At 56.8% G+C, this 57,671-nt stretch carries 48 protein-coding genes (1 of these 48 cut by a window edge); 19 read left to right on the forward strand and 29 right to left on the reverse strand.

Features of this window, described 5'->3' with window-relative positions; genetic code table 11:
- Together D7M11_RS12350 and D7M11_RS12355 are read left to right on the forward strand one after the other, a co-directional pair.
- Positions 1–54: the final stretch of a helix-turn-helix domain-containing protein gene (locus D7M11_RS12350; protein ID WP_120747515.1), read on the forward strand. Its footprint begins 840 nt before the window's first position; the window shows 54 of its 894 coding nt (coding positions 841–894); its start codon lies off the left edge, out of view; its stop codon occupies positions 52–54.
- Positions 55–364: 310 nt separating this feature from the next.
- A complete protein-coding gene (locus D7M11_RS12355; protein WP_120747516.1) occupies positions 365–1,693 on the forward strand; it encodes an ABC transporter substrate-binding protein in 1,329 nt (442 codons plus the stop codon).
- 127 nt (positions 1,694–1,820) lie between these two features.
- On the opposite strand, the gene leuB is transcribed toward D7M11_RS12355, so the two are convergent.
- Complete coding sequence (gene leuB / locus D7M11_RS12360) at positions 1,821–2,921, reverse strand: 3-isopropylmalate dehydrogenase (RefSeq protein WP_205127048.1); 1,101 nt, start codon at positions 2,919–2,921, stop codon at positions 1,821–1,823.
- Between the two features lie 326 nt (positions 2,922–3,247).
- Between leuB and D7M11_RS12365 the strand changes: the two genes are divergently transcribed.
- From D7M11_RS12365 to D7M11_RS12400, 8 genes are all read left to right on the forward strand, one after another.
- Positions 3,248–5,002 (forward strand): ABC transporter ATP-binding protein, encoded by a 1,755-nt coding sequence (locus tag D7M11_RS12365; protein WP_120747517.1) that lies wholly within the window; start codon positions 3,248–3,250, stop codon positions 5,000–5,002.
- Positions 5,002–6,732: an ATP-binding cassette domain-containing protein gene (locus D7M11_RS12370; protein WP_120747518.1), complete on the forward strand. Its 1,731-nt coding sequence runs from the start codon at positions 5,002–5,004 to the stop codon at positions 6,730–6,732. The genes D7M11_RS12365 and D7M11_RS12370 overlap by 1 nt, the downstream gene beginning before the upstream one ends.
- 138 nt (positions 6,733–6,870) lie before the next feature.
- Entirely contained in the window at positions 6,871–7,560 is a 690-nt protein-coding gene (locus D7M11_RS12375) for a C40 family peptidase (protein WP_158606568.1), read from the forward strand.
- Positions 7,561–7,687: 127 nt separating this feature from the next.
- Positions 7,688–8,065 (forward strand): hypothetical protein, encoded by a 378-nt coding sequence (locus D7M11_RS12380; protein ID WP_240041073.1) that lies wholly within the window; start codon positions 7,688–7,690, stop codon positions 8,063–8,065.
- Positions 8,066–8,308: 243 nt separating this feature from the next.
- Positions 8,309–9,046, forward strand: coding sequence for a FadR/GntR family transcriptional regulator (locus tag D7M11_RS12385; protein ID WP_120747520.1), 738 nt, complete (start codon positions 8,309–8,311; stop codon positions 9,044–9,046).
- A 263-nt stretch (positions 9,047–9,309) separates the two neighbouring features.
- Positions 9,310–10,041, forward strand: coding sequence for a (Fe-S)-binding protein (locus D7M11_RS12390; protein WP_120747521.1), 732 nt, complete (start codon positions 9,310–9,312; stop codon positions 10,039–10,041).
- Positions 10,038–11,579 carry a LutB/LldF family L-lactate oxidation iron-sulfur protein gene (locus D7M11_RS12395; protein ID WP_120747522.1) on the forward strand — a complete coding sequence of 514 codons (1,542 nt, stop codon included), beginning with the start codon at positions 10,038–10,040 and terminating at the stop codon, positions 11,577–11,579. The genes D7M11_RS12390 and D7M11_RS12395 overlap by 4 nt, the downstream gene beginning before the upstream one ends.
- Entirely contained in the window at positions 11,576–12,355 is a 780-nt protein-coding gene (locus D7M11_RS12400; protein ID WP_120747523.1) for a LutC/YkgG family protein, read from the forward strand. The genes D7M11_RS12395 and D7M11_RS12400 overlap by 4 nt, the downstream gene beginning before the upstream one ends.
- 99 nt (positions 12,356–12,454) lie before the next feature.
- Here D7M11_RS12400 and D7M11_RS12405 read toward each other — a convergent pair whose 3' ends face one another.
- From D7M11_RS12405 to D7M11_RS12460, 12 genes are all read right to left on the reverse strand, one after another.
- Positions 12,455–13,573, reverse strand: coding sequence for a GerAB/ArcD/ProY family transporter (locus tag D7M11_RS12405; protein ID WP_120747524.1), 1,119 nt, complete (start codon positions 13,571–13,573; stop codon positions 12,455–12,457).
- A gap of 12 nt (positions 13,574–13,585) precedes the next feature.
- Positions 13,586–13,816 carry a hypothetical protein gene (locus tag D7M11_RS12410; protein WP_120747525.1) on the reverse strand — a complete coding sequence of 77 codons (231 nt, stop codon included), beginning with the start codon at positions 13,814–13,816 and terminating at the stop codon, positions 13,586–13,588.
- A gap of 5 nt (positions 13,817–13,821) precedes the next feature.
- Positions 13,822–15,021 (reverse strand): Ger(x)C family spore germination protein, encoded by a 1,200-nt coding sequence (locus tag D7M11_RS12415; RefSeq protein ID WP_120747526.1) that lies wholly within the window; start codon positions 15,019–15,021, stop codon positions 13,822–13,824.
- Positions 15,022–15,046: 25 nt separating this feature from the next.
- Positions 15,047–16,567 (reverse strand): spore germination protein, encoded by a 1,521-nt coding sequence (locus tag D7M11_RS12420; protein ID WP_240041075.1) that lies wholly within the window; start codon positions 16,565–16,567, stop codon positions 15,047–15,049.
- 185 nt (positions 16,568–16,752) lie between these two features.
- A complete protein-coding gene (locus D7M11_RS12425) occupies positions 16,753–17,394 on the reverse strand; it encodes an SGNH/GDSL hydrolase family protein (protein ID WP_120747580.1) in 642 nt (213 codons plus the stop codon).
- A 127-nt stretch (positions 17,395–17,521) separates the two neighbouring features.
- Entirely contained in the window at positions 17,522–18,295 is a 774-nt protein-coding gene (locus D7M11_RS12430) for an SDR family NAD(P)-dependent oxidoreductase (RefSeq protein ID WP_120747527.1), read from the reverse strand.
- A gap of 57 nt (positions 18,296–18,352) precedes the next feature.
- On the reverse strand, positions 18,353–18,739 hold the full coding sequence (gene rbsD, locus D7M11_RS12435; protein WP_120747528.1) for a D-ribose pyranase: 387 nt from the start codon (positions 18,737–18,739) through the stop codon (positions 18,353–18,355).
- A complete protein-coding gene (locus D7M11_RS12440) occupies positions 18,736–18,942 on the reverse strand; it encodes a hypothetical protein (RefSeq protein WP_120747529.1) in 207 nt (68 codons plus the stop codon). Before D7M11_RS12440 ends, rbsD begins: the two co-directional genes overlap by 4 nt.
- A gap of 3 nt (positions 18,943–18,945) precedes the next feature.
- On the reverse strand, positions 18,946–19,608 hold the full coding sequence (locus D7M11_RS12445; protein ID WP_120747530.1) for a cyclase family protein: 663 nt from the start codon (positions 19,606–19,608) through the stop codon (positions 18,946–18,948).
- Positions 19,609–19,623: 15 nt separating this feature from the next.
- Positions 19,624–20,418, reverse strand: a complete 795-nt coding sequence (locus tag D7M11_RS12450) for an SDR family NAD(P)-dependent oxidoreductase (protein WP_120747531.1) — start codon at positions 20,416–20,418, stop codon at positions 19,624–19,626.
- A gap of 75 nt (positions 20,419–20,493) precedes the next feature.
- On the reverse strand, positions 20,494–21,657 hold the full coding sequence (locus D7M11_RS12455; RefSeq protein ID WP_120747532.1) for a UxaA family hydrolase: 1,164 nt from the start codon (positions 21,655–21,657) through the stop codon (positions 20,494–20,496).
- Complete coding sequence (locus D7M11_RS12460; protein ID WP_120747533.1) at positions 21,654–21,980, reverse strand: UxaA family hydrolase; 327 nt, start codon at positions 21,978–21,980, stop codon at positions 21,654–21,656. The genes D7M11_RS12455 and D7M11_RS12460 overlap by 4 nt, the downstream gene beginning before the upstream one ends.
- A gap of 388 nt (positions 21,981–22,368) precedes the next feature.
- Here D7M11_RS12460 and D7M11_RS12465 point away from each other — a divergent pair, with 388 nt between their 5' ends.
- The gene (locus D7M11_RS12465) at positions 22,369–23,379 is read left to right on the forward strand and encodes a LacI family DNA-binding transcriptional regulator (RefSeq protein ID WP_120747534.1); all 1,011 of its coding nucleotides are present in this window, start codon (positions 22,369–22,371) and stop codon (positions 23,377–23,379) included.
- A 47-nt stretch (positions 23,380–23,426) separates the two neighbouring features.
- Here the strand turns inward: D7M11_RS12465 and D7M11_RS12470 are convergent, their stop codons facing one another.
- From D7M11_RS12470 to D7M11_RS12485, 4 genes are all read right to left on the reverse strand, one after another.
- Entirely contained in the window at positions 23,427–24,005 is a 579-nt protein-coding gene (locus tag D7M11_RS12470) for a histidine phosphatase family protein (protein WP_240041076.1), read from the reverse strand.
- A 28-nt stretch (positions 24,006–24,033) separates the two neighbouring features.
- Entirely contained in the window at positions 24,034–24,894 is an 861-nt protein-coding gene (locus D7M11_RS12475) for a DUF695 domain-containing protein (RefSeq protein WP_120747535.1), read from the reverse strand.
- A 244-nt stretch (positions 24,895–25,138) separates the two neighbouring features.
- Positions 25,139–26,212, reverse strand: coding sequence for a Gfo/Idh/MocA family protein (locus tag D7M11_RS12480; RefSeq protein WP_120747536.1), 1,074 nt, complete (start codon positions 26,210–26,212; stop codon positions 25,139–25,141).
- 152 nt (positions 26,213–26,364) lie between these two features.
- Positions 26,365–31,818: a heparinase II/III domain-containing protein gene (locus D7M11_RS12485; protein ID WP_120747537.1), complete on the reverse strand. Its 5,454-nt coding sequence runs from the start codon at positions 31,816–31,818 to the stop codon at positions 26,365–26,367.
- A 509-nt stretch (positions 31,819–32,327) separates the two neighbouring features.
- On the opposite strand from D7M11_RS12485, the gene D7M11_RS12490 reads away from it, so the two are divergent.
- On the forward strand, positions 32,328–33,302 hold the full coding sequence (locus tag D7M11_RS12490) for a YpdA family putative bacillithiol disulfide reductase (RefSeq protein ID WP_120747538.1): 975 nt from the start codon (positions 32,328–32,330) through the stop codon (positions 33,300–33,302).
- Between the two features lie 89 nt (positions 33,303–33,391).
- The gene (locus D7M11_RS12495) at positions 33,392–33,820 is read left to right on the forward strand and encodes an NUDIX hydrolase (RefSeq protein ID WP_120747539.1); all 429 of its coding nucleotides are present in this window, start codon (positions 33,392–33,394) and stop codon (positions 33,818–33,820) included.
- 76 nt (positions 33,821–33,896) lie between these two features.
- Here D7M11_RS12495 and D7M11_RS12500 read toward each other — a convergent pair whose 3' ends face one another.
- The gene (locus D7M11_RS12500) at positions 33,897–34,976 is read right to left on the reverse strand and encodes a DUF4037 domain-containing protein (protein ID WP_120747540.1); all 1,080 of its coding nucleotides are present in this window, start codon (positions 34,974–34,976) and stop codon (positions 33,897–33,899) included.
- Between the two features lie 343 nt (positions 34,977–35,319).
- Here D7M11_RS12500 and D7M11_RS12505 point away from each other — a divergent pair, with 343 nt between their 5' ends.
- Genes D7M11_RS12505 through D7M11_RS12520 form a run of 4 tightly spaced genes read left to right on the forward strand, consistent with a single transcriptional unit; the run spans position 35,320 to position 39,027 of the window.
- A complete protein-coding gene (locus D7M11_RS12505) occupies positions 35,320–35,946 on the forward strand; it encodes a YhbD family protein (protein WP_120747541.1) in 627 nt (208 codons plus the stop codon).
- Positions 35,947–35,960: 14 nt separating this feature from the next.
- Positions 35,961–36,701, forward strand: coding sequence for a bactofilin family protein (locus D7M11_RS12510; protein WP_120747542.1), 741 nt, complete (start codon positions 35,961–35,963; stop codon positions 36,699–36,701).
- Positions 36,702–36,715: 14 nt separating this feature from the next.
- Complete coding sequence (locus D7M11_RS12515; protein ID WP_120747543.1) at positions 36,716–37,447, forward strand: polymer-forming cytoskeletal protein; 732 nt, start codon at positions 36,716–36,718, stop codon at positions 37,445–37,447.
- 20 nt (positions 37,448–37,467) lie between these two features.
- Positions 37,468–39,027, forward strand: a complete 1,560-nt coding sequence (locus D7M11_RS12520; protein ID WP_120747544.1) for an MDR family MFS transporter — start codon at positions 37,468–37,470, stop codon at positions 39,025–39,027.
- Between the two features lie 46 nt (positions 39,028–39,073).
- Here D7M11_RS12520 and D7M11_RS12525 read toward each other — a convergent pair whose 3' ends face one another.
- The 11 genes from D7M11_RS12525 to D7M11_RS12575 all read right to left on the reverse strand — a co-directional run bounded on the left by D7M11_RS12525 (position 39,074) and on the right by D7M11_RS12575 (position 55,126).
- The gene (locus tag D7M11_RS12525) at positions 39,074–39,328 is read right to left on the reverse strand and encodes a DUF7667 family protein (RefSeq protein ID WP_338042488.1); all 255 of its coding nucleotides are present in this window, start codon (positions 39,326–39,328) and stop codon (positions 39,074–39,076) included.
- Between the two features lie 110 nt (positions 39,329–39,438).
- On the reverse strand, positions 39,439–39,960 hold the full coding sequence (locus D7M11_RS12530; protein ID WP_120747545.1) for a YbjN domain-containing protein: 522 nt from the start codon (positions 39,958–39,960) through the stop codon (positions 39,439–39,441).
- Between the two features lie 27 nt (positions 39,961–39,987).
- Complete coding sequence (locus tag D7M11_RS12535; protein ID WP_120747546.1) at positions 39,988–41,955, reverse strand: hypothetical protein; 1,968 nt, start codon at positions 41,953–41,955, stop codon at positions 39,988–39,990.
- Between the two features lie 34 nt (positions 41,956–41,989).
- Positions 41,990–42,955: an eCIS core domain-containing protein gene (locus tag D7M11_RS12540; RefSeq protein WP_120747547.1), complete on the reverse strand. Its 966-nt coding sequence runs from the start codon at positions 42,953–42,955 to the stop codon at positions 41,990–41,992.
- 125 nt (positions 42,956–43,080) lie between these two features.
- Positions 43,081–44,535, reverse strand: coding sequence for a PP2C family protein-serine/threonine phosphatase (locus tag D7M11_RS12545; RefSeq protein ID WP_120747548.1), 1,455 nt, complete (start codon positions 44,533–44,535; stop codon positions 43,081–43,083).
- A 37-nt stretch (positions 44,536–44,572) separates the two neighbouring features.
- Positions 44,573–44,908: an STAS domain-containing protein gene (locus tag D7M11_RS12550; RefSeq protein WP_120747549.1), complete on the reverse strand. Its 336-nt coding sequence runs from the start codon at positions 44,906–44,908 to the stop codon at positions 44,573–44,575.
- A complete protein-coding gene (locus D7M11_RS12555; RefSeq protein WP_120747550.1) occupies positions 44,905–45,348 on the reverse strand; it encodes an ATP-binding protein in 444 nt (147 codons plus the stop codon). Before D7M11_RS12555 ends, D7M11_RS12550 begins: the two co-directional genes overlap by 4 nt.
- 35 nt (positions 45,349–45,383) lie before the next feature.
- Positions 45,384–48,413: a HEAT repeat domain-containing protein gene (locus tag D7M11_RS12560; RefSeq protein WP_158606569.1), complete on the reverse strand. Its 3,030-nt coding sequence runs from the start codon at positions 48,411–48,413 to the stop codon at positions 45,384–45,386.
- A gap of 54 nt (positions 48,414–48,467) precedes the next feature.
- Entirely contained in the window at positions 48,468–49,022 is a 555-nt protein-coding gene (locus tag D7M11_RS12565; RefSeq protein WP_158606570.1) for a GNAT family N-acetyltransferase, read from the reverse strand.
- 48 nt (positions 49,023–49,070) lie between these two features.
- The gene (locus D7M11_RS12570) at positions 49,071–51,827 is read right to left on the reverse strand and encodes an adenylate/guanylate cyclase domain-containing protein (protein WP_120747553.1); all 2,757 of its coding nucleotides are present in this window, start codon (positions 51,825–51,827) and stop codon (positions 49,071–49,073) included.
- Positions 51,828–51,862: 35 nt separating this feature from the next.
- A complete protein-coding gene (locus D7M11_RS12575; RefSeq protein WP_158606571.1) occupies positions 51,863–55,126 on the reverse strand; it encodes a stalk domain-containing protein in 3,264 nt (1,087 codons plus the stop codon).
- Positions 55,127–55,294: 168 nt separating this feature from the next.
- Between D7M11_RS12575 and D7M11_RS12580 the strand changes: the two genes are divergently transcribed.
- A complete protein-coding gene (locus D7M11_RS12580) occupies positions 55,295–55,681 on the forward strand; it encodes a DUF4280 domain-containing protein (protein WP_120747555.1) in 387 nt (128 codons plus the stop codon).
- Between the two features lie 88 nt (positions 55,682–55,769).
- The gene (locus tag D7M11_RS12585; RefSeq protein ID WP_120747556.1) at positions 55,770–57,566 is read left to right on the forward strand and encodes an MORN repeat-containing protein; all 1,797 of its coding nucleotides are present in this window, start codon (positions 55,770–55,772) and stop codon (positions 57,564–57,566) included.
- Positions 57,567–57,671 lie beyond the last annotated feature (105 nt).

The following is a 57,671-nucleotide window of genomic DNA, read 5'->3' on the forward strand; positions in this document are numbered from 1 at the left end:
TCTCCGAAAGAATATGCTCTGAAGCTTGCAACATCGGGCTCTCCGGACAGCTGAGCGAACGGGAACTTTCCGTTCGGAAAGAAATTCCGCCTGGAGCCGAATTTCATTACACGAAAACGAACCTTCATTCCTTCATTGGCTAAGGAATCGGAGGTTCTTTTGCTTGATAGAGGCGATCAAATACAAGAAGTTAGTCGATCAAGGCAGACACGATAGAAAACAAAAATGGATAATAAGCGGACAAAAGCTGCAATATCCAAAACTAGCAAAACACTTTATGATGGCTATAACCGGTTTACGCAAGTGCAATGGGCGCCCTCGAGTGTAAGCGTTTCAACCATAACAAATGGGGAGAGATAATTAGATGGTCAAATTACGCATCGTTTCTTTTATGGCTGCCGTTTTAGTAGTGCCAAGCATACTGATCGCCTGCAGTCAAAACGGGGAAAACGGCAAGGAAAGCCAGAACGGGGACGGTCAACAGACTGTGCAAAAGACGGAATACAAAGGGGGCCCGGCCGAGCTTCTGGTACTCGATGTAAACTCCGGTACGACAGACGAACAATTCAAAAAATTTTTTGTCGACCCGGTTAAAGCCAAATATCCGCAAATCAATCTGGTTCAAACGCGCGAGCCGATAGACAAGCTTCTTGCGGCAGGTACGCCGCCCGATATGGTACTGGTCAGCAACCCTGCTTTGGCGACCATACTCGAGTACGATATCCCGGAAGATCTAACGTCGATGGTCAAATCATACGGCATCGATCTCAGCCGGATGGATCAGGCCGTCGTCCAACAAATGATGAAGCTTGGCGATCAGAAGGCGTTTTACGGGATGCCGTTTGCTATGAACTATGGAGCGACGGTTTATAATAAAGATATATTCGATAAGTTCGGGGCTCCTTATCCGAAAGACGTCATGACTTACGAAGAGATGCTGGAGATGGGAAAAAAACTGACTCGCTCCGACGGCGGTACGAATTATATCGGGGTCATGCCGCCCGACCTGAGACAGATGTACTGGCAATACGGCTTGCCCGTGTTCGATAAAGCGAAAGGGAAGGCGTCCATCACATCGGATAAGCACGTTCAGGTGTTTGATCAGCTCAAGCAGTTTTACTCCATTCCGGGCTATGTGCAGGATGGAAAATACAGACACTCGACCGACCTGTTCTTCAAGGAGCAGCGGATGGCCATTTACCCGAACTTGATTGCCGCCTTTAACATCTTTTTCACCAACGCGGGAACGAAGGATGCGTTCAAATGGGATTTGGCCGCCTACCCGACCTACAAAGATCGGCAAGGAATCGGGCTGGTCGTCGACTTTCATATGGCGGTCGTCAACAAATCGAGCAAAAACAAGGAGGCGGCATATCAAGTATTGCTCGGCCTGGTGAGCGAGAACGTGCAGACGATGCTCAGCAAAGCCGGACGGTTGTCCGTCCTGAACGACCCGGGCATCCGAAATGTATACGGGTCGGACAACGATTTGTTTAAAGGGAAAAATTTGCAGGCGATCTTTAAAGTAACCCCGTCGCTGCTGCCGGAAGCATCCAAGTACGATCCAAAAATCAACGGCTTGCTAAACGAGGAAGTAACGAGGAGCGTCGTTATTGACGGAATCGATATCAATACGGCATTGCGAAACGGCGAAGAGAAAGCAAACAAAGAAGTAGTGGATGTCCTCAAGTAGATCTACCCATCTTTTTTTCAGCCGTCGGTTATTCAGCCTTCGGCTTTTCTTTCCGTTGTCACGTGACATCCATATGTTGCAAGGGCAGCCCGGCAAAGCGGCCCCAAGTCCGTTTCAGGCCGGGCTGTTACTGCTGCTGCTCGGCGAGCGCGCGGGCTATGGCGTCTCCCATCTGCGACGTCCCGAGCAGCTTTTGCGGATCGTCGCCGCTGCGGAACAAATCCGCAGTCCGATACCCGGCATGCAGCGTAGTTGTTACAGCTTTTTCGATGTGCGCAGCTTCGGCGGCCAAGCCAAAGGAATAAGTAAACATCAAAGCGACGCAAAGTATTGCGCTGATAGGATTCGCAATATTTTTCCCTGCAATATTAGGTGCCGACCCGTGTATGGGCTCGAATAAGCCGAAGCTTGAATCCCCCAGACTAGCAGATGGAATCAGTCCGATGGAACCTGGCAGGACGGAAGCTTCGTCGGACAGAATATCGCCGAACATATTGCTTGTGAGCAGAACGTCGAATTGTCTCGGATTAAGGATAAGCTGCATGGCAGCGTTATCTACATGCATGTAGTCGTTTTCTACATCGGGATAAAAGCCGGCAACTTCATTCACGACCTCTCGCCATAAAACGCTGCTCTTTAGAACGTTGGATTTGGCCACCAGCGTTACTTTCTTTTTTCTTTTCTTTGCATATTCAAAAGCTTTGACGGCAATTTTTCGTATTTCCGATTCGGTGTACGCTTCAACGTCTGAAAACTGTCTTTCCCCGCCGCTCACGGTTTCCTTTTTCTCCCCGTAATACATGCCTGATGTCAGCTCGCGCACGATCAGCACATCGATATCACGGATTATATGCTCTTTGACCGGCGACAAATGGAATAAAGATTCGAAGCTTCTAATTCCCCTCAAATTCGTGTATAAACGAAAATGCTCTCGCAGCGGAAGGATCGCCTCCCGCTCCACGCTCGACCATTTGGGATCGTTCATCTGCTCGGGCGGCCCTCCGAACGGCCCTTTCAGCAAGGCGTCGCAGGTTTCGGCTTTGGCGAGCGTAGCTGGCGGCAGATGATGCCCGTATCGGTCGAAAGCTTTGCCGCTTGCCTCTAACGGCACGATTTCGAATTGATGATGGTGCCTCTTCTCGACTACGTGCAAAATCTTCAACGCTTCCTTCATGATCTCGGGACCGATATAATCTCCTTCCAATACGCCAATCACTTTCCTCATCATCGGTATGCCTCCCTTTGTCCGCAAATCTCACTTGTAACCCGATTTTAATGCGAAGTACCCTTATTCAGCAAATATATAAAACCAATATCTATAATAGCTATCACCTATAACTTTGGTAGTTGGAACAACGAAAAAGGTCCATACAATGCAAAAATCCCACCTTCAACAGGCGGGAGTAATGATTTTTGACATATATAAACACAAGTAGGATATCCTCGACATCCATATTATTAGTATAAACGACGGCTGATTATAAGTCTATACTTTTTCCGTTTTTTCCCGTAATTTCTTAGGGGTAATGCAAAAAACCTCCAGGAGGTTCTTCCATGCCCCAATCCCCGATCCGAAGCAAAACCGGCTTCGCCATCCACAGACTCACCCCGTTCAAAGGCCGTATCGCCCTGCTGTTTTTGCTGCTGCTCACCGGCATCGCCCTGCAAATTTACAGCCCCCGTTATGTGCAGTTGTTTATCGATCAGGCGAAACAAGGGAGCGAGCTGTCCGTACTGACGACCAGCGCCCTTCTCTTCTTGCTGCTTACGTCGATACGCCAAGTTGTTACGGTAGCCGTGCAGGCCATGACCGGAGAGCTGACCTGGAACGTGACGAACCGGCTTCGGCTCGAGCTGGCCGGGCTCTGTCTCGAACGCGATTCAAACTTTCACAGTCGCCATACGCCCGGCGAGCTGCTGGAAAGAATCGACGGAGACGCCAGCAAGCTGAACAACTTTTTGTCCGCTTTTATATTAAAAGTTATCGGCAACCATCTGCTGATCGTCGCCGCTGCAGCCGCCATCTGGTTCATTCACCCCGTCGTCGGCGCTGCCGTCACCGGATTGTCCGCGCTTGCGCTGTATGTGCTGCACCGGATGGGCAGCTACGGAACTTCGACGGTGCGCCGTTATTTGGCCGAATCGGCCGAACTGCTCGGCTACATGGAGGAACGAATCGCAGGGAGAGAAGATATTCGCGCCCTGAACGCAACCTCGCATGTGCTTGCCTCGTATTACGATCGTCTTCGCAGCTTGTACCGAACGCGCAAGCGGACAGGAGCCGTCCTCGGGATTACACTGAACGCCGGTGAAGTAACGCTCGCCGCCGTGCTTGCCGGGACGCTGCTTGCGCTTGGCCTTTTATCTTTGCACGGTGCGGACTTGACGATCGGCACGATATTTCTTGTGTACTACTACGTTACGATGCTGCTCGTTCCGCTGCGCAATATCGTAGCCGAAATGTCGGATTTGCAGCAGGCCGGAGCTGCGCTGCACCGCGTGGGCGAGCTGCTTGCCGAAGGACGTTCGGCGGAAGCGTCCCCCTCTTCCGAAAACTGCCGCTTGACCGGAGAAGGTTCATTATCCGTCCGTTTCGAGCAGGTGACGTTCGGGTATGAGGTGGCGAATCCGGTCATACGAGCTTTAAGCTTCGAGGTCCCGGCAGGTCGGACGATCGGTATCGTCGGCAGAACGGGCAGCGGCAAATCGACGATCGCCAAGCTGCTGTTCCGACTGTTCGAAACTCAGCAGGGAACGATTACAATCGGCGGCGACGATATCCGCAGCCTCGATCAGGACAGCCTCCGCTCACGGATCGCCTACATCCCGCAGTCCACCCAGCTGTTCGAAGGAACGCTGCGCGACAACATCACGATGTTCGATCCGTCCGTTTCAAACGACGAGCTGTATGAAACGATGCGAATACTGCACATGAACGTATGGCTAGAGCACTTCCCGCAATCACTCGATAAACTCGTCAGCCGGGACGGACAAAATTTGTCTGCCGGAGAGGCGCAGTTGATCGCATTTGCGCGAGCTTTTCTGAAGCGGCCGGGCATCGTCATCATGGACGAAGCTTCCTCGCGGATCGACCCTGCGACGGAGCGGACGATCGCAGAGGCCGTTGCCAGGCTGATGTCGGGCCGGACGGTGCTGGTCATCGCTCATAAGCTCGATACGGTGGCGAGTATGGACTATATGCTGGTTATGCAGAACGGCACGGCGGCCGAGTTCGGAGAGACGCGGCAGCTGGCGCAAGATCCGTCGAGCGTTTATGCATCCATGCTGCGGAAAGCGAGGGAAGCGTAATGCGCGACGTATGGGTCGTTCTAAAAGCGATGTTTCTGTACGCGCCGATCCGGTACGGCACAGTCGCATTCTTACGCATTGTCGGCTATGGCGGCTTGGGCGTCCTTACCGGCCTGCTTATAAAACGCTTCTTCGATGAGGCGTCCGCTTCAAGGCTGACGGCTTCTTCGGTGATTGGGCTGGCGGCGCTGCTGCTGATCGTTCCGCTCGTTCAAGCGTTCTCCTATTATCTCGATCTTTCGCTCAGCTACGGATGGACGGAAATTATTCGCGCCATTTTCCGCCGCAACCTGTTCCGATTCGCGCTCGAACATCCGGGTGCGTCGCCGCTGCCGGTCAGCCACGGGAAACTGATGAACATCATCCGCACCGACGCGGCCGTGCCGGAGTCGCTCATGTGGGATTTGCCGTATTTTCTCGCCTATACGCTGTTCTCCCTGTGCGGCTTGGCCGTGCTCGGCGCTATTGATGCGGTGACGACCGCCTCGCTGTTCGTTCCGATGCTCCTTGCCGTCATCGCCTCGCAAATGCTGAAGCGCCGTATCGGCTATCATTACGAGCGGCAGCAGAAAACGTCCGACCGTTTCCTCGGTTTGCTCTCGGACATACTCCGTCATCACGAGACGATTCGCATCAACAGCGCTTCCCCCGCCTTCTTGAACCGACTGGCCGCTGCGGCCGAAGAACGGGCGACTGCCGGGAAGAGAAACACCTTGTTTCAAGCGCTGCTCGGCTCCGTCTACGAATATATCGTAGGCGCAGGCATCGTGCTGCTATTGCTGCTCATCAGCGGAAACATGCGTACCGGCGGCGTCACGGTCGGCAGCTTCACGCTGTTTATTTTTTTCCTCGGTTATGTGTCGAACGCGATTCGGATGATGTCTACTGTAACTGCGGGCTTCAAAAAGGCGGAATCCGCGCTGTCCCGAATCGCGGAGCTGTTCGGCGAGGAGTCCGTCCGCAAGCTGACCCGGCACGATTCGCTTTATCTGGATGCGGCTCCTCCCCTAACTCCGGCACCGACGCGTTCCGGGCGTCTGGAACGAATGGAGCTTCGCCGTCTTGGCTACCGCTATCCGGGTACGGACCGAGGGATCGACGACATCGGCTTCTCGCTTCCTCGCGCCTCGATAACAGTCATTACCGGTCCGGTAGGCGCGGGCAAAACGACGCTGCTGCGTACGGTTCTCGGACTGCTCGAAGGCAGAACCGGAGATGTCGTCTGGCACGGCTCCGCTCTTCCCGATCCGGGCTATGCTCCGGTCCCTCCGCTGGCGGGTTACGTCCCGCAAATTCCGTCCTTGTACAGCGGAACGCTGCGAGATAATCTGCTGCTCGGTTATCCCGATGATTCGCTCGAGGAAGCGCTGCACGTGTCGATGCTGGAAGACGAAATGACTCTTTTTCCGGACGGTCTGGATACACGGGTCGGCCCGAACGGGGCGACCTTGTCCGGCGGACAGAGACAACGCCTCGCCATCGCAAGGATGATCGTCCGCAAGGCCGAGCTGTGGGTGCTCGACGACATTTCCAGCGCTTTGGATGCCGATACGGAAATCCGTCTATGGCAGCGGATCGACAAGGTTCGCAGGCGCGAAGGCATCACTTGCCTCGTAGTCAGCAACAAGCCGTACGTGACCGCCTATGCCGACCAGATGCTTACGCTCGAAGACGGCAAGATCGTCAGCTCAAAATCCCGTTCGGCCGATCGCCCTGCGTCACGGGCTTGAGCTTTACTTCCCTGTTATCCCGGCCCGAGGATAAACCTACCATTTCATGAAAATGTGGGGCGTATTGCCTTACATGTCAACATTTTGGCAATGAAATCCCTTCCCGACCAAGTTACAATATCTATCAGGAGGGATGACATGAAAAAGAAGATTATTAGTCTTGTTTCTATCGCCGCCATATCGCTGACCATCTCCACTAGCGCCTTCGCCTCGCCGGGAACGGTAGAACGATCGGTAAACTTCCGTTCGGCGCCTTCTACAGGCAGCTCGGTTTATCAACTGATCAAATCCGGTTCGTCTATCGATATTTTGGAGAAAGTAAACTCTTATTGGTACAAAGTTTCGTATAACGGAAAAGTAGGCTACGTGTCTACCGACTACGTGAAAGCCTCTGGCGGCAGCTCGTCAGGCGGATCTTCCGGAGGATCGCCGGGCAACCCTTCGTCCTCATCAAAGGTGGACCGCATCATCGCTCACGCCCAGGCGCTCAAAGGCATAGTCCATTATTCATACGGCGTCAACAAACCGACCTCGGTCATGGACTGCTCCGCTTTTACCAAATACGTATTCGGACTTGAAGGCATCTCGCTCAAATGGGGCACGCGTTACCAGAAGGACGCCGGCAGCTTCGTCTCCAAGAGCAATTTGCAGAAAGGCGATCTCGTCTTTTTCTCGACAAGCACAAAAGGCACGATCGGCCATGTCGGCATATACATAGGAAACGGACAAATGATACATAACAGCCCTTCGTTCGACGGAGTCGGCATCTCCTCGATCAATTCGGGCTACTGGGCCGACCGTTACGTGACGGCTCGCCGCGTGCTGTAGAGGTACATAACAAGCAAGGATGACGCTTCGATGCGCTTTATGCGCTTCGGGCGTCTTTTTTTCCGTTCATGACAGGTAGTTACACAACAGAGGAAACGAAATAATGGTATAATAGTGTTGATAAGGAATGGAGCTGATTCGGATGCACGACCTGCTTGACCCCAAGAATGATTTTGTCTTTAAGCGAATCTTTGGCAGCGAAGAACCGCAATTAGGCAAAGCGATGACGGCATTGGAATATTTGAGCCAAAGTGCGGAAGTGCGACGGCTGTACGAGATGAGGCAAAAGGCGCTGCATGACGAGGTTTCCATGCTCGAAAGGGCTCGCGAGGAAGGAGAACGCAGAGGTCGAGAGCAAGGCCGGGAGCAAGGCCGGGAACAAGGTCTGTATGAAAAATCCGCAGAAATCGCTCGAAAAATGCTTGCCAAAGGCAATGAGATCGATGAAATTGTGGAGTTGTCGGGATTAACCGCTGAGGAGATTGAGCGGTTGAAAGCTCATTAAGAGCCAAGCATCGCCCGCCCAAAATCATTACTTAATTCGGAGACTGCCACGCAAAAGAATGCACCATCCGGCACCGGAACCTGGCAACTGCCGAGCCAGGCTTGACCCGTGGCCTTTGACAGGTAGATGCGTATGCGATGAGCGAAGGGGCCTGAGGGCCCTTTTTCGCACCAGCTCCCCCTTTCCATTCCTCCGGCCGTCTATGCTACAATAGAATCTATTAGTCTGCCTGGAGGAACTGAAATGGAAGTTAGACGCATCGCAAACCGTAAAATATACGAGCAAATCGCCGAGCAGATTCAAGAGCAGATCGTAAGCGGCAGGCTGACGCCCGGCCAGAAGCTGCCCTCCACGCGGGAGCTGACCGAGCGTTATCAAGTCGGACGTTCGACGATGCGTGAAGCGCTCAGCATGCTCAAAGCAATGGGACTAATCGAAATCCGCCAGGGCGAAGGCTGCTTCGTCCGCAGCCCCCAAGAGGCGGAAGTGGAAGTGCCCCGGTTCGAGCATTTGTTCACAAGCATGGAGGCGGTTGTCGAGCTGCTAGAGGCACGCATCTCGCTCGAGGTGGCGAACGCCGGACTGGCCGCAGTGAAGCGTACCGACGACGACGTTGCCGCGCTTGAGGCCGTACTTGCGGATATGGACAACGAGCGGGCAACGGAAACGGTCGGCGAGAAGCAGGATATGCGCTTTCACCTGACGCTGGCGAGGGCGACGCACAATTCGATTATGGTAAAGCTGCTCGAGACGATCTCGGCGCAAGTCGAGCTGACTATCCGCGAAACCCGCCGGGTTAGGCTATATGCGAACAAAGAAATCGCCGGCCAGCTGTGGCGCGAGCACAAGGCGATTGCCGACGCGGTATCGGCGCGCGATCCGGAGCAAGCGCAGGCGGCGATGCGGCGGCATCTGATTCACGTGGAAGAAGAAATTATGAAGCATTGGCGGCGGCAAAGCGGCTCTCCCGCGCAGCCGTAGGCTTACGGAACATAACAGCCGCTACAAGGGGCTGTTATTTCCGCCGCGCGAATGGCCGTAGCGGAACACCGGCCCGGGCGAGCATATCCTGTTTTCGCAACATATCCGGGCAGCACCCTCTCCCCTTCCCAATACAAAGCGTTTCAAACGCCGGTGAAGGCGAAAAAATATCTTTTCTTTTCATTAGTTGTCTGATAACCTGATAATTAGATGACTTCGAATAACAAGTCCAGCCTACTCCAGAAAGAGGGGTTCCCATTTCCATGAAAGTATCGCTATTTATAACATGTCTGGCCGACATGATGTATCCGGAGGTTGGCGAAAGCGTCGTCCGGCTGCTGCATAAGTACGGCTGCGAGGTCGATTTCCCTGAGCTGCAAACATGCTGCGGACAACCCGCGTTCAACAGCGGCTACCAGGACGAGGCGCGTGTTGTGGCTCGGCAGTGGATTCGTGCGTTCGAGCACAGCGACTATATCGTCTCCCCTTCCGGCTCCTGCACCGGCATGATTCATCACTACTACCCGCAGCTGTTCGAGGGAGAGCCTGAATGGAAAGCAAAAGCGGAAGCATTGATCGCAAAAACGTACGAGTTCTCGCAATTTCTCGTTCAAGTGCTCGGCGTAACCGATGTCGGCGCTTCGTTCCCGCACAAGGCAACCTACCACCCTTCCTGCCACGCCATGCGGCTGCTCGGAGTGAAGACCGAGCCGGCGGAGCTGATGAGCCGCATTCACGGTTTGGAACTGGTCGAGCTGCCGCATAAGGAAGACTGCTGCGGATTCGGCGGAACGTTCGCGGTGAAGATGGCCGATATGTCGGAAGCGATGGTTTGCGAGAAGGCGAAGCATGTGCTGGAGACGAACGCGGACGTGCTCGTCGGCACGGACATGGGCTGCCTGATGAACATCGAAGGCAGGCTGAACAAGGAAGGAAAACCGATCCGCGTTATGCATTTGGCGCAATTGCTGGAACAAGGAGGAACTTCACGATGAGCGGAACGACCCACGATACGGATACGCAGGCGGAAGCGCTTGCCAAGATCGGCAGCGGGCTGAAGAAGCGGACGGAGATCGCTCTTGGCGACCATTTTTTGCGCGGCGCGGTCGCCTTTACGACCGATAAGCTGAAAACCGGCAAGCTGAAAGCGATGGACGACTTCGGCGACTGGGAGACGTGGCGCGAGCGAGGGCGCGCCATCCGCGAGCACGTCGTGTCGAACCTCGATTATTATTTGACTCAGTTTTCTGACAATGTGGCGAAGGCAGGCGGTCATGTCCATTTTTGCCAAAGTGGCGAGGATGCGGTGCGGACGTTTCTGGATATCGCCCGCCAGTCGCAGGCGAAGCTGGTAGCCAAAGGCAAATCGATGGTGTCGGAAGAAATTCATTTGAACCACCGGCTCGAGGAAATCGGCGTCGAAGCGATCGAAACGGATCTTGGCGAATATATTTTGCAGCTCGCGAAGGAAACGCCTTCGCATCTGATCATTCCGGCTATTCATAAAAACAAACAGCAGATCGCCGACTTGTTCTCGGAGCATTCTGGGGAAACATTCCCGCCGGAAACGCGGCAGCTCGCCGATTATGCCAGAAACCAGCTGCGGAACGTATTCCTTGAGGCGGATATCGGGCTGACCGGCTGCAACTTCGGCATTGCCGAGTCGGGCACAGTCACGCTCGTCTCGAACGAAGGCAACGCCCGGATGGTGTCGACGGTTCCGAAGGTGCATGTCGTTGTCATGGGCATGGAACGGCTCGTTCCGACGTTCGCCGACGTGGAAGTCATGCTGAACCTGCTCGCCCGCAGCGCGACCGGGCAAAAGCTGACGACGTATACGTCGTTCATTACAGGCCCGCGCCGCGAAGGCGATCTCGACGGACCGGAGGAGCTGCACGTGCTCGTGCTGGACAACGGCCGTTCCTCGCAGCTCGGCGACCCGCAGTTCCAGGAGGTGCTGCACTGCATCCGCTGTGCCGCCTGTTTGAACGTATGTCCGGTATACCGCCAGGTCGGAGGCCACACGTACGGCTCGGTGTACAGCGGACCGATCGGCGCCGTGCTAACGCCGCTGCTTCAGCAGGACTACAAGGAAGCGGGCCAGCTCGCCTACGCTTCCAGCTTATGTGGGGCTTGCTATGAAGCTTGTCCGGTAAAAATACCGCTCCACGACATGCTCGTGCAGCTCCGGCATCGCAAAGTCAAGCTTAAGCTGACTCCGGCCGCCGAGCGCATCGCTTTCAAGTCGTTCGCCACCGCTTTCGGCAACGTCACCTTGTACCGGATGGCCAGCAAAGCGGCCTATTACATGCAGAAGCCGCTGCTGCGCAGCGGTGCGATCCGGCGCGCGCCGGCGCCGCTCTCCGGTTGGACGCAATCGCGGTTTTTGCCGATGAAGCCGAAGCTGTCGTTCCGCGAGCGTTGGGAGAAGTTGCAGCACGAGCTGTCCGTCGGAAACACAAACGGAAGCGGTCACAGTAATGGACCAGGCAGCGAACCAAACAGCGGCAACGGAAAGGAGAACCGGCCATGAACGTAAACACTCACAGCGGCACCGTCTCGGGCCGCGACGCCTTTATCGCCCGCCTCGCGCAGCGGCTTGGGCGATCCTCGCCGCTGGCATCCGCCCCGGCACGCCCCTTCGCGGGCGTACCGGAAGCGTACGCCGCGCGGCGAACGACGGTGCAGGAGCGCATCGACCAGTTCGGAGCGAACTGGTCTGCGCTGACCGGCACCGTCTGGACCGCCCGCGCCGCAGACGCCGCGGACGCCGTGCCCGCGTATGCGCAGCGCATCTGCGCGGAGCGCGGCATCGATCGGGTGTCCCGCTGGGATCACCCCGATCTGGCCGCGCTGCCGCTGGATGCGGCGCTGGCCGCTGACGGCGTCGCCGTCGTGCCGTGGCGCGCAGACGGCGCAACGGACGAAGACGCGCCCGTTGGCGCTGACGGCAGCGTCTGGAGCGGCCGCAGCCCGCTGCTGCGGGCGACCGAGCGCAGCAGGCTCGGCATCGTCTGGGCCGACTACGCCATAGCCGGCACGGGGACGCTCGTTCTGCTCGCCCACGGGGGACGCGGACGGTCCGTCAGCCTTATGCCGGATACGCTGTTTGCCGTGATTCGCGCCGACCGGCTCGTCACGAGAATGGGCGAAGCGTTCGAGGCCGTGCGCTGCGATTATCCCGAAGCGGCCGCCATGCCGTCGTCCATCAATTTAATTACGGGACCGAGCCGCAGCGCCGACATTGAGAACGACCTCACCATCGGTATTCACGGACCGGGCAAAGTATATGCCCTCATCCTTGAATAAGCGCCGCACTCAAACATGCAGCAAAGCCGCAAAGCCCCGCTCCGCTCGACTGAGCAGCGGGCTTTGCGGCTTATTCACTTTTTTTACGCCAATCCCGATCTAAGTCGGTTTCGCTCCTGGCCGTTTTCGGCCCCGCGCCGTTTTCCATTTGTACAGCGTCAGAAGCACAAGAGGAAGAACAAAACCGAACAAGATGTCGACATCGATCCAATATTTCAACAGAACCGTGTTGTAGTACACAATAGTAGGCGAAAAAAGATAAGCCAGCCCGAACAGGATCATGCCAGCCGGGACGACGATGGACTTATAGTCGCGAAGGCCCAGCCACTGCGCCGTTCCCGACAAAAACACATAAAAGTACAGCACCGTTTTAATATACGTGGACAAAATCATATTAACGGCCAGCAGCGCCTCTAACCGCTCCAGGAAATGGCCGACGCTAATTTTTTGCGACAAGGCGTATGCCGGGTACAAGTAAAAAGCGGTCATCTCTCCCCCGAGAACGAGAAGCGAGAACAGGACGACCAGGAAGCTGCCGAGTCCGCCGATCACGACGGCCATGTAATAATCCCGCGACATATGCGGCCTTCGCGTGACATGCGGCAAAATCATCATCATGACGACCATTTCGCAAAACGGAAAAACAGCAGCCACGAGGCTCCCATAGGCAAATTGCGGCAGCGGCGTTCCGAGTAACGGCTTCAGCCGGACCAGATCGATCTCCGGAATTAACAGCAGCACCAGCGCCATATACAAAAAGATGAAGATCGGGAAAAAAATTTCACCGCTTCTGGCAATGGCTGTAAGGCCGTATTTCGCCCCGATCACAATCGTCATAATCATGATGAAATGGATCGCTCGAAGCGGCGTTTCCGGAAACAGCTGGGTCGTCAAAAAATCCGACGTCTCCCGGACCATCAGCGTACAGTTGACCATGAAAAAAAGGATAAACAGGAGCGTTACAACTCCCCCTGCCCATCGGCCCAGCAGCGTCCGGTTCAGGCCGACAAACCCCGACCGCTTCATGGAAATGCCGCAAGAATACTGCACGACCGCCAGAAGCAAGCCTGCGCCCAGCCCGATCAACGCCGCGATCCATGCATCCTGCCTCGCAGACGAGCTGATGATCGAAGGGAGCACGAGAATCATATCGCCGATAATGACAAAAATAAGCAGCACCGCGAGCTGCTTCGTCGTAATCCGTTCCTCGCCGGCCATCCGCTTCACCCTTTATCCGAATAATGACTCGATCCAAACATGAAGCGGCCGAAAAATGGGAACGAGCAGCAGAAGCGGGCTCGGCCAATCGACCGTGCGCATCGCCGCGATGCTCAGCACAGTACCAGCCGCAAGCATAACGGCATAAACGACCGCCTCTTTGATTGACCGCCTATACGCCCGAGGCAATTCAAGCGTTCCCGCCGCAGCGGCGAACGCGATAACGATTACGGTTTTCCACACGAAGATTACTCCTTCACTTTGCTGATTAACGCATCGTTTGTTTTGCCTATTTTACGAATGTGAACTTTCACGTCGTACACGATTTTCAAGTTGTCGAAATGCGATTCCCAATCCGGTTTGAGCCGCTTCCACGCCTTCGGATCGGAGCGGTAAATCGCCTGCCCGAAGCCGAAGATGTCGACATGATACTTTTCCTTCACGACGCGCACCGCTGCCTTCATCAACTCCATCTTTTTCAGCCGCTGCTCCTCTTCCAGCCCGCGAATAACCTCCATGTCATTCAGCTGGATATCGCAATTGGCTTCGGCGATATTGGACTCATCGAGCATCCGGATCTCAATGACGGGCTTTCCTTTTTCCATCCTGGCTTTAAGACTCGTATCCGTGCGGATCGTTTCCAGCGTCAGCATTCCACCGCCAGGACAGCTTACATAACCGGCGGTGCTGGTCACCTGATCGGTTATGTAGTTGTACCCTTTGCTCTCCTCCTCATTCAGCCAGCCGACGAGCTTGTCTTTGCGCATGACCGCAAGGCCGGTCAACCGCGCTTTCGCGCCAGGTTCACTGCGCTCCACGCTTTGTATCTCATCGCCCAGCTTCGGATCGCCGATCACTTGAACTCCCGTAAGGACCGGGTTGATTCCTTCCGTAATCAGCTTTTCAATAAGCTGGCCCAGCGTAACCCGGGTCGTCGGAGCCCACTCCTTCGCCGACGTGTCCAAAGCCTGAAACAGCTTGTTGGACGGATTTTTCTCAAGCGTCGTCAAAATGTTCAGGACGTTTTCCGCGGTAGAGCCTTTTGCAATCATCACATAAAAATCGGTTCGGACCTCCGAGTCGCGAGTAAGCAGGTCGATGACATCGGCGATGCCTTCCCTGGCGATCGCTTCGCTCAGCACGAGTACCCGTATGTGCGCCCCGTATATTTTTCTCGGACTCGTTTCCGTTAACTTGCGAAATGCCGTTAACAGCGTAGGAGCAGTCGCCGTGAACATCGTGACCGGAGTCGTTCTTCCCATTTCGCCGTGCTTCGCAAGCTCGCCCGGTACGACGATCTGCACCGAAAGCTTATATAAATCGCCGACTTTATCGATCGCCGTCCCCGTTAGAATACCAAGGTCGTTGAGCTCCCGTCTGTTCCAGCAGCCGGACAATACGGCCGTCAGCATGGCAGCCGTAACCAGCAATGTGATAGCCCGTTTCATCTCGGCTCCCTCCCGTTCCGCACCATTATTGTTTGGATCGCTTCTTTTGCCGGATGACGTCTTTTGTCTCGATCGACTTCGGTCTTCGGATCATGCTCGGCCAAGGAACCCGGAACAGCGTATCCTTAAGGTCTTCCCGCACATACGGACCAAACGGACTCATATACGGCACTCCGAAGGAGCTGAGGCTCGACAGGTGCAGCACCAGAATGATAAGGCCTACCAGAATACCGTAAAAGCCGATCGATGCGGCTAATCCCATCAACACGAAACGAATCATGCGGACGGAGATCGACATGCCGCTCGACGGAATGACATAGCTCGAAATCGCCGTAATCGAAACGATAATGACCATAACGGCCGAGACGATTCCGGCTTCCACCGCCGCTTGCCCGATAACCAGCGTCCCCACGATCGAAACAGCCTGTCCTACCGTCCTAGGCATCCTGACACCGGCTTCGCGCAATATTTCGTAAGTAATCTCCATGATAAGCGCTTCGATTAAAGCCGGGAAAGGTACGCCTTCCCGCTGAGCCGCCAAGCTGATTAGCAGACTGGTCGGAATCATTTCCTGATGATAGGTCGTAACGGCAATGTAAAACGACGGAGCCAGCAAGGCGATGAAAAAGGCGAGAAAGCGGATGATCCGCAGCAGTGTGCTAATATCCGCCCGCTGGTAATAATCTTCCGCCGCTTGAAAATACTGCACGAACAAGGCTGGAACGAGCAGGACGAACGGAGTGCCGTCGACGAGTATGGCCACCCGGCCCTCCAGCAACCCGGCTGCGATCGTGTCCGGCCTCTCGCTGTTGTATACGGTCTGAAACGGCGTTAACGTTTTGTCCTGAATGAATTCTTCAATGTACCCGCTCTCCAAAATGCCGTCGATGCAAATCCGATCCAGCCTGCGGCGAACCTCCTGCACGACATTGTCGTCCGCAAGCTGCTTCATATACATGATCGAAACATCCGTTTTTGTGATCGTTCCGATCTGCCTGGATTCGAGCCATAAACCCGGATCTTTGATGCGCCGCCGGATCAGGGCGGTGTTCGTACGGATTTGCTCGGTGAACGCATCCATCGGCCCGCGTACGACGGCTTGGGACGTCGGCTCGCCGACCGCTCTTGCCTTTGACCCGTCCGCTCCCACACGCAGTCCGACGCCGATCCCGTCGAGCAGAAGGATCGCATTGCCCGACAGCAAATGGAACAAGAGGCTGTGCAGCTCGTCCAATTCCTCCACATCACCTGCCGTAAGCGCGCCGACGAGGTCCCGGAGGTATTCCGGTCCTTCTCTCTCGAGCGTTTCCCGGCCGCGATCCAGCTTGATAAGCGGTTCCAGTACCGCGTCATGAATGAACTGCTTGTCCGTCAAACCTTCGATATACAGCAGGCACATCCGGCATCCGCCCGTTGAAGCAAACCGCTTGACGATCAAGTCCTGGCTATGTCCGAGCAGATCCAGAATCATCTGCATATTGGCCGTCAGGCTTCGATCCAGCGGCTGCGAGGCCGGCCGTGCGTTCGTTTGGGGATCGACTCTCATACGTAAAACCTCGGCGTCCGTATTTTTCTTTTCCTATCATATCCAGTCGGAGCCGATCTTATGTGGCGGCAGGCCTGACGGCCTTTCCTCTACGTTAACTATGCCCGCAACACAAAAAAAAGCAATCCGCTCGGGCCGTAGCCCATTAAGCGAACTGCTTCTTCTGTATATTCGTATAATTGCTGCTACGCTTGCACCGCAGCGGAAGCTCCCATCGCCTTCAGCCATGCTTTGGCGATGAGGGCATGTCCAGCCGGAGACGGATGTACGCCGTCCGGCGCCCAATAAGCGGAAGGCGCCAGCATGGAAGCTTGGGCGAACAAGCCGTCAAGCGGAACGAGCAGCGCCCCGAACTCTCTCGCCAGCTCGCGGACAACCGTAATTTTCGGGTCCAGATCCTCGCGCCACTTCTTGCGGTCTTCCGGCACAGGCAGCACGAACGGTTCGATCATGATGATGCCCGCACCGAGCGTTTCCTTCGTCCGCACGAGCAGCTCCCGATACTCGCGCTCGTACTGCTCTGCCGAAGTCGGATCGTTCCGGTCGAACTTTCTCCAGGTATCGTTGATGCCGATATAGATCGAAACCCAGTTCGGCTTCAGTTCCAAACAATCCGCGTCCCAGCGGCCGACCAAATCTTTGGCCCGGTTGCCGCTGATGCCTCGGTTCAAAAACTTAACTTGCAGCTCCGGATAGGCGGCCGAGAACAGCGCCGTTGTAAAGAGCGCATACCCTTTGCCCAGATCGTTCGGCTGCTCCTTATTTCTTCCCGCATCCGTGATGCTGTCGCCCTGAAACAGAACGACATCCCCTTGTTTGATACGCAAATCCACTTGCGTCGCCTCCACTCGTCTTGTACAGAATCGGGCAGCTTGTGTCGGTTCCTGATGTTTTCCCAAGCCCCATTCTATTCCATACGAAAAACGGTGTAAACCCTATATTTTGCTTCCCGGCTTACGCGTTTTTGCCGAAGACGACGCCGCCGTCGATGTACAGCGGCGAGCCCATCATAAATTTCGATTCGTCGGAAGCGAGGAACAATGCAGCCTTCGCCACATCGTCCGGGCGGCCGAGATCGCCGCTGAGCTGCCGTTTTTTCAGCGACTCGTACGCCTTCTCGGGATCGTCATACGACGTCTTCAAGTAATTCTCCACGAAAGGGGTCAGAATCGTGCCCGGCAGCAGCGCGTTGACGCGGATATTGTACGGCGCATAGTCGACCTGCATCGACTTTGTCAAGGCGAGCACCGCCCCTTTCGTAGCCGCGTAGGACGCGCGCAGCGCAAGTCCGATTTCGGCGATGCACGAAGACATGTTGATAATCGAGCCTGCCATGCGCTCCATCATATGCGGAATCGCATATTTCGACGGGAGATACACACCCTTGATGTTCACATTCATGACCCGGTCCCATACATCCGGCTCGATTTCGTGCAAACGGCCGACACCGCTGATGCCCGCGTTGTTGAACAGGACGTCGATTCTGCCGTAAAGCCGGATCGTCTCGTCGATAAGCGCCTTGGCCGATTCCGGATTCGTAACGTCGGCGTGGACGTACACGGCGCTGCCGCCTTCAGCGGTTATGAGCCGTACCGTCTCCTCCCCTTTCTCGCGGTCGATATCGCCGACGACGACGGTCGCTTTCTCACTCGCGAACAACAAGGCCGTGCTCTGTCCGATGCCGGACCCGGCTCCCGTAATGATGCATACTTTATCCAAAAGTCTCATCGTTTTATCCCCTTCCCGTGCTCGAGTCGCCCCCTGATGCCGAGGAAGCGCCCACAATTATCCAGACACTATAATGATATTCGCGTAAGGCGCGCAATCTCCTGTTCGGATCACGGCGCGGGATTCCGGACAAATGTGCTTAAACCGCACATGCGGCACCGCCATAAACGCAATATGCGGGTACGCCGCCTGCATGGATGCGAATCTTTCGGGACTCGCTTCCTTCATCTCCTCGGCCACGATGATCCGGTCGATGACAAATTCCTTATCGATCGCCGCCAGCACGTCGAGTACGGTCGGCACATTGTCGACCAGCGCCAGATCCAGCCGTTCCGGCCCGGACGGTACGGGGAACCCGCGATCGCATATCGTCAGCATGTCGGTATGGCCCGTTTCCGCCAAAATCCGGTTCAGCGACGGATTCAAAATGCCGCCTTTCTTCATTCGCCGCCTCCTCCTTCCGCCGCGTCCAGCACCATCTTGCGCTGATCCAGCGTAATCTGCTCGCGCAGCGAGGGCAGCGGACGTTTCAGATAGAAGCGCTCGCCGCCTTCCGCTGACGTGACCCCGACCAGCTCCCAGCCTTCCTCGCCCAGCTCGTTCAGCCTGCCCGGGTTATCCAGGATCGTATATTCCCACCGCGTCAACGCTCATCCCTCCGTACGGAATGCGACGACACGCGCCGGCGCGCCGCTCGAATCCCTGATTTTGATCGGCATCGCCATCACATGCCAGCTTCCTTCCAGAAGCGCAGGCTCGTTCAGTTGCAATCCTTCCGCAACCCAGACCGGGGCTCCGAGCAAAATGCGGTGCGTCTCCTCATTCTCGTCGCCGGTGCCGCCGATGCTGAAATGATCGATGCCTACGCCGCGAATGCCGCGCTGCACAAGCAGCCGCGCCGCCTCGTTCGATACGTACGGCGAGCCGTACACCCATTCCTTCGACCAGCCGCGTTTCTCGCCCCAGCCGGTGTACAGCAGCACGACCGTTTCGTCGTCCATCCGGTCTTCGTAAGGCCGCAGATCATCTGCCGTAATAGGCTCCCCGGCCTTTTTGTGCGAAAGGGGGATGTACAGCGCTTTGCCTTGAAACCGTTCAACCGGAATCCGGTCCAGCGTCAAGGCGTAGTCGCCCAGATGAGCGGGGGCATCCATGTGCGTTGCCGTATGCAGGTTCATCGTAATCCGCTCGAGCGTCCAGCCATCGCGCGCCCCTACGAGCACATACTCCATCTTCGGCGGCTCGAACTCCGGCAGGACCGGACAGTTATGATACAGCTCCTGGGACAAGTCGATCATGCTCACAATACGCATCCGCTTAGCCTCCTCTTATCGTTCCATATGATCGTCCGGCTGCGCCGCCTTCACGGTTAAGCCGCCGTCCACCATGAGCAGATGGCCGTTAACCTGCATCGCTTCATCGGAAGCGAGGAATACGACGGCGTCGCCGATTTGCCGGGCCGTGCCGAGACGTTTCATCGGATTCGCCTCGACTTCCTTGCGGCGAATGTCCGGGTCGGCCAAAAAGTCGGTGCACATATCGGTGTCGACGGTGCTCGGGCCGACCGCGTTGACGTTGATGTTATACTTCCCTAGCTCGATCGCCATCCCTTTCGTCAGCATATGCGCCGCCGCCTTGGACGACTGGTAATGCGGGATCACCGGGCTCGTTACCATCAGACTGGCGGTGGAGAGCACATTGACGATTTTGCCGTAACGTCTCTCCGTCATGCCTGCCGCCGCCCGCTGCGAGCACAAGAAGATCGATTTCACATTCGTATTGTAAGTGCGGTCCCAAGTTTCTTCCTTGATTTTGAGAAACGGCTCAAACGGAGCGATACCGGCGTTATTGACCAGGATGTCGACCGGACCCAGCTCCCGCTCCACCTGCTCGAACATCGCCTCGACCTGCGCCTTGCTGCCGACGTCGGCACGGACGACAATCGCCTTGACGCCGAGCTCCTCCGCCTGCCGCTTCACGTTCTCGGCCAGTTCCTTCGATTTCTCCGACGTATAGTTGACTGCAACATGCGCCCCTTCCTCCGCCAGCCTGACGACGATTGCTTCTCCGATCCCGCGGCTGCCTCCAGTCACAAGCGCTACCCGGTTTGCCAAACGTTTCATTGCTCTTCTCTCCTTTTAGGTTCGTATTAGTTTAATGTTACGCCCATCCTTGAATTACGTCGATAGACATTCTTCTTACAGGCTCGGACCGATCCGGTTGATGCTGAACTCGGTATGTCCCAAAACTTCCGCCTTCGTTTGCTTGCCGCCGCTCACATCGCGAATCTCGTCCCAGATGCGTTCTCCCGCATCATCCAGCGTAAGCGTACCGCTCAGCATGTCGCTGACGTCAACGTCCATGTTGTCGGTCATCCGCTCGTACATTTGTTTGTTGCCCGTTATTTTGATGACCGGGATGACCGCAGAACCTGTCGGCGTCCCCCGTCCGGTCGTGAAGCAGACAAGATGTGCGCCGCCGGCCGCCATCCCGGACACGCACTCGATGTCGTTACCGGGGGAATCCATGAAATAGAGGCCGCGGGACGGAATAGACTCGGCATATTCGATCACGCCTTCGATCGGCGCGGTGCCGCATTTCGAGATACAGCCGAGCGACTTTTCCTCGATCGTCGACAATCCGCCGGCGATGTTGCCCGGACTCGGATTGCCGCCGCGCATATCGGCGCCCATCCGCTCCACTTCCTTCTCGAAACGGTCGACGATATGGTACAGCTTGCCGGAGACGTCCGGCGTACGGCATCGTCCGGCGAGCACATGCTCGGCGCCGATAATTTCCGTCGTTTCGCCGATTACGACCGTACCGCCTTCGCGGATGAGGCTGTCGGCCGCTTCGCCGAGCGCAGGATTGGAGGCAAGACCCGACGTAGCGTCGGAACCGCCGCATTTGACGCCGATCTTCAGCTCGCTGAAAGGAATGTCCGTTTTCTCCATCATGTCCAGTTCGGCCCGCATCCGCCTTGCCAGCTCGGTGCCGTACTGGATCGCCTTAACCGACCCGCCGACGGTTTGAATATCGAACACTTCTACGAGTTTACCGGTAACTTTAATCGAATCTGCAAGCGCTTGCGGATCGATCACCTCGCAGCCGAGAGAAATAATAATGACGCCTCCGACATTCGGATTTTTGCCCGTGCCGGCGAGCACGTCAAACGTGCGCTGCTTGTCGGCGCCGATCTGGCTGCATCCATGCTGATGCGGGATCGCCACCGTTTCGGGAACGAGCTGCATAATGCGGCTGCACACTTGATTGGCGCAAATAACGGTTGGAATGACGAGCAGATGGTTGCGGATGCCGACGTCTCCGTTCGGTCTCCGGTAACCGGAAAAAGTAAGGCTCATGAAACGCTTTCCCCTTTCGCTTTATCTCCTCGCCCGCGAATGCCCTCCACATTGTGCACATGCACGTGATGGCCCGCTGCGATGCTCTGCACGGCTTGCCCGATGACTTCGCCGTACTTGCGCACCTTGCCGCCCTCCGGAATACCGGTAATGGCCACCTTATGACCGAACGGAATCGGCTCCGCCGCAGACAGCGACCCCCGTTTCCCTTGAACGACATACTCAATCGTTTCTCCCGCAGCGATGTCGCGGATCGCGGTGGCAACGTGATCGCTTGTGTCCATAACGAGCGCGTCCGCCCCGGCTTCGATAGCTCCTGCCATATGTCTCAACTTCCTTCCTGATATGAGTTTATCGATAACCTCAACATAACAGCGAATCGATTCCGTGTCAATCGTTTATTCATACGTAATTGCGGAGCAGCCACCGGCTGACCGATCTTCTCCGATTCCCAGTCAGGCCTCGTCTACTCTTGAGTTTACCGATAACCGATTGTTCGCGTTATGGCTTGCGGTCCGGCAGCCTATTCCTGTACAATAAAAAAAACGTCTACCGACGTAATTCAAGGATGAGCGACCGCGTTTTAGCGGAAGTTTTTCTTGGTAAAGAAAGTCGTATTTCGTTACGCTTTAACGCTTTACCGAACTTAAACTTTCTTTATCGTTAGGCAATAATTGCCCTGCAATTCTAGTACCGAAGGGGAGGCCTCCGTTGGTTACCATATATGATATCGCCAAGCAAGCGAACGTCTCCGCCATGACCGTCTCCAAGGTCATTAACAATACAGGCAAAATTAGCGAGAAAACGCGCGCGCGCATCAAAAAGATTATGGAAGAAATGAATTACGTGCCGAACTCGATGGCCCGCTCCCTCGTGCTGCAGGAAACGAAAATGCTGTCCCTGCTCATTCCGGACATTACGAATCCGTTCTTCACGACCGTTGCCCGCGGCGCGGAGGATGCCGCCATGCGGCTCGGCTACAAGCTGCTGTTCGGCAACAGCGACGAAAGTCTCACGAAAGAGAAAGAATACGTCGACATGGTCTTGTCCACGCGAGTGGACGGCGTCTTGTTCTCGGCCGCTTCCGACGAGTCGGCCCCGCACTTGCAGACGCTCCGCACCCATCGGATTCCGTTCGTGCTGCTCGACCGCGCCGTTCCCGGCATCGACTGCGATACCGTCAGCGGGGACAGCAGGGAAGGAGCCCGCAAGCTCGTAGAGCACCTCATCGGGCTCGGGCATCGCCGGATCGCTATGGTGAACGGATCGCTCGCCGTTTCCACCGCGCGCGAAAGGCTCGCCGGTTACCGGGAGGCTTTGAAGCTTAGCGATATACCGGAAGACGATTCGCTTGTGCTGGAGATGAACTACAAGCATTTTACCGACGAAACGGCGCTGCGGCGTTTGCTAACGATGCCTCAGCCGCCTACAGCCGTATTCGCAGGAAACAACTTTCTTGCCGTCGGCCTTATCCGCAAGCTGCTCGAATTCGGAGTGCGGGTGCCGGAGGAAATGTCTGTCGTTTGCTTCGACGATCTCGGCGCATCGGTTATCGATCCGTTCTTCACTGTCGTCTCCCAGCCCGCCTACCAATTCGGCGCAATGGGCATCCAACTGCTGATCGAGAGAATCAAAGGCGTAACGACGCCGGAATGGAAAAAAATCGTGCTGCCGTCCGAACTGATCGTCCGCGGCTCGTCAGGCAAGCCATCCGCGATTTGAACTGGCTGCCTGTTCGAGTTCGCGCCGCGAGAGATTGATACCTCCCGCTAGGCGAGGTGCCGCGTGCAGTTGAACAGATCGCACTCCCAGCGGCCGTGTTCCGTTCTGCGGACGAGCGTGACCGACGTATTTTGCAGATGCATCGACGTCTCGAAATGCGGCACGAGCTTTTTCATCGTGTTGCCGATCCAGCCGCCATGGCTGACAACGAGAATCCGTTTGCCCGGATGCCGGTCCGCGTAATCCGCAAGCGCCTGCACGCCGCGCAGCGCTACCGAATCGCGGGATTCCTGACCGAGATCAAGCTCCTTCCAGCGGGGCCCCCATCTGTTCAGACGCTCCTCTTCGGTCGTTCCCTCGACTTCGCCGAGATACACCTCTCGCAGCCTGACGTCGGTTGCGATAACCAGCCCGTGCTGTTCGACAGCTTTGCGGGCCGTTTCGAGCGCGCGTCCCAGATCGCTGCTGTATACGACATCCCACGTCTCTCCGCTCATCCGCTTGCCGAGCAGCTCCGCTTGCCGCCTCCCCGTTTCGTTCAGCGGTATATCCGTATGTCCTTGCGCCCTCATCTCGGTGTTCCAATCCGTAATTCCATGCCGAACGATACCAATCGTTGTAGTCACTTGTGTTCCATCTCCATTCTGTCAGATTCTAGTGAGTCGCAAAAAGCGGAATCACGATAAGCGCCGCGGCGAGCAGCACCACCCCGGCCAGCACGAGCCGGTTGCCGAGCACCTTATCCTTCAGCCGGCTGAGCAGCTTCTTGCGCATATCCGTTCCCCAGCCCTCGTACTTGCCTGCAAACGCACGCGCCAGCTCGTACAGCTCGCGGACGGAGTCGTTCACCGCCCCGATCGCCAGAGGGTGCATTTTACTGATGATCAGCGTATGCTGGTAGGTCGGTTTGCCCGTGTCGATATCCGAATTGACGACGCTGTATCCCAGCTTTTTGGCGTTATCCGCCGCTTGCCGCATCTCTTCCCGGCTGCAGAAGCGCAACCAGTGGTATACATGTCTGGCGGTACCGAGCCGGTCTCCCTTTTCCATCAGCGAGCGGAGCAAAATATGGTTGCGGGCGTACAGCTTCTCGATCTCGTTCGGCCGCAAAAAATGATAAAACGACCAGTCGGCGTCCTCGCGTTCCGTCGCCACCCAGCGGTATTTGGGTAAAGCGGTCATCGCCTGCTCCACCAGCTTTTGCAGCGGCGCATCGCCCGGATTTGCGTAGTAATAAAATTCCAGCCGGGTCTCCGTGTTGATTCTCCCGACATATACGGCTTGTCTATGCCCGGCCAGCGTTTGCTCCAGCCGCTGCTCCAAAACGCCGAGTTTCGCTTGAGCGCTTTCGCGTTCTTTCTTGTCGGCCGCTATGGCGTACAAGTTAATAACGACAGACAACAGACTCGTGAATCCGGACTTCGGCGCAGCGTCCGCATGGGCGGCATCGACAAGGACGCTCATGTGCTCCTTCTGATCGGTCGTACGATGAAAGTAATCCCACATCTTCCCCATTGTCGTTCATCCCCTGTTATGCCTTAAGCCCGAATCGGTTCCATACGGCGTACTTCCTCCATTCTACGCTCCGGCTTTCTTTCCTGTAAATAGCGGATGCCCCCGCAGCGGGCGAAAAAAACAAACAACCGGCATATGAATGCCGGTTGTTTGCCTTGCGGACGGGCGGAAACGGACAAAACAATCGTTCCTCGTGGTGTAATTTCCGCCGTCTTATCGCTATTCGGTTCACGTAAACGTGTCTCTACTCCACCCGGATCGCATCACGCTGGGCGATCAGACACAGCTCCGCCGCTTTGAACGCATGCGCCTGGGTCATTGCGATTTCGGTGCGGTTCATGCAGTCCAGAATCAGCTCGCCGAAGAACGGGAACCCGACTTTGCCGGACAGCTCGTAATGATACTCGCCTTCCTGATTCACGAGATACAGATGATTGCCGTCCTTCGTGCGGGCGACATCGATATATTTGCGCAGCTCGATATAGCCTTCCGTGCCCAATATGATCGTCCGGCCGTCGCCCCATACGCCGAGTCCGTTCGGAGTCAGCCAGTCGACGCGGAAATAGTTTGTCGCTCCGTTGTCGCCGACGAGCGTGGCGTCGCCGTAGTCTTCCAGCTCGGGGTACATTTTGTTATTGTAATTGGCGACTTTACTGTGCACTACCTTGGCGTCGCTGCATCCCGAGAAGTACAGAAACTGCTCGATCTGATGGCTGCCGATATCGCACAAAATGCCGCCGTATTGCGCTTTGCTGAAAAACCAGTCCGGCCGCGACGGAGCGTTCAGACGGTGCGGTCCGGTGCCGATCACCTGCACGACGCGACCGATCGCACCGTCCTTAACGAGACGCCCGGCATGGATCGCGCTTTCCACATGCAGCCGCTCGCTGTAGTACACCATATATTTCAGACCCGTGCGGCTCGTCATTTCTTTGGCCGCGGCGAGCTGCTCAAGGCTTGTAAACGGCGTTTTGTCGGTAAAATAATCTTTGCCGTGCTCCATCGCTCTCAGTCCGAGCGCTCCCCGCTCAGAAGGGATTGCCGCTGCGGCAATCAGGCGAACCTCAGGGTCTTGAAGCACCTGCTGCTCCGACTCGGCGGCTTTCACGTTCGGATATTTGGCGATAAAGGCGGCGACTTTGGCCGGGTCCGGATCGTACACCCATTTCAGGGTCGCTCCCGCTCCGATGAGGCCGTTACACATGCCGTAAATATGTCCGTGGTCCAGCGCGATAGCGGCAAACGTAAATTCGCCCGCTCTTACCACCGGTTGCGGTTTACCTTCCGGCGCATAATTCATGCCGTCGCTTTTTTGCATCGATAAGTCCCCCTTCGCGCTTTCGGTCCGAAAGCCCGTAATGATTCGATTGTCCCCTTCATGCTACCACGAAATGTAAGCCTTGTCTTCATCGTCATTGAACTATACGCCCATCCGGCTTAACTGTCATTGGCATTCGGGGGGATCGACGATTACGGCGCCTCTATAACCAGAAGCGCGTCGAAATGGATCCAATAGTCGCTGGAGGCCGGGTTTTTCTCGCCGGTGCGCTCGTATCTTATCGTATGCAGCCCTTCCGGCAGCACCCCCGTATCGAAAATAATCTGCTGCGCCTTCCAGCTTGCCAGGTAATTGTCCACCGTCGTCCGGTATTCGCCATCGATATAAATCGCCGCTTTGCCGTGCGCATTGTAGCGAACGCCGAGCAGCTGCGCTCTTTCGCCGTAAAACGGAATGTCGGCATAAGCCCCGTTGCTCATCGCCGTCACCGCGCTATTGCCGATATGCCGGCTATCATTGCTTGTGGTATACCACGTACCGCTATAGTAGACAACCGAACTAACGCTATCTACAAGCTTCTCGCCAGGGTCGATCACTGCAATCGGAGGAAGCGCTTCGGATAAGGCGCCGTTTGCGTCAATCGCATATACGTTGTACAAGCCCGGGGCAAATCCGCTCGTATCGAGCAGCCCGTACGTCGATGCCGTCACCGTCGCGCTGGAGCCGTTAGCGGACGCGCCTGCCGCTTCAATCGCGCTGCGGAACGCAGCCGTGCTTCGCGGAACCAGATACAGGGATGAGCTCTTGGAGCTGGTTGCCGTAACCGGCGTGCCGATCGCAACCGGTCCATTGCCGACAAGGCCTGCCGTAGGCGGCAGCAGCTCCGGCGTCATATTGCGCAGCGCGTCGAAATGAATCAAGTAATTGCTGGAGGCCGGATTTTTCTCGCCGGTCCGTTCATACCGGATGACGTGCGCCCCTTCCGTCAGCGGCCCCGTATCAAAAATAACCTGCTGCGCCTTCCAGTTCGCCAGGTAATTGTCCACCGTCGTCCGGTACTCGCCATCGATATAAATCGCCGCTTTCCCGTGCGTATTGAAACGAACGCCGATCAACTGCGCTCTGTCGCCGTAAAACGGAATGTCGACATAAGCGCCGTCCGCCGTTGCCGTCACGGCACTGCTGCCGATATGGCGGTCGTCCCCCTTCGTCGTCGCCCACGTTCCCGAATAACGGACGAGCGGATCTTCGTTGTCCACGATCGGCTGGCCCTTCGGCAGCAGCCATAGGGTCTTTCCTGCGGACACGCGCCCGCTGTTGTCCGCCGCGTACAGCATATACCGTCCCGCAGCGAAACCGGAAGTATCGAGGAAAGCCGGCGTATGTGCCGAGGCGGCCGTACGGGTGGCGTACACCGCTGTGTTGACGGTCGCCGCTTCCAACTGCGTCAGCACCGGAGGGACCGATTCCGGGACCAGATACAGCACGCCGTCGCGGGACGAGGTCGCCTGCACCTGCTCCCCGACCCCCGCGCCTACGGCAGGCGCCCCGGTTAACAGCGGGGGCGAGTCGTCGTCCAGCTCAAGCGTGACAACCGCGGTATGACCCGCCCCTACATAGACGGCATCGGACACGGTCGTGCGATAACCGTCCTTCTTCGCCGTTACCCGCTGCCAACCGCCGGGCGCTGGCGACAGCACGAAGCCGCCGTCCGGGCCGGTCACGGCCGACAAGTCCCCGTATCCGCTCACATTCACCTTCGCGCCGCCAAGCGGCGCAAGCTCGGGACCGTACACCGTTCCGCTTACCGTCCCCGGCGAAAGCGGAGGAAGCGGGGTAAACCCGCTTTCCTCCAGATTGGCAATATAAAGGGAAGGCGCACCGCTCCACTGCTTCATCGGAAAATACAACTGCCGGGCGCCGCCGTCCGGCTCAATTACGAAGCCGGGATCTTGTTCGCCCAGATCCAGCACCGTCTCGCTCCCCACAGACTGTACGCTGGCGATCCGGTAGCCGGCTGCCGATCCGTCCGCCTGGGTGACGATCGCGTAGCGGCCTGCTGCGGAGAACGGTACTGCCGCCCCTGTCACCAGCGCATTGCGCCCGCTGCCATCCTGCTTCCGCTCCGTGCGCACAACCGTGCCGTGAACCGCGCCTCCGGCCGTGACCACGGCCTCCCCCATACTCAGCCTCGTACCGTCAGCGAGCTGCATCTGCTCGATCTGGCCGTTCACCAGGCGAATAAAGCCCAGCTTGCCGTCGAGCCGCAAATTGCCGACGACCAGCGGCGTACCCGCATACTGCGGAGCGCTTAGCACAATGTCGCGCGTGCTGCCGTACGTGATCGCCACCGCCGCCGCTCCCGTCTGCTCGTCGCTGAGCAGCACCTCGACGTGTTCGATACGCGGCTGCTGCCCGGACGCAAACGGCTCCAGCACCGTAATGAAATTGCTGTTCAGCGCTGTTCCTTCCCGTCTGACAACAAGCTTCGGCATAAAATACTTATCCGCTTCCGTTTGCGTGTCATAATTCAGACCTTGCAGCCGGGTAGCCTGAAGCGACGGCGATTCGCCGATAAACATCTCGCTTGCCCCGGTTCCGGCAAATCCGGTAATACGCAAATTCGAACGTGCCGCCGTGCCGTCCGCCGTCCGCAGCGTAGCTTCGAAAAGTCCGTCCGTCAGCGCCGCCGTCCGCACATTGCGCACATGCATATAGCCGTGATACTGTCCGCCGTCGATCGTGCCGGTTTCATATTCGTTCGTTGGCTCGACCACGGCCGGATTGCCTTCCAGCAGGTAAGGACCGTAGGCGGCAAGCGCCGCATCCGTTTCAAAATAAGCCGTCCGGTTGGCGTCCCCGTTCAGCGTATACTCGTGCCGCGTGCCGCCCGTCACACGGAACAAATCCAGCACGTACGCTTCGTCCGGTCCGGCGCCGCCGAATCCGATCAGCCACGGCTCCCGTCCGTACGTCTCCGTCTGCGGGTAGGCGTTCGGCTGTTCCGCCCGCACCACCTGGGCGGCATCGCCCAGCTTGACCATATCGCGGATCGCTCCGCCGGACTTGGCCACTCCCGAGGTCACAGCATCGCGGCCGTCTACTACCACCGTATTGTGCGCCAGCGTAGACATGCTCCACTGCCGGTACTTCGTATGCGTGTACCCGATGTCGGGCAGCAATTCCTGACCTTTTGCAAACAAGGTCAAATTCAGCGGATCTTTATGATCGTGCCCGTTTTTCGGCGAAAAACCCATATACAGCATCGTCTGACCGCTTCCCTGGCCGCGAGCCAACTTGGCAATCCCCGCGCCGGGGAGTAGCATGGAACCGGTATCCTGGGGCTGAGGCGGCTTGTAGAAAGCCCAGGTGTCATTGATCGGCAGCACTCGTCCGTCCGGGTATGCCAGCTTTGCGGCAATCCCCTGCATCGCCGGAAGCTGCGGCAGCCGCTCCAGCAAATCCAATTGCTCGAAGCGATCTCCCGTCCGCGGCGATTCGTATCCGGGCGGATCGCTCCAGCCTGCCGCCTGCTGGATCGCCTGACTCAGCAGCAACACCGAATCCTTGTGATAGCTCACCGATACTTCCTTCCAGAATCCGTCCAGCATATACATATTGACCACGTACTGCTCCACCAGCTCGACCGCTTCGTGCATCAGATCAGGGTCGTTTAACGCTTTGGCAAGCGCGATCAAGCCGTTGTAATTCGACACCTCGACGTTGGCCTTGATGACCGGGAACGAATGAAAGTAATCCAGCGAAGGCCGGAACATGTCCTGAACGATCCGCTCGTCTACGTTTTCGCCGAGCTCCGCGCTTAACAGCTCGAAGGCGTTCGTCCGATTCACAATGGCGTAAGCGTCCGCCAACTGGCCGAGCGCGGCCATCTCGTTCTGCGACCAACGGGACCATAAGCCGCCATAATACGGATAGGGCGGTCCGCCCGACGGCACGACCGGATACTGCACGCCTTTGTCGTAGTCGTTCATCGGAACCCAGCCGGGGACCACCTGGGCGAAGCGGTACAGCAGACGCGCCGCTCCGAGCGGATCGGTCTGCGCCAGCTCCCGCGTCCGCGTGAGCAGGTATTGCCGCTGCATATACCACAGATGGGCGGACAGGAAATACCGCTTTCCGTTCGCATCCTCGTAATACGGGTATTCGACCGTTTGCCCGAGACGGTTGGTCACGGTTAACATCTTGTTCTCCGGATATTGCGGATTCGGATACTTGATCTTCCCGCTATCCGTCGAAGTCAGCACCCACGGATCGGCCACCGACCACGTATAATTGGTCGCCCGCTCCGATAGCTCCGGCGCGTGCGGCACGCCGGCGAAAAACATCCCGACCCGATCCGGCACCAGCGATAATAGCTTAGCCACTTCCAACGAGGGCGGCGCGGATGTTACCTGGTTCACCGATGCCGGCGGCGAAGTCGGAAACTTCTCGTTGCCCGCCGCGATCAGTCCGTCCCGATCAAACGAAAGCTCCAGTTGTTTCATCCGAAGCCCCCCGGACTCCTCGGCGATCACTTCGAGCCGGTAGGTCCCATTTTGCAGCGGCTCGGGATGGGAAAAGGAGACAACCTGGTCGCTTCCTTCGGTCGCAACAGAAGCCGGGAGCAGCGCAGTTTGTTCCCCGTACGGCGAAGTCCAGCTCATAGAAACCGACGAGGAAACCGCATCCCAATCGTCTTCCTTCAAAACCAGCCGCTTCTCCGTAAAGCTGTCGTACAACAAGCGCGCCGAAGCCGAAAGCGGCCATTCCGCGACAGGTTTGCCGGTGACAGGCTCATCCGGCCTTCCATCGAAATAAAGGCTGCCGAACCGCCCTTCGTTGGCCGTATACACGCTCAGCGTATAACCGCGATTCGGACCGGTATTGTCGCCGTCGATTACCGTCATTCGGCGCACCGGCACCCAGGAGCTGAGCGGACGCGAGGAAGCGATGCCAAAATAACGAATCGCATTCACCTGCCAGCGCTCTCCCGCCGCGATCCCTTGAACGCCAAGCGCGCTTAGCGGGATGCTGACCTCGGCGCTCCAGCCGTCGCTCCGCTTGCTTACCGCCTGCTGCGCCTGTCCGCCCTTCGTCAAATCGACAACTTGCTGCAGCGTCTCCCGCACATCGGCCGTCGTGAAATTGTTGTACCGAATCCCTATCGGATGCGGGCCAGCCGTAATCGAAACCGGCACGCTGTAAAACTTCATCCTGTCGTCGTCATGGCTCAGCAGCAGGAAAACCCGCTCTGCCTCCGGCGCATTCGCCCCAGTGTATCCGCTTTCATATTGGCCGTCGAGGGCGATATACAAATGGGTATCGTCATAGGCCAGCTTCATTTGCGTTTCCTGTTCCGCCGGTTCACCGAAGTAGGCGGTGGAAAAACCGCCGCTTCCAGCAGCCGACGCCCATACGCTTTCGTTCCACACGCCATCGGCCTGGACGGGGCTAGAGGCGCGCTGCGCCGTTAGCCATCGATCCGTGCGCACACTCACTTCCGGCGCCTCAGCCACGGGGGTTCCTCCTTCGTTTAGAACCATTTTCTGTGTGCCCGCTGCCGACGGCCAGACTGACGATACGAGCGCCACCATCAATAGGCCCGTAAGCAGCCGGCCTCGCCGCTGTTTCTTGTTTTCCCACATGCAAAGCTCCTCCTCCAAAGACTGCGGGCCTCGCCGCTGCCCGTTTCAGGATTTTGTTCAATCTGCTTCACCACTTTTTCGAGAATATCTCTCCACTTCTGTAAGCGATTTCATTATCGATAACGCCGATCGTTTTCTGAACCATTTCGCGGGCCAACTCCTGTCCTCCGTCCCTCCTCCGGATAGCAGGGAGCGATTGTCCAAGTCGAACCTTCCCGGCCTCCATTTCGCAACTTATTATGCAGAAATTATGTAGTAATTAAAATTACTGTTGGTATTCCGGTTTGTATTTTTAACTACATAGCATCTACATAATTTAGTATATGCATTTCTTTCTTGATGTCAATCAGCGAAATTCGATATGCTCGATTCCGTTTCTCTTCGTTTAGTCATGCATACCATCTACATCCTAGTAAACTTGTCTACCCCTGTCGAACAATCGTATGCGCCCGGCGTGTATGTTACAATAAGGAGATGTAACGTTTACTTCACAGGGAGGCACAGTCAGAATGGAAAAAGTCATTATCGTCGGCGCCGGCCCGTGCGGCCTGTCCGCAGCGCTGGAGCTGCAAAACGCAGGTATGGAACCGCTAGTCATCGAGAAGTATTCGATCGTGCACTCGATCTATTTATATCCCACCTATATGCAATTTTTCAGCACGGCCGAGCTGCTCGAGATCGGCGGCATCCCGTTCTCCACGCCGAACGACAAGCCGACCCGCGCAGAAGCGCTCCACTATTACCGGAATGTGGCGATGCGCCGAGCGATTCGCATTCGTTCCTACGAAGAAGTAACTTCCGTCGTCAAGCACGGCGATACGTTTACGGTCACGAGCGTTGACCGCGCCGGAAATGCGCAAACCTGCGAAGCCGAGAACGTCATCGTCGCTACCGGCTATTTCGATCATCCGAATATGATCGGCATTCTCGGCGAGCAGTTGCCGAAGGTGAGCCACTTTTTCCGCGAAGCGCATCCTTACACGGGCACGAAGGTTGTTATCATTGGGGGCAATAACTCCGCTGTCGATGCCGCGCTTGAGCTCATCCGGGTCGGTGCCGAGGTGACGATCGTATACCGGGGCGAATCGATATCGTCCAAAATCAAGCCGTGGGTGCGTCCGCAATTCGAAGCTTTGGTGAACAAGGGCCGGATCCGGCTGCTGTTCCGCTCGCGGGTCACCCGGATCGAGCAGACGAGTGTGACGATCGAACGCGAAGACGGCCCCGAGACGCTGGACAACGATTTCGTTCTCGCCTTGACCGGCTTCCGCCCGGACCGCGCTTTTTTGCAAACGGCCGGTATCGAGATGGAGGCCGAGTCAGGCAAGCCGCACTTCGATCCGGCAACGATGGAAACGAACGTCAAAGGGCTGTTCATCGCCGGTGTTATCGCCGCCGGCGCCGAGGCGAACGAGATATTTATCGAGACGGGACGTCATCACGGCGGACTGATCGCAAGCCATTTAACGCGTGCGGAGGAATAATCGTCTATACTGAAACGCTCCGACCTGACGGATCGATTCAAGTGATATAATGGCCTGGTTAATCGCAGCTTGCGGGAGGATGGCAAACGATGAGAAGAGTGGACGTTGCAAACACGCTGATTTACGATGAATCCCGGCAAAACATTGTCATGGTGCTCAACCAGAAAAGGGACTCTCGCTACTGGTCGATTCCGGGCGGGGCCGTAGAACCGGGCGAAACGCTGGAGCAAGCGGCCATCCGCGAAGCGAAGGAAGAGTCGGGCCTCGACATTACCCTTGGCGGGCTGCATTCGGTCCGGGAAGTGTTTTTTACGCAGGCAGGAGATCACGCCCTCATCTTCACCTTTTATGCGGTCGTTATCGGCGGGCAGTTGGAAATTCTCGACCCCGACGGCGATATTATCGAAGTGAAATGGATGAGCGTGCAGGAAGCGAATGAGGTCATGCAGTACCTGCCTTCGCCGATCTCGGTCGACGACTCGCACGTCGCGTCGTATTATTTTCAAGGAAATCGCTGATTCACGTAAAACGCGTCCATACCATTAACAAGCCCCCGTAATAACGATTACGGGGGCCATTGGTGCAAGTATGCGTTTAATCAGGCTGCAGCGATGCCGCATCAGTTTCCGCTCTATAACCAAACTTGAGACGCTCGGTCCAGGAAGTAAAGTTAATAAGCGCGTCATCGGCATGCGTCAGTTGATCGATCGCACCGACGTGGACCAGCTTGCGGATCGTTTCATCCGCAATCGCCTCTTTGCACGCCTGGACGTACTGGCCCGTATTCAAGACACGATACGGCCGAACGGCATTGTTAATCCCTACTTGAAAAGGTTCCGACCTGGGAAGAACCGGCCGGGTCAGTCCAAGCGCATTATGACGCCGGGCAACGATCTCCAGAGCCTCTGTCACCCCGTTTTCCCTCGATTGCTGGTCCGGACTTTGCAGGATACGGTCCAGAATAGGGCCGATTTGCGGCGCGATGAACAGCCGGGAAAAGGCGGTTCCGAACCATTTCATATAAGGCCAGTACCGTTTCTCCTGTAGAAAGCAAAGCTCCATAATGAGGCGGACTAGGCGGCAGGACACCAGAATAGACCCTCTCGTATCGCCCGCTTCCGCAGTTCTGCCTAGAAGAGGCTCGACATTGCCGATCAAATGCCACTGGGATGCCATCATCCACAGCCATACATCCGCGGGATACCAGGAAAACCTTTCGCGAATACGGGTCAATTCGCCCGAGTCGTCCCGAAAGACCGCTCCGGAAGTAAACTGAAGCAGATGCTGCTGGGGCATGGACAGCCAGACTTCCACAGTCGGCTCGGTAAACGAATCGATCCTGAGCTGAGCCGCAACCCACTCCTCGACCGTTGTAACTTCGACATGATGCCTGACTGTACCGGTTTGCAATGAGTGAAACTGCACAGGAAATCCTTTGAAAGTTGCCGGCAGTCGGTCCTCGATGGATAACCTCACCGCCTCGACTTGCGAAGAGCGGACAAAAAGCTGCATCCGCGGCCCCCAGCTATGATCGGTCGAACGGGGCTGATCGAAACCGAGGACTTCCGAACCTTCTCCGATCAAGGCGGCCGCATGCGGCTCGTTTACAAGCTTGGCCACAACCTCTTCGTAAAAGCAACGCGACAGCTCGATTCCGGGTATGAACGATTTCACTGTTGTAATCCCTCCTGAACAAGTTTCCGGGGGAATTACGTCTTTTTCACGGGCGGTTTATACGCATTCCCCGTTTTCGTTTTCCATGATTGCCCGTATTCGCTTATAGCTCTCCATACGCAGGCACCTCCATGCTCTTGATACAAGTAATGATACCATAATCTGCAATTCGTCACGAGCCGGTTATTTCTCGTGCGGCTCGGGCACTCGAACGCCCTTGCACTTTCGATCGTTGTTTCCCGGCGCAAAACGCTGCGCTCTGCTTTTTCCGCACCTTGTTACGCACCCTCTTTACAAACGTAACAATGTTATGTTACATTCAAATTCGTCAGGAGGTGCTGATGTGGATCAAGAGCTTATATCGAAAAAAGAGCTGCTCGAGCTGACGGGTATTTCGTACGGGCAGCTGTATCGATGGAAACGGAAAAATTTGATTCCCGAGGAATGGTTCGTACGCAAATCGACGTTTACCGGCCAGGAAACGTTTTTCCCGAAGCGAAATATGCTTGCCCGCATAAACAAAATTAAAAATATGAAGGACGACTTGTCGCTTGACGAGCTGGCCGACGTCTTCTCGCCGGCGGCGGACGACTTGTCGCTGCCCGAGCATGAGCTGGTGGATCGTAACATTGTTTCCCCTCCTTCGCTCGAGCTGTTCAAACGGACGTTCGGCTACTCACCCGTCCTCCCCTTTAACCGGATCTTGTTTCTGTACGCGCTCGACAAGCTGCTTCGGGCGGGAGATCTTAGTCTCGACGAAGGCGGCATGATGCTGAAGACGATCCAGGATCATGAGGCGGCGATTACAAACCAAAATTGGACCTTTCTGTTTATGCGGAAAATGGGCGTATCGTCGTTTCTGATGATGACTCAGCAAAATGAATGCATATTCGATGCAGGCAGCAAGGTCGTAGCCCGGCTGACCGCCGCTTCCGTCGCCGAAGAATTGAAGCTGAAACTGAATGGATGAGGAGAGAACAAACGATGGAGAGACGATATGACGTCAAAATCGTCGGCTCGGGCGGTTCCGGAGGCGGCCTGTTCAAAAACGTCAAAATTAACGGCGAAGCCCAGTTTAGCGGAGATGTCGACTGCCTCGCTTTTCGCTGCAACGGCACGTCCAAAGTATACGGCTCGCTGAAAGGAACGTCTTGCACCGTCAACGGAACGCTGGACATCACCGACGATTTCGATACGGGCGAAGCGAAAATTAATGGCAAAATGGAAATCGAAGGCAACTTGAAGGCGCGCTCGATCCGATCGTTCGGCGAAACCAACGTGCGCGGCAACGTCGCCGGCGAAGAAGTCGGCCTGCAAGGCACCTTCCATATTAAAGGGCATTGCGAAGCGGAGAAGCTGCGTATTCAAGGCATCTTCCGGATTGGCGGTCTCGTCAACGCCGGCGAAGTCGATATGGCTGTCAACAGCCGCTGCGAGGTCAAAGAAATCGGCGGCGAGTCGATCCGGATTCACCGCGCCGAAGGCAATATGCTGAAAAAGCTGATCGGAGCGTTTTTCCTTCCATCCGACTATTACGAGGGAACGTTAGCGGCCGGATCGATCGAAGGCGATCATATTTACGCCGAGCACACGACTGCGGATGTCATTCGCGGGGCGACGATCGTTCTCGGTCCCGGCTGCCGGATCGGACGGGTTGAATACACCGAGCGGTTCGAGTGCCACCCGAGTTCGGCCGTGCAGGAACAAGACCAACTACAGATCTAGATAGGAGATAAGTTATGAATAAAACGGAACGCAGAGATTTGAACATAAACGGCGTCCTAGGCGGATGCGGCGGCGGCCTCTTCAATAATGTGTCGATTAACGGCCACGGGGCGATCAACGGCGATCTGGACTGCACTCGTTTCGTTGCGAACGGCAAAGCTACGGTACGCGGTTCGATGAAAGCTCATAGCATCGAAGTGAACGGGTCGTCCTCCTTCGGCGCAGGCGTGGAGACAGACAAGTTGCGGGTAAACGGCAAATCCGATATCGAGGGCGCTCTAACCGGCGGCACTTGCCGCATAGACGGGCATACCCGAGTAGAAGGTCCTATCGCCGTCGAGGAACTAGAGATCAACGGATCGTTTACGGCCAAAAACAACTGCGATGCCGAACGATTCCGCTCGCGGGGCAGCTTCCGTATCGAAGGCTTGCTGAATGCGGGTGCTATCGAGATCGATCTATATGCCGAATGCCGGGCCAAAGAAATCGGCGGCGAAACGATTCTGGTTCGCAAGACCGGAGACAACGCGATCAGCAAGCTCGTCAAGGCGCTAATCTTCACCAGGGACGCACTGATCACCGACCTTATCGAGGGTGACGAGATCTACATCGAATCTACGAAAGCGGCCGTCGTCCGCGGCACGAATATATCGATCGGTCCCGGTTGCGATATCGGGCTGGTGGAATACAAAGGCGAGATGAAGCGCCACCCGGATGCCGTCATCGGCGAGATTCGGCAAGTTTAAAAAGAAAGGAACGATTCGTGATGAAATCTTCGAGGACAACGAGCAACCTGCCTCTCGTCGTCGCCGGTTTGCTGATCGGGATTCTGGTCTCGGCTATGGATAACACGATTGTGGCAACTGCGATGGGGTCGATCGTCGGGGATTTGGGCGGACTCGACAAGTTTGTCTGGGTCACATCCGCTTATATGGTGGCCGAGATGGCCGGTATGCCGATATTCGGCAAGTTGTCCGATATGTACGGCCGCAAACGTTTTTTCATTTTCGGTCTGCTCGTTTTTTTGCTCGGTTCGATTTTGTGCGGTACGGCGCAAAATATCGTGCAGCTTAGCATTTATCGGGCCATCCAAGGCATCGGCGGAGGTGCTCTCGTCCCGATCGCCTTCGCGATCATGTTTGACGTGATTCCTCCGCAGAAGCGCGGCGCTATGGGCGGCCTGTTCGGCGCCGTATTCGGTCTGTCGAGCATATTCGGCCCGCTGCTTGGCGCGTATGTGACGGATTATATCGATTGGCGCTGGGTATTTTATATTAACTTGCCCTTGGGCCTTATTGCTTTCGTATTCGTCGCTTTCTTCTACAAGGAGTCCATTCGTCATGCGAAACAGCGGATCGACTGGGCCGGAGCCGTCACTCTCGTGGCCGCGATCATCTGTCTCATGTTCGCTCTGGAGCTGGGCGGTCAAAAATACGATTGGAATTCGCCGGTTATTATTAGCCTGTTCGCTCTGTTTACAGTGCTGTTCGTTTCCTTCCTGCTTATCGAGAGAAAAGCGGCGGAGCCGATTATATCGTACGCGATGTTCAAAGTCCGGTTGTACGCCTCCAGCTCGCTCATCGGCATTTTTTCGGGAGCTGCCTTCATAGTCGCTACCGTATACATTCCGATCTATATCCAGGGCGTTCAAGGCGGAACCGCCACCAACTCCGGGCTGCTGCTGCTCCCGATGATGCTCGGCAGCGTTGTCGCGAGCCAGGTCGGCGCGCAATTCGCGATGCGAACGAGCTATCGCAATGTCATGTTCGTCTCCGGCCTCATACTGATTACGGGCATCGCTCTGCTTACAACGCTGACAGCGGACAGTTCAAGGCTTGCGGTCACTCTGTTCATGATTGTAGTAGGCCTTGGCATCGGCGCTTCGTTCTCGGTGCTCGGCATGGCGTCCATCCACCATTTTGACGAAACGAAGCGGGGCTCGGCCAATTCGACGCTCGCTTTCTTACGATCGCTCGGCATGACGATTGGCATTACGTTATTCGGTATGATCCAGCGCAATTCGTTCATGGACTCGCTGGGCTCGCTATTCGGTTCAACTGGCGGCGGATCGTCTCCCGCGGCACTTCCTTCAGCCGAATTGCTGAAAGATCCGAGGGCACTCCTGTCGCCGGAAGCGCGCGCCGGTATACCAGACAATATCTTGCGCAGCATTACCGATGCGCTGTCGTCCTCCATCGCCCAAACGTTCCTGTGGACGCTTATTCCGGCTGTGTTATCGCTGCTGTTCGTCTTTCTCATGTCAAACGAGAAGGTGCTCATGCATGGCAAGACGGGGCAGCCGGTCAAGCCGACTCCTGAAGTTTGACGCACCTCCATATCGTCATATCGCCATAAAACCGGATTCCGTTTTGTTACGGGTCCGGTTTTTTCGCCTGCCAAGGGAAACTGTCGATCTGGCCGCATATTTCATGCTGCCATTCCGTATCCCGCGTCATCGACGCCAGAAGCGAAGCGTTCTCGAGGCAAGCCATCTCCCAGCACAGTTTGGCGTTTACTTGCATGCACTGTTCGAGCTCGGTCTGTTCCTCGGGCGTCAAACGGCGATTGCGCGACAACGTCCACAGCGTCGCCATACGCCTGTGCGCCGGATGTATCGTCATAGTCATCTAGCGTCCCCCTCAAGTAGAAACGGTTTCCATCTACTCGCAGTGTAACCAATTTGGGGGCGTTTCATTGCTGGCAGAATAATACCCGCCAGATGGGCGGGTATCGGACTTTAGTTTGCAACCGGACTGATCGCTTCGGACCACGAAAGCGAACCGTCCGCCACCGCCTCGATCGCGTCGCCGAACAGGTCGCACATTTGCACGAACAGCTCGATGACAGACAACGTCTCGTCTTTATCAAACGTGGCCGAAGCGGGCAGCGAGTAGATGTACCGGTAGTGGATTTCATTCTGCTCATTAACGCCGAAATGTCCTAGCGGTAACCGTGTGTTGAAATCCAGCAGCAACTGCGCCATCTCCGCTCTGCGTTCCTGCGGGAGCTCGAACGGAAACGTAACATACAGCTGCAGCAGCTGCACGGCCGCTAGTTCATCGTCGTCAAGAGGCAAGAAAGAGAAATGGAGAAACCGGTCGCGGCCTTTTCCGTCCTGGCTAAAACCGGCCATCAAAATATGAATCGGCAGCAGTTCGGATTTCTCCAGCATGGTCGCCGGCAATCCGGCTTCTTCGACTATCGTCTGCAGAAAGCCGAGCTGGGCCAAATGTCTGGCATGGGCAAGTTCGTTCAGCATCGCTTTCGCTCCTTTCGTACGGAGCGATCATCGTTCGGCCATAGCCGCGATCATCGCTTCTTTCAATTTATCCGGGTCACTTTGTACTTTCTCCAGATGCGACCAGTTCATTCCCGTCGCTTCCACGAATTTTTTCACATGCTCGTATTGCCCTACGACACCGTTGTTACTTGGATCAAAGACAGGCAAGCTCGAGAACATCGCAATAATCAGGTCGGTGTCGGCCTCGCGTCTTAGTTTCTTCTTGTCGCTCGATTTGTTCTCGTCGAACATCCATTTCGTCAAGCTCGAAGCTCCCGTCTTGGATGCGCGATCCCGTCCGGCCTGCTTCAGCGTGCGAACCGCAGGCATCGCCGCGCCGAAACCGGTAGCGACAATTTTCAGCGGGGTGCCAACCTGCGCGCCGACGCCGGTCAAGGTGGCGATATCGCCGCCGATCTTGATCATTTCCGTTAATCCGATCAAGCTGCCCCGCGTGATCCGCTTTTTGTTAATATATTTCAATTCCTTTGCAAGCTTGTATTCGGTAGAGGCCTGCTCGAATTCGCTTAATCTCGTGTACTCCCTGATTTCCTTATCGAGACTCTCTTTATTGTTCGCGATGTCCGTTGCGAGACTCGTTTTCTTGGTCGTAAGCTTCTGGATTTCTCTGTTGATCGGCGCGAGAAGCGCTCTCTTCTCTGCTTGCGTCTTATTCGTAAGCGCCAGAACCGACTTCTTCTCATCCTGCTTGGCGGTCAGCTCATTGTCGACATCCGTCTGCTTGGCATCCAACTCAGTTTGCTTCGTCTCCAGCGCGTCTTTGCGAGTTTCCGATGCCGCAATCTTATTCGGCAGGTCGCGCTTAAAGTCCTCTAGCTTCTGTTTGTCAACGCCGGCGTTGCCGCCGAACCAGCTTTTCGGAATAATAAAATCCGCATCCGCATGTTTTTCTTTGAAGCTGCGTTTGACTAGCTGCATCGATTCTCTGCCGATATTGGCCTTGATAATTGCGGCGACCTGGAAGGCGATCTTCATGCCGCTTACCGCGATCGAGACGCCCGGAATGGCGGACGTTAGCGCGCCGGTTCCCGACTCCATCAGCTCCAGAACCGATTTCGCCACCTTCAGGGACGAAGAAGCGGCCTCGAGCGCGCCTTTGATCGTTTCGAGCGATCCTTTGGCCACGTCGGTTTTGGACAAGCCGCCTTCTTCCTTATGTTTGTTGTACATTTTGTAAATATTAACGACGGCTCCTACCGCTTCCTTCAGCGCGGTCAAACCTTCCCCGACCGTACCGGCATACTCGCTCACGGAGGAGGAGGAACCGACACCTTGCAGTTGTCCGTTCGCTTTGGCCGCGCTGTCCACGAGCTTGGTAGAGCCGCTTACCGCTTTACCGCCGCCCTCCAGCACTCCGGAAACTTGTTCGGCACCGTGAAAAGCCTGGTTGGCCGTCGATTTGCCGTCCTTGTTCTGGACTATTTTCACCGTCTCGCGAATCGAGCTCATCAGCTTGAAAACGCCGCCGAGCATATCCGCTGTTCCTCCAACCGTACCTATTCCGCCCGAAGTTTTCGCCATACCGGCGTCCTTGACATTATCGTCCTCGTCGTAGGCGACTTCCGCCAAATCGTCCGACGTGTCTCCGAAAGGCTGACTGAACGTATCGGTTACTTCGCCCGCCGTCTCGAGCCCTTCGCCGAGCTTGTCTTCATCGCCGGTTTGCTGGGCTTGTCCGCCGTTGGAGTTGGACGAGCTGCGTGAAAAAACGCCCTTTACCCTATCAAACAATCCGCGCTGAATGACGCCAGCGTTCATCGAACGGATATAAGCTCCCGTCGCTTGGTTGCCGTGCGTCCGCTGCAATTGCAGCAGCAGATTCGCGGACAGAGGGCCGGACTGCAGAGCAGCTGCCCCGTTCGCAGCGGCCGGTTTGCCGCTTTTGGCGCGAGCCGGAGCGGGACTTGCGTGCTGCCGGTTAAGGGATTGTTGATACCCCGTTTGAGAAGGCATCGGTTACACTCCTATCTGTGTGCAGAAGCTTTTGTCAAGTCGGAGTGCTACCGCCCCGCTGCTGAACGACGTGAGTCAATTCATGCCCGAGCAGTTCCTGTCCTTGTCTGCTTCCCGGATTGTATTGTCCTTGCCGGAAAAAAATATCGCTGCCGGTCGTAAACGCCGATGCCCCGATCGAACGGGCCATCCGATCCGCTTTGCCGTCGGTATGAATACCCACCTGATTAAACTTCGTCCCGAACGCCGATTCCATCTTGGCCTGAATATGGGCATCCATCGGCGAGCCGCCGCCCCGCTTTTGCTCGATATCCCGTTCCAGCGACGCATCGGCATCAAAGCCGTCCCCGGAACGCTTCATCTGCAGCTCTTCCGCTTCTTCTACCGCCGATTCGTCCTCATTCCGCTGGATGCCTTCCGGCGAACGCTTCATTTGCAGCTCTTCCGTTTCCTCTATCGCCGACTCGTCCTCGTCTCGCTGGATGCCTTCCGGCGAACGCTTCATCTGCAGTTCTTCCGCCTCTTCTATCGCCGACTCGTCCTCGTCCCGCTGGATGCCTTCCGGCGAACGCTTCATTTGCAGCTCTTCCGCTTCTTCTACCGCCGACTCGTCCTCATCCCGCTGGATGCCTTCCGGCGAGCGTTTCATCTGCAGCTCTTCCGCTTCTTCTATCGCCGATTCGTCCTCGTCCCGCTGCACTTGCTGAGCGCCTGCTGAGGGCCCGGAGATGAAATCGGCCACCTTCCGTCCGACTTGATCGGCCTCCTGCTCGTACGAGTCTCCGGCGGGGCCGACCGTCAGCTTCGTTTGTACGGCACCCGGTGCCGAAGCCGTCAATCCTCCTGTGCCAATCACGCTGCCAACGGCTTTGTTTCCTAACGAACGCTGCAACTGCATGACCGGATGATCGCTTGCGGCCTGAGACCGCTGAATGCCTTTCGATTTACGGGATAACTCCCCCTCCGGTCGTTTCTGGATGCTGGTATGGCGCTTCGTCATCGCTTACGACCTCCTTCGCCGCAACGTATCGTGTAAATTCCGCGTACTGTATCACGAACAATATACCACATTTTGCCTGAGCGCGTCGTGCCTTGTTCGTAACTACTTAGCAACTGCTTATGCATCTACTTCTTCTCGATCAGGAGAACAGCTATATCGTCGGACTGCATCGCCCCGTTCGCAAAACGGTCCACCTCATCCAATAACAGCCCTACCATCTGTTTGCTCGCATAGTCCCGCATTCCCTCAAGCGCAGCGAGCAGCCGCGACGTGCCGTACTGACGTTTCTCCGCATCCTCGGCCTCGGTTATGCCGTCCGAATACAACACCAGCCGGTCGCCCGGCAGCAGCACCTCCGCGTTATTCGCATATAACGTATCGTCCATCACGCCGAGCGGCAAACATTTTTGGGCTGCAAGCGGGTCAATCCCGCCGCCTTCCCGCAGCACATAGGGCGTACAATGGCCTCCGTCGCTGAATATCAGCTTGCCGGTCCGCATATCGAGCACGCCGCAGAAAATCGTCGCAAACATCGTAGAATCGTCCTTGTACAGCTCCCGGTTTACGGCGGTCAGCAGCTCTCCGGGACTAACTCCACTCGACATGCGCCCTTTGATGAGCGTAACGATCATGGCCATGTAAAGCGCAGCCGGAATGCCTTTGTCGGAGACGTCACCAAGCGCAAAAAACAGTTCGTTTTCTCCAAGCAAAAAATAATCGTAAAAATCGCCGCCCACTTCCCTCGCGGGACGCAGCGTCGCGTTCACCTCTGCGGGGTACGGGGCTTCGCGGCTACCGTCTTCACCGGCTCTCGCTACGGACCCGGCGTCCACGCCAGCCGCTTCCGATTCCTGCCACAGAAACGCAGCCGATTTGACCGGCAGAAGCTCCTTCGGCACGAAGCCGCTCTGGATACGTTGAGCGAGCATCAGCTCGCTCTCCATTCGCTCTTTCGCGGCCCTCGTCGTTTTCAGCGCCTCTATCGATTGCTGCAGCGCATCGTACAGCATCGCGTTGTCGAGCGAGACGGCAGTCGGGGAAGCGATCGATTCGAGCAGCCGCAAGTCACGGTCCGTAAAGGGCTTGCCGCCCTTCTTGTTGATGACTTGCAAAACGCCGATAACCGCGCCCTTGCTGTACACCGGGACGCAAAGCATATTCCGCGTCGCATAGTTGACCCGATTCGCCACCTTCGACGACCAGCGGGGATCTCCGGCGGCATCGTCGATTTTGACCGGCCTTCCGTTCGCGGCCACCCATCCGGCCACCCCTTCGCCCATTTTCAAACGCACCTCGCGCACTTCCTCGCCTTTGCTTCCGGTCGCCAGTTCGAAATACAATTCGCACTTGTCCGGATCGACGAGAATGATGGACGAGGCTTCCGCCTGCATGATCCGGGCGCTCGTGTCCATAATCCGCTGCAGCAAATCTTTTTTGTGAATCGTCGAGTTCATATCCAGACTTACTTCGAACAGCTGCATCGTCCGGCGAAGTTCCGCGCCAAGCCGGCGGCGCCTCCATTCGCTCCAAGCCCATCCGGCTATCGTCAGCGTCAGCAGCGCATACAGGAGCGCATTCATACGTTCATCCTTCCGTGGCCTTGCATCGTATGCGGGATCAGCCTACCGCTTCCAAGGCGTCCCGCTCCGTCGCGCAAATCGTGAAAATAGCGCTGAACCCGGACATATCGAAAACTTCCTTGACGTTCTGGTTCAAATGAGCGAGCGCGAGCTTGCCTTGGATCGTTTTGATTTTTTTGGCCGCAAGCAGAAAGCTGCGCAAGCCGGCGCTGCTTACATATTCGAGCTGCGACAGATCGAACACGAACCTCGCGGCCCCTTGCTCGACCAGCTGTAAAAATTGCGACTCCAGCGCCCCCGACGTATTGCCGTCCAAGCGGCCGCTCAAAGCAAGCACCGTCGCTCCGTCCTTAGCGCGTTGTTCGATATTCATTCCGCTACATCCTCCTTCTGCTGCTGCGTTCGCAGCGTCATCTCCAATCGGTTCCGCTCTTCCCGCCGCTCGTATGCGATCGTCTCCGCTAACGTGCGGGCAAAATGGATGCCGAGCCCGCCGATACGGCGTTCCTCGATACCTGCCTTTAGGTCCGGCTCCGGAAGAGTCAGCGGATTAAAAGGGACTCCGTTGTCGGTTAAACAAACCTCTGTGCAGCCCGGCCCTTGCGATAAACAAACCTCGATCTCGGCATGCTGCCGCGTTGCCCCGTCATACCCGTACGAAATGATGTTCGTGACGAGTTCCTCGCAAACAAGCTGGAGACGGTAACGCGCTCTTTCGTTAAGCTCGTAAACATCCGAGGCGCTGTCCACAAACAATCGCAGCTTCTCAAGCTGCCCCATGTCGCCGCACAGCGTCAAACGTTTGGTCGTCATAGCCGCCCTCCTCTCGCCGGTTAAGCCGCAAACATTCACGCCATCTTCATCAGCATATTTTCCAGCAACCGGACACGCGCGCTTGTGGCGTGCAGCAGCCCGATGCCGATTTCCGGATACAGCCGAATGAGCCGGGAGAGCTGTTCGCCATGCAGCGCCAGCACCTTCGCGTCGTCGAAGATGACCTGCGCCGTAACCGAGGAAGGCGCCCCGTCGAGAGCCGTGTTATCCCCGAACGACATTTTCGCGCCGAGCACTCCGATCGCCGCCCCTCCGCCGTCCTCCGTTTCATTGCTCAGCTCTATATGGCCTTCGATCAGCAAATACAAGTACGGCGACGTCTGTCCGCGTCGCAGGAGGACGGCGCCTTCCTGATGCAGCTCCTCCTGCGAGATGCCGGCCAAGTGGCCCAGTTCGTCTACGGACAAGTTCGAGAACAGCGAAACTTGCTTCAAAAAGATAACTTTGTCCAGCATCGACAGCATTTGCCGTTCTTCCTTCATGCCTGATCCCTCCTCCAGCGCGTAGCCGGCAATTCGGTTCAGCCATTCGTCGGGCCACGTCATCGCATCCTGGACGATCGCCTTCGGATGGCCGGAGCCGTGATCCGATTCGGTCCGCCTCAGCAGAGCCAGCAGCGCGGCGGACAGCTTCCGGTCGCCGATCCCTTCGACCAGCACCTCCATACCGTTCTCGCGCACTTCCTCGTTCTCGTCCTGAACGGTTTCCTTCAGCGAGTGGACGACCCGTTCGTCCGACAGCTGGGCCAGCACTTCCCACACGCCGCCTACCAGCGACTGCTGAATCTCGATAAAGCGGTGGGCCGCCAGCTCCGCGAGCTCCGGCTTGTTCAGCCGCCGAAGCGCTTCCGGCAGCGCGCCTTCCCGGCTCGATACGTTAATGCGCTGGACGCATAATTCGACCAGCTCCGCGCGAATCGCAGTCTCATCCATCAAGCGGGCCAGCACGGATACCGCCATATTCCAGATGAACGGATTGCCGTTCATAGCGCCCGCGTGCTCCTTTAGTATCGCCAGCGCCTTGTCGCCGATATCGATCAGAGCGTTGTGGATCGCTCGGGCAAGCTCCTTGTCGACGGACGGTACCATCGCGAGAATAATCGGTGCGGCTTCCTCCGCCTGCAGCTTGCCGAGCGCGTGAATGGCGGCGGCCTTAACCGCCGGCTTCGGATCTTCCAGCAGCGTCATCAGCCACGGCGCGTAGCTGGCAAGATGCAGATCGGCAACCGTGTGACAGCCGTAAATCGCCCACTCTCCGCCTTTGTCCAGCATCGTGATCAGCGTTTCTTCACAGGCGGAGTAGCTTTCCTCGCTTTCCAGCGCGTACAGCGCTTTAATGCCTTCGTAAACGACCCGCGGTCTCGGATCGAGCAGCTTGGCACGCAAAAAGTAATGCACCTGGCTCTTCATATGTTTCGCCTTAGCCATTTGCTTGACGCACTCCGCGCGCACCTCTTCGTGCTCGTCTTCCAGAAACGCCGCCACCTGAACGAGCTCCTGCACGGTCGCCGCCTGCAGATTCATGGCGCGCAGCGAGGCCACGCGAATACGGGCGCTCCGGTCGCCGATCAAACCGACCAGATGCGGGAAGTAAGAAGTATCCTTCACCTTGCCGATCAGCTCAAGCGCCAGTTCCCGCACATAATCGTTCGGATGCTTCAAATACTGCAGCACCGCCGACAGCGCCTTGGAATTGCGCATCGCCCCGAGAAACGATACGGCGCTGTCCGACAAGTCGGCGAACAGCGATTGCACGCTGCCTACAAGCTCCTTGACGTACAGATGGCGGCCATACCAGGCAACGGCGATCAAAACCGCGGCGAGCGCGATGCCGACCCAAGCCAGCGGTGCCAACCCGACCCATTTGGCCGAGTGGGTCAGCGACAGGGCCGATCCGAGCAGGATACCGCCTGATGCGGCTAAGCCCTGCGCAAAATAACGGAAGCCGTCCCTCTCGGATATCGGCAGCATTTTGAAAAACAGCTGGTAGCACGGCTCCGCAATATAATACAGCAGCACATACAGCACCGCATAGGAGCCCGATGTGACGCCGAGACCAACAGGGCTCCCCATAAACATTGAAACCACGCCGAAGCCTACGAGAAACGTTACCGATATCGCAAGCAGCATATTGCTCGCGCCGAGCTTATTCATCAGCTTGCCGGATACCGTTTGCAGCAGCAAACAAAACGTAAACTGAAGCGCCGTAATGAGCCCGTAATAAGACGTCAGCTCGCCCTGCGACGTAAATTTCGCTTCCGCCGCATTGAAATACTGGTATTCCATCATGAAATAAAGCGCAGGCATCAGCGTCATAAGCGTAATGGCCGTCAGCATGAACGGGCTGCGCAGCGTTTGGCGCAAATAATACAATCCGGGTCTCCTCACGCTCGCAGTGGCAGGCGAGTCATGCTTGCGCGACGCCTCCTTGATCATCAGCGGAGTCAAATACCGGGCCAGCGATTTGCGGAAATAGCGGTAACCGATGCCAAGCACGATCGGAGCCAGCGCATACACCGCCTCCGTCCCGAGCCACGCGCCTACAACATAAGCGATGATCCCCGCCGCAATGCCGCCGGTCGTAGTCGAGGCGATGAAAAGCGGCATCAGCCGTTTCGCCTGCTGCGTTGGGCACAGGTCAAACGCTGTGCTCCACAGCAGCAGCGTCAGCTGACGGACGACGAAGTTGGACGAAATGAACAAGAACGGATAATAAACGGCCGAGCCGATTCCGCCGAACAGAAATACGAGCAGCACAGCCGCGTTCAGAACCAGAATGCCCAGCATAATGAGATACAGCTGCCGCATAAACTTGTCTTTCGCCGCACTCCCGGCGAGCTTGGAGAGCAGCCAGCCTTCGATCGGCAGGATAGCCGCTTCCGCTATATACACATAAGGCAAATACTGCACGCCGAACCTGACGTTAAACAGCGACATGAACGCCGTATAATTGAGCGATTCGGCAATGCCCCCGCACAAAAATATCGGCAGCATGATCCACAGCTTGCGGGTGTCTTCGCCGCTAAGACCAAACCACCGAGTCATTGCAGACTGCATCTTCAATCAAGTCCTATCCGTTTGGTTTACGCCTTTTTCCGGTTATGGTCCGGGCTTTGCGGCGCTTTCGCCGGCACCCGGCAGTTTTTTGTAATAGGCCAGCCGGTCTTCCCCGTCGTAGTAAAAGTCCGGATACCGCCCGATCTGCCTGAAGCCGTTGCGGACGAACATATTCTGGATCGGCACGTACTCCGGCAAATCGCAAGTATAGGTAAGCAAATACCGGCCTCCGATCGAAATAACGTATTGCTCCAGCGCGCTGTACAGCTGCCGGGCTACTCCATACCGGCGGTACTCGCGATGCACGACCAGATAGTCCCACAAATAACCGTCCGTCTGATGCTCGTTCTCCTTGCAGCTCGTTACGCCGACAATGTCTCCGGCTCCGTTCTCCACATACCAATACATATGATGCCTCTGCTGCAGGCTGGCGAGCGGAGCATGGCGAAAATGGTCCAGCTCCCCGGGCGTATGCCGCGCATCGTCGAACGACCATTCGGACAGGAAAAAGGCGCTGATTCTCCGCGCCTCCTCCTCCGATTTCATCTGAACAACCCGTATATCGTTTTTCGATTGTTCCGCATAGCCGATACTCATACTTGTCCTCCCCTGTTCGAGCATGCCCGTTTACCGGCTGCGGCGGCCTCAGGAAACCGACAAAGTGCCGTTCCAGTCTTCGGTCGTGCCGTTCTGGTAATACTCGTCGCACAAATAGAAATACAACTGAGCGGCCTTGTCCTGCCGGTTCATCTTAATCACCATCAGAAAAGCTTCCCGCGCATCGTGAAAACGTCCGACCTGGTAGTAAGTGACTGCTTCCTCGAAACGCGCCTTCGTCCGTTCCTTGAGCGTCCGGATCGTATCCGGGTCTCCTTCGTACACGTCGTACAAATGGAGCGGCTCCTTGATGCCGCCGACCTGGATCATGCCCAGATTGCGGTACCCAAATCGGGACGCATCGCTTAGCGATTGCACGACGTTATCCGTAATTAGAATCGAAGCGCCTAGCGGTTCGGTCAGCTTCTCGAGGATGATCGAGATGTTAACGTTATCCGAGATGACGTTACTTTCGAGACGCTGCTCCTCGCCGATAATACCGAGCCTCAGCGGCCCTTTGTGCAGGCCGATGCCGATATCGACCGGACGGTACCCGGAATGGTTCCGATGGGTGTTGTACAGATCCAACTCCCGCCGCATTTCCACGGAAGCGCGGAGCGCCTCGTCCGCGGAGCCGGGGAACAGCGCCATAAAGCCGGCTCCCAAATATTTGTTGATCATCCCCTGATGATTGCGCACATACGGGCCGAACCGGTTCAGAAACGAGTTGACGAAATTGAAATTTTGTTCAGGCGTCAGCAGCTTCGACATCGTATAAAAGCTGCGGATGTTGCAAATCATCGTGCTCATGTTTTGCTCGACCTGATCGCCGAGCCGCACATCGAGAATCGAATGCTTGTTCAGGAAGCGCAAAAACTGCTGCGGAACGAAACGGTAGTAGGCTTCGCTGAACGCCTCAACCTTCATGATGTATTCGCGGATTCGCGCCGCCATCGTATTGACGCTTTCGCCGAGGTCGGCGATTTCGTCTCTCGTTCGGATTTTGACTTCCGTCTCCCAGTTCCCCCTGGCGATATCGCCGACGCTTTTGCGCAGCTTGCGCAGCGATGACAGCTGAATGAACGTCATCAGCAGCAGCACAAGCAGCAGACAGGCGGTGACGATGACGATATTGCGCACGATCGACTGCATGACGCTTCTGCGATGGATGAGCAGCGATTCCATATTTTTGCTCGTTTCGAACACGCCCACAATTTTTCCCGCGGAGTTCGTGATCGGGGCGATCCCATAGCTCCAGCTGCCCGTATCGTCCGTCCAGCCGCCGTTAGCCACTTTGCCCTGCTCGACCACCTGCCTGTTCTCGTCCGTCATCGGGAACGGGTTGAACATGTGCATCTCGTCGTCGTCTTCCACAATGCGGTAAATCAGCCCGTTTTCGACTTTATACACCGCTTTGTAAAACCCGCGGTTTTCGGAGCTCGAGCTGTTGTCGAAGACAGCGTCTATTTTTTTGCGGAATTCATTGTACGTCTCTCCCCGGTACTCAATCGGAGAATTAAGCGCCTCCAGCTTGTCGCCGTCAACCAGATTTTGTCCGTTCGCCGCAAGCAGTGAAAGCTCGCGATACGTTTCCTGTTCCATCTTCTCGACAAAGTTGTTGTAGATGAACATCGAGAGCACCACCATCGCGGCGACGACCGCCGGAACGAAAACGACGATCTGCTTGAACAAAAGCGACGTGCGACGCTTCAGCACATCGATGAGGAACAGCTTGACCGCTGCCAGCAATAGCAGCGCGCAAACGGCTGCGGTCGCCCATACGAGCCACCGGTACGCGACATAACGATCCGAATACAGAGCGTTATTGAGCGAAGGGGCGAACGTCCCGTTGGCGTAACGCCGGTCGAGCTGCTGATCGTCGACGATGATAATGTCGCCGTCCTGGCTCAGGCTGATTTCCGGCTTTTTGTACGGAATCCGGATGCCGCTCTCCTCTTCTATCGCTTCATTGACGAGCTCCTCGACAATGTATGGCTGAAGAGGGTCGAACCGGCTGATCGCCTTGGAGAAATAATCGATATACACGATTCGACCTTTGCCGTCCAGCCGGATGCTCTCGGGAAAATTGCGGCGTGTCCGGTCCAGCCCGGGCAGCGGGTAGATCATCTCCGACTTGCCGTCCAGCTTCACGCTGTACAATTCCCCGCTCCGAGTCGAATAATAAATGCTGCCGGGCTTCACGCCGTCGATATCGGCCAAATACTTGTTCGCCGGCATGTCGAACACGAACATCGGCTTCGCTTCGTCTTCCCCGGCCCGAAGCCGGTACTCGGTTACCTTCGTCACTTCGTCGTTATAGAAGATCAGGTCGCCTTGCTCCAGCTGCGGGCTTTTCAAGCTGCCGATCCGGTACCTTTTCATCTTGTCGTCGTAATCCTGGTTGAAAATGACGCGGTCGAACGAGCCGTCGGCTCCGAACCGGACGATCTGCTCCGACTTGACGGTCAGCCCGTACGGGTCAAGCAGCGTCCGCACCGTATACAGCCGGTTTTGCTCGTCGACGATCATGTCGTTAAACCGGAATTGCTCACCGTTTTTGCCGACTTCGCTATGGATCGAGAACAATAAAGTTCCGTCTTTCTCCAGCTTATGTATCGTTTTTTTGGAGTTGTCAATGACGTACAAATTATCGCTTGGATCGGCGATCGCCTTCGACAGGCTGACGAACGGAAGCTCGCGGTTCAACGGGTTTTGCTTCAGCAGGCGCCTTTCTTGGAACGCGTACGTTCCGGCTACGGCCGCCAGCAGCAGCACAAGCAGCAGAACCGCAACAGGCTTCTTCATGGGACGGTGTCTCCTCGTCTATTAACTTGGTAAGCTTACCGGTACAGCTCGATCGTGCTTGTTTCGCCGTTCCAGACGACTTCGATCCCGAGCGATTCAGCCAAAAAGCGGAGCGGCACGAACGTTCGGCCGGCCGTAAGCTCGGGCGCGGCTTCGAGCTGCACCAGTTCGCCGTTTACGTAAGCGATCCCGCTTCCTATCGTACACTGGATCGTCCCGTAGCTCGTGCTGACCGTCGCCGTTCTCGTATCCTCCGCCCAATCGACCGCGGCGCCGAACGATTCCGACACCGCGCGCAGTGGAATAAAGGTGTTTCCGGCGCGAATGTACGGCGGGATGTCCGTCTTCAGCGGAGCGGACGGCGACAGCAGATGCTCCGGCGGAAGCGGTGCCGCTTCGCCTTTCGTCTCGGCCGTTATCTGCTCGGCAAGCCGCTCCAGCTCCGCCGTTTGCTGCTCCCCGTACATGTCTTTCTGCTTCGCGATCAACCGGACGAGCGAGGCCGCTTCCTGTTCGTCCAGCCGCGCAGCTAGCTGCTCCCGCAGCACCGCCGCAGCTGTGCCCGGCTCCGGCGGAGGCTGTGCCGCAAGCTGTGCGGCAACCTCCCGGACCGCTTCCAACCCCGCAAACAATCGCTCCTTCTCGAGCTGCGCCTGCGAGGTTTGCACGGCGGACAACGTCGCCGCGAGCGCTTCGGCCTTCGCCTTGTCGCCCGCCTGCTCCGCCTTCGCGCGGTCGGCATTCAGCGTGCGCGCCGCCTCGGCGAGTACCGCCAGGCCGTCCGCGAAGCCGCCGGAAGCTTCCGCCGCCTTGCCTTTTGCGTCCAGCAAAGCATCCAGCGCCTTGATCGCGGTCGCCGCGTCGCCTGACAGGACGGCTCTGAGCAGTTCCTCCTGCCGGCTACCCGCCAGCGCTTCCAACTCGTCTTCTCCAAGCGTCTCCGCGCTGCCGGGCTCCGCTGCACCAGTTCCCGCTCCCGAACCTTGGCCCGTGCCGGGCGTTTCCCCTGCGCCGCTGCCCGAGCTTCCGCCGTTTTGCGCCTCGGCGAGCCCCGCGAGAAGCGCCTCGGGACTACCGACTAGCGCCATTTGCTTCATCGCCGCTTTTGAATCGCCAGCCTTGAGCGCTTCCAGCATCGCTTTCTGCGCCTTCGCCTCCTCGGCCCGGATCGCAATGGCGGCAAGCAAATCGCCTTTCCCGGCGTCCACAGCCGCCTTTTTGTCCGCTTCCAGCTTTTCCAGCTCGGCAGTTAGTCTGGCGATCTCGCCATCTAGCTCTGTAGGGCTTAGAAGCGAACGGACCGCGTCCTTCCCCTGCACATCGATCGTAATTTTGAGCGCCTGAAGCTGCTCGGAAGATAATGCGGCGGCGCCTTGCGGATCGTTCAGCGCCGAGGCGTCGGTAATCCGGTCGAGCGAGAACCAGGTCTTGCCATCCGGACTGTAGACGATGCCTTGTCCCGAAGTCTTCACGGTGGCTGCCGCTGCATCGTACACGGCTTCGCTCAGCGCCTCCAGCTTCACCTTCGTCGTCCCGATGATCACCTCCGCGCCGCTTGTGCCTGCCGCTGCTCCCGGCGCTGAGTCGCCGATCGAAGCGGCCGGACTGTCCGGCTGTGCGGGAGCGATCGTAAAGCTTCCCGATGTGCCTCCCCCGAGCGGCGCTTCGCCGATCAGTTCGTCGCCGCGGTACAGGGCGATTCGCATCTGCTCCGGCTTGGCCAAGACAACTGTCAAGGCGCGAACCGGTTTGCCCGCCTTCGTTTTGCCGCCGACGATGCGGCCGCCCTCTCCGATCAGCACATAGTCGGTCGCCTTCAGCCTTTTGTCCGGCACGGCTGTAAACTCGCTCAGGAGCTCACCGATGGCCGGCCGCAGCGTCCATTTGCCCGATGCGGGCTGAACCGGCGCCGGCTGAACGGGACTCAAGCCGTCGTCGATCCCTTTGTACGGCAGCAGTCCCGGCTTGTAGGTGCGCTCCAGCGCCCCGCCCGTATCCACGTTCAGCTTGCCGATCGCTCCCATGTAAGCGATCTGGGCGGACAATACTTGCGAATCGGCGGACTCGTACGCCTCCTCCGCCTGCTCCAGCTCCTCCGGCGGGGACAACCCGAGCTTCCGCTTGCTTTCGGCTTTGCCGAGCGCGCCGAATGCCGCCTCGCGGGCCCGCAGCGCCTGGGCGTATGCCTCCTCCGCCGTCTTCGCGTCCAAGTACGTTTGCCGGACGGCGGCAATGACAGCTTCGCGGCTTTCCTTTTCCTTCAGCGCCGCCTTGCCCTGCTCCATCGTCGCGAGCGGAAGTCCGTTTCGCAGATCGTCCAAATAGCGAAGTCCGTCGAATTCGCCCTGGAACAGCTTCTTAGGTATAGGGAAAATGATCCAGTAATACCCTTCCCAATCCTGGCGCACCTGCTCCAGCAGCGACTCGTAGCTCGCCGTGAACAAATCCATGTCGATATTGCCCGCATCGTACATCCGGTCGAACGCCTTCATCCGCCCGGCCCCGAACTTCGAGGCATACAGCTGGCGGGTAGCATTCAGCTTCTCGTCCGCAAGCCTTCGCGATTCGACATCGCGGATGAGCGCGGTATTCGCCGCAAGCGCTCCCGATATGTAGCCCGGCAGCGCCCGCTCGGACAAGTCGGCATATACCGGGTCGAAAGTCATGGCAACCGGCTGCTCCAGCGATGTTCCTATCTTGCCGCCGAGCGCCAGCCGGGCCCCCTTCGCGGCCAGCTGCGCCTGCTTGTAGGCGGAGGAGGCCCGCTCCAGCGCTTGCGCCGCCTTTTCTTTGTCCGCTTGCTTCGCCAGCCCGTACTTCAGCTTTTGCCCGGTCGCATCCGCTTCCCGCAGCGCCTCGTCCCGCTTGTTCCGGGCAGCCTGTTCCGCCAACATCGCCTGAAAGGCTGTCAAATACGACTGCTCCGCGTCGTTTTTGACCTGAATCGACGTTTGTCGCGCCTGCTCCAGCGCTACGGTCAATTGCATCTGCGCCTCCGGCACCTTCATCCCGGTTTGCAACTGCTGACTCAAATTGCGCGGTTTGGCGAACGGTCCCGCCGCCTTCTCCTCCTCGCTTTTCCGGGCATACCGCGCCTGCTCGAGCTCAGACTGCTTCTGTCTGATGCCTGTGCGGGCATCTCTCAGCTCGGGACTGTTCGCCAGCGCCCGGGACGCCGCCTCCTGCAAGGACAACGTTTTCAAATCGGCCCCCGCAGCAGGCACGGCGGCAGCCAAAGGCGCCGCAAAGACAAGCAGCGTAATAAAGCCGAGCTTTAATCGGCCTGCCGATCGATCCAAAGGAAGGCTCCCCCTTCGCAACTCCTTGCTGCTTATGTTCATAATGATGCGCTGGCCCCGGATACTGTCTCAGGACATATTGCCGCATCGATGTTTTTCTAGTACTATGAAACTAATTATACCATTTATTGCTTCAAAAATGATAATGAAGATTGGAAGAATGTCGAAATGGGCAATATTGTATGCGGCGGAGCGATGCTGCAATGCAGCTTTGGAGTCGCTCCAAGCTCGTTGATGGTTTTACCGGTCAATCAGGTGATGACGTCCATGCCGATTGCGAACATTATGGACAATAAGCCGATGGTTAATATTATGCCGTTCGGCATGTGTCAGTCGATGGCCAATCCGACCGTGGCCGCCGCTACGGCCGCCAAGTTTGGCACTCTCACGCCCATGCCCTGCATCCCGATGACGGCCGCTCCATGGGCCCCGGGCTCTCCGACCGTTCTGGTCGCGAATATGCCGGCGCTGAACAATACATCCAAGTGCATGTGCAACTGGGGCGGCGTCATCCAGGTCGTTCAGCCCGGCCAAGTTACGATACAAGTCCCTTAAGCCCCCACTTTGGCTCCCGCAACTTCGATCGGGCAGGGGGCTTTCCGGCGTTTTCCGTATTTATTTTACCGCGAGGGACGTGACAAGCTTGTCGTTCAATCCTGTGAAGACGCTTGAAACGGTTTTCAAGCCGATTCTGAATCCGATGATCTTTAAAATATTGAAGCCGATTCGGGAAGTAGGCAAGCTGCCCGGCATCGTGATCAAGAAATTCCAGGCGGTCGTGAACGGCTTCGTAAACCGCAAAGAGACCTCCCTCCGGAACTATGTGGGCATCGGCAGCTATTATGTGTCGAAACGGCTGCTGCTCATCGCCGCCCTAGCCGTAATGGCACTTGTCTATTTTTTGTTTATACAGCCTCCGGCGTTTGTGAACAAATGGTTTCACCGGGTTCCGGTCCTCGTGGAAAATACGCCGAAAGCCGTAGCCTATACCGGGAATGCCAAATTGGTCGACGAGGGCAAGCGGCCCCGCTACACTGGCGATCTGGTGGACGGCCAGTTTTCCGGCAAAGGCAAGCTTTATAACGAATACGGAACGCTTGTCTACGAAGGAGATTTCGATAAAGGGCTGAAATCCGGCTCCGGCTCGCTTTATGGCGACGGCAAACTGTTGTACAAAGGGGCTTTCGCGGCCGATCTGTACAGCGGCGAAGGCACCTTGTTCCGCGAGGACCGCAAAATCGTCTACACCGGCGCGTTCCAAAACGGCAAATACAGCGGCGCGGGCAAGCTGTACGACGAGAAGAGCACTCTGATCTACGACGGCGCGTTTCTGGAAGGAGCTTATCACGGCCCCGGCAAACAGTTCGCGGCCAGCGGCCAGCTCGTCTACGAAGGCGAATTTTCGGCAGGCGACTATAACGGCGCGGGCAAAAAGTATGACGAGTCAGGGAAGCCCGTCTACGAAGGAGCGTTCCTCAGCGGACGGTATGCGGGCGAAGGAACGGAATTCTATCCGAGCGGGCTCGTCAAATATAAAGGGCTGTTCGCTGCCGGAACGTATAACGGAGCGGGAGAGCTGTTCGACGATAAAGGCGTGCTCCGCTTCAAGGGAACGTTTCAGAACGGAACGCTGAGCGGTGCGGGTGAAGCGTATGACGAGGCGGGCAAGCTGGCGTACAAAGGCGAATTCGCAGGCGGCGTCTACGACGGAATCGGCATCCTGTATGATAAGGACGGCGCAGTCGTGGTGAAATCGTTTTTTGAAAAAGGCCGGATCAGCCTGCAAAAGTTCATCGGCCTGCCCAGCAAAAGGGTCGAAGAGCTGCTCGGCAAGCCGACCGAAACGGCGCTGCTCGATCAGCCGCTGCCGGATGCCGCAACATCTTCCGGCGAAGCTCCTGCGGAGCAAGGGAAAGCGGACACGGGTTCAGTCCCTGCAGCGCCAAATAAGAAGGACGATGCGACCAAAGGCGACTTGACAGGAACAACGACGAATGTGGCGACTTCATCGTCCTCCGCTGCGGCAGGAACAACGGCGGCGGCAACGAATGTGCCTTCGGCGACGGCCGCAGCGGCTGGGGCTGGAGCAGCAACAAACACAGTGCCCGGCGTCAAGTTTCAGATGAACTATGCCGATCTCCAGATTTCCTTCATCGTCGAACCGTCGAAGTCGAATCCGAAGGAAGCGGTCGTATCCGAGCTGCACGTCTGGGGCAGCAAGCCGCTTGCCGTGCTTCAGCCGCTCATCGCAGCGTTCAAGGATGGGGAGAAGACGAATGCGGAAGGTTTTTCCGTTCTGGAGCTGTTGTCCAGAGAGCCCGGAGGCATGACGGTCAGCCGCTATTACCGGGACGACTATTTATACTCCATGACGTTTGTCGCCGGCGAAAAAATGGCGCACGAACTGGAGATTGTCGGCGTCGAACGCGTCAAGCATTAGACGCACGCACTAAGAGGGATGCTCCGCCCGGGAGCATCCCTCTTTTTTCTGCAACAGCTTGATCCGCATTACCGCCATATGCAGGTGGTATAGAAATAGAAGTCC

This window comes from Paenibacillus ginsengarvi (assembly GCF_003626695.1).
Lineage (GTDB): Bacteria > Bacillota > Bacilli > Paenibacillales > NBRC-103111 > Paenibacillus_AB > Paenibacillus_AB ginsengarvi.

Bases quoted from the DNA above. Each gene is read 5' to 3' on its own strand.
- D7M11_RS12355 (WP_120747516.1), top strand. From the start codon at position 365: ATGGTCAAATTACGCATCGTTTCTTTTATGGCTGCCGTTTTAGTAGTG.
- leuB (WP_205127048.1), bottom strand. From the start codon at position 2,921: ATGATGAGGAAAGTGATTGGCGTATTGGAAGGAGATTATATCGGTCCC.
- D7M11_RS12365 (WP_120747517.1), top strand. From the start codon at position 3,248: ATGCCCCAATCCCCGATCCGAAGCAAAACCGGCTTCGCCATCCACAGA.
- D7M11_RS12370 (WP_120747518.1), top strand. From the start codon at position 5,002: ATGCGCGACGTATGGGTCGTTCTAAAAGCGATGTTTCTGTACGCGCCG.
- D7M11_RS12375 (WP_158606568.1), top strand. From the start codon at position 6,871: ATGAAAAAGAAGATTATTAGTCTTGTTTCTATCGCCGCCATATCGCTG.
- D7M11_RS12380 (WP_240041073.1), top strand. From the start codon at position 7,688: ATGGAGCTGATTCGGATGCACGACCTGCTTGACCCCAAGAATGATTTT.
- D7M11_RS12385 (WP_120747520.1), top strand. From the start codon at position 8,309: ATGGAAGTTAGACGCATCGCAAACCGTAAAATATACGAGCAAATCGCC.
- D7M11_RS12390 (WP_120747521.1), top strand. From the start codon at position 9,310: ATGAAAGTATCGCTATTTATAACATGTCTGGCCGACATGATGTATCCG.
- D7M11_RS12395 (WP_120747522.1), top strand. From the start codon at position 10,038: ATGAGCGGAACGACCCACGATACGGATACGCAGGCGGAAGCGCTTGCC.
- D7M11_RS12400 (WP_120747523.1), top strand. From the start codon at position 11,576: ATGAACGTAAACACTCACAGCGGCACCGTCTCGGGCCGCGACGCCTTT.
- D7M11_RS12405 (WP_120747524.1), bottom strand. From the start codon at position 13,573: ATGGCCGGCGAGGAACGGATTACGACGAAGCAGCTCGCGGTGCTGCTT.
- D7M11_RS12415 (WP_120747526.1), bottom strand. From the start codon at position 15,021: ATGAAACGGGCTATCACATTGCTGGTTACGGCTGCCATGCTGACGGCC.
- D7M11_RS12420 (WP_240041075.1), bottom strand. From the start codon at position 16,567: ATGAGAGTCGATCCCCAAACGAACGCACGGCCGGCCTCGCAGCCGCTG.
- D7M11_RS12430 (WP_120747527.1), bottom strand. From the start codon at position 18,295: ATGAGACTTTTGGATAAAGTATGCATCATTACGGGAGCCGGGTCCGGC.
- rbsD (WP_120747528.1), bottom strand. From the start codon at position 18,739: ATGAAGAAAGGCGGCATTTTGAATCCGTCGCTGAACCGGATTTTGGCG.
- D7M11_RS12445 (WP_120747530.1), bottom strand. From the start codon at position 19,608: ATGCGTATTGTGAGCATGATCGACTTGTCCCAGGAGCTGTATCATAAC.
- D7M11_RS12450 (WP_120747531.1), bottom strand. From the start codon at position 20,418: ATGAAACGTTTGGCAAACCGGGTAGCGCTTGTGACTGGAGGCAGCCGC.
- D7M11_RS12455 (WP_120747532.1), bottom strand. From the start codon at position 21,657: ATGAGCCTTACTTTTTCCGGTTACCGGAGACCGAACGGAGACGTCGGC.
- D7M11_RS12460 (WP_120747533.1), bottom strand. From the start codon at position 21,980: ATGGCAGGAGCTATCGAAGCCGGGGCGGACGCGCTCGTTATGGACACA.
- D7M11_RS12475 (WP_120747535.1), bottom strand. From the start codon at position 24,894: ATGGGGAAGATGTGGGATTACTTTCATCGTACGACCGATCAGAAGGAG.
- D7M11_RS12480 (WP_120747536.1), bottom strand. From the start codon at position 26,212: ATGCAAAAAAGCGACGGCATGAATTATGCGCCGGAAGGTAAACCGCAA.
- D7M11_RS12485 (WP_120747537.1), bottom strand. From the start codon at position 31,818: ATGTGGGAAAACAAGAAACAGCGGCGAGGCCGGCTGCTTACGGGCCTA.
- D7M11_RS12490 (WP_120747538.1), top strand. From the start codon at position 32,328: ATGGAAAAAGTCATTATCGTCGGCGCCGGCCCGTGCGGCCTGTCCGCA.
- D7M11_RS12495 (WP_120747539.1), top strand. From the start codon at position 33,392: ATGAGAAGAGTGGACGTTGCAAACACGCTGATTTACGATGAATCCCGG.
- D7M11_RS12510 (WP_120747542.1), top strand. From the start codon at position 35,961: ATGGAGAGACGATATGACGTCAAAATCGTCGGCTCGGGCGGTTCCGGA.
- D7M11_RS12515 (WP_120747543.1), top strand. From the start codon at position 36,716: ATGAATAAAACGGAACGCAGAGATTTGAACATAAACGGCGTCCTAGGC.
- D7M11_RS12520 (WP_120747544.1), top strand. From the start codon at position 37,468: ATGAAATCTTCGAGGACAACGAGCAACCTGCCTCTCGTCGTCGCCGGT.
- D7M11_RS12525 (WP_338042488.1), bottom strand. From the start codon at position 39,328: ATGACTATGACGATACATCCGGCGCACAGGCGTATGGCGACGCTGTGG.
- D7M11_RS12530 (WP_120747545.1), bottom strand. From the start codon at position 39,960: ATGCTGAACGAACTTGCCCATGCCAGACATTTGGCCCAGCTCGGCTTT.
- D7M11_RS12535 (WP_120747546.1), bottom strand. From the start codon at position 41,955: ATGCCTTCTCAAACGGGGTATCAACAATCCCTTAACCGGCAGCACGCA.
- D7M11_RS12540 (WP_120747547.1), bottom strand. From the start codon at position 42,955: ATGACGAAGCGCCATACCAGCATCCAGAAACGACCGGAGGGGGAGTTA.
- D7M11_RS12545 (WP_120747548.1), bottom strand. From the start codon at position 44,535: ATGAATGCGCTCCTGTATGCGCTGCTGACGCTGACGATAGCCGGATGG.
- D7M11_RS12550 (WP_120747549.1), bottom strand. From the start codon at position 44,908: ATGAATATCGAACAACGCGCTAAGGACGGAGCGACGGTGCTTGCTTTG.
- D7M11_RS12555 (WP_120747550.1), bottom strand. From the start codon at position 45,348: ATGACGACCAAACGTTTGACGCTGTGCGGCGACATGGGGCAGCTTGAG.
- D7M11_RS12560 (WP_158606569.1), bottom strand. From the start codon at position 48,413: ATGACTCGGTGGTTTGGTCTTAGCGGCGAAGACACCCGCAAGCTGTGG.
- D7M11_RS12565 (WP_158606570.1), bottom strand. From the start codon at position 49,022: ATGAGTATCGGCTATGCGGAACAATCGAAAAACGATATACGGGTTGTT.
- D7M11_RS12570 (WP_120747553.1), bottom strand. From the start codon at position 51,827: ATGAAGAAGCCTGTTGCGGTTCTGCTGCTTGTGCTGCTGCTGGCGGCC.
- D7M11_RS12580 (WP_120747555.1), top strand. From the start codon at position 55,295: ATGGGCAATATTGTATGCGGCGGAGCGATGCTGCAATGCAGCTTTGGA.